Genomic DNA, 54,909 nt, shown 5'->3' on the forward strand with positions numbered 1-54,909 from the left:
CGATGGTACTGCAGGGGGGACCCTGTGGGAGAGTAGGACGCCGCCGAACAATCATTCACAGAGAACCCCCATCCGGGAAACCGGATGGGGGTTCTCTGCATTTCCGGGGCATTGGGTCCCCCCAGCCTGCCGCATCCGCTGCCGGGGCGGTCCGGCAGGATGGCCGCCATGCCCACGACGCCGGAGTACACCCAGCTGTCGCTCGCCCAGCGGCTGACCGAACACGCCCGCACGGCCTGGCCGCAACTGACGGACCTGCACATCCGCCATCGCGGGCAGTTCGCCTACGTGGAAGGCGAACTGCCCGACGGCGAACGGGTCAAGCTGATGCGCCTGCGCTACAGCGGTACCGCCAGCCGATGGGGCTTCGCCCTCTACTACGCCGGCAGCGACCGCTACGAAGACTCCCTGCTACCCACCGGCGGCTTCGCCGGCACCCCCGAGGACGCCCTCGACTGCGCCTGCCAGCTCCACCTCGCCGCCCCCGCTACGAGTGTGGCGAGCCGAAGCGAACCGATCGACTGGCAGGCACTGGCCCACAGTATCGGCGCTGGTCCGGAATCCAGCGGTGACCGCATCGCTCGGCGGGCCATCGCCTTTCTGCTGGGTGATGAGGCGATTCGTGGGGCGGTGGATTGGTACGTCGAAGGTCTCCCGGCCTCCGAGCACGCGCGTTCGGTCTTGTGGCTGCTGCAGCCCGACGCTGCTCGATCTCGCTGCCTGGAGATCTATCGCACCGACCCGGATCCGGAACGTCGGCACCTCGCGGTCGAGTTGCTGCGCGTCGTCGCCACGGCTGATGACCTCCCGTTGGTCGGTGAGTTCCTCGTTGACGCTGATCCGGCCATCCAGATCTGGGGTATCGGCGTCCTCGACCAGCTTCTGTTCCGCGGCCAGGTCGACGCCGACGACGCGGAGCCCTTTCTGCAGGCCGCGGAGCATCACCCGAACCCCCAGGTCCGCGAAAAGCACACCTACCTTCGCGATTTCCTGGCATCCCAGGGGTGTCGCGACTGAATACTGGCGCAGTCCTGGCAGGTTCTCCTGATGATCGGCGGTGTGCCGGTCGAGCCTCACCAGCAGATCGTCCGCATCCGGCACGCATCTCACCGGCCGCAGGGTCAACCCCCGAAGGACTTGGAGCGTCGACGCTGGAGCTGGCCGGAATGCCCGGACCGCCGCGCTCGCCGATCTGAAGAGAGCACTGGAGCAGCCACCCATGGACAACAACGCCTTCGTCTACACGACGTACATCAACACCACACCTGAGCGGCTCTGGCAGGCGCTCACCGACCCCGCCTTCACCGAGCGCTACTGGGGCGTGCGCTTTGAGACCGACTGGGTCGAGGGCTCACCTGTCGTCTGGGCCGAGCGCGGCGCACGGACCGTCGACCCGGAGCAGGTCGTACTCGTCCACGAGCCGTACCGGCGGCTCTCCTACACCTGGCACACCTTCACTCCGCAGTGGGCCCAGACGGCCGGTGCCGGCGAGGAACTGCGCGCCGAACTGGCCGCGGAACGCCGGTCGAAGGTCACTTTCGAGCTGGTGCCGCACGGCAACCAGGTGAAGCTGACCGTCACCCACGACGACTTCGGCCCCGGAGGGACCCTGCGCTCGATGTGCAGCCAGGGCTGGCCTGCCATCCTCTCCAGCCTCAAGACACTGCTGGAGACGGGCGAAGCCCTGCCCAGCGCCGGGCAGCCGGTCCACGAAGGCTGACCGCCGACGGACTCGGCCGCACCACCGCGCACGCAGCGCAGCCGTTCGGATGGGCGTCGCGGTTCGGACGGGCGTCACGGCGACGCCCATCCGAACCGGCCGCTGCACTGGTCAGCGTCGGCGGCCGAGCAGTTCGGCGGTCTCGGCGCGCCGGTTCCAGGCGATGACGGCCAGCGGCACCATGAAGATGAACGGGGTCCCGGCGTTCTCGCCGTGCATCGCGGTGAGCTGGGTGACGAACGCGAACACCAGGAAGACGATCAGCGCCGTGGCTGCCGGCCCGGCCAGCCGGCGGACCAGCAGCCCGACCGCTCCGGCCAGTTCCACCAGCCCGGTCAGGTACATGAACCAGTGGCCCACACCCATGGCGTCGAAGACGGTCGTGGCGGCGGGGACTGCGAGCAGCTTGGGCAGCGCGCTGGCCACGGCGAAGAAGAGCGCCAGCAGGATCCGCAGCGTCCAGACCACCCGGACCACGGCCTTGCCGGACTTCGTGGCGACGGCGGTAGCGGCGGTGGGGTTGGTAGCGGCGGTAGCAGTGGCGGTGGCGGTGCTGGACATCTCAGGTCTCCCCGGTCGGCTGTCGTTGCTTTCCCAGGTATGACCGCCGCCACCGCCCGAACTCATCGGTCCCGGGAGAAAAAGTTTTCCGACAACCTGGCCCCAGCCCCAGCCCCAGCCCCAGCCCCAGCGCCGACAGCTCGCCGACGGCCTGCCGTCCGCGGACCAGCCCTTCGGCTGCTGCGGTGCGCGGGTGCTGGTGCCCGGTGGTGGTCACCGGTGAGGACGAGCAGCGGCCGACCGATCGTCGGTCGGGGTGCGGGCGGACACAGGACGGTACTCGTGGTCGATCTCGACTGGACGGACAGGACGCCGCTGGACGCCCGGGGTGCGCGGCTGGGAGCGGCCGGGGAGCACCCCGGTCTCGCGGACGGCGCCTACGTGCGGCGGAGAGCCGAACCGTCACATCTTCCCGTCTCATGGCGATTGCGATAGACCGGAGCCGTCCCACGTCTGCAAGGAAGGCGACACCGATGACCCTGATCGAGAGCCCCGTCGTGACCATCGAGTCGGGCAGCGTCCGAGGCACCGTCGAGGACGGCGTCGCCGCGTTCCGCGGCATCCCCTACGCTGCTTCGCCCGTGGGCGAGCGGCGCTTCGCCGCCCCCGTGCCGCACCCCGCCTGGTCGGGCGTCCGGGACGCCGACCGCCCGGGCCCGTCCGTCCCGCAGAACCCCTCCCGGCTCGAAGCCGTCATGGGGCCACGCACCCCCGACTGGGACGAGGACGGTTGCCTCACGCTGAACGTGTGGACCCCTCGTCCGCCTGCGGACGGGTCCGCCCCGGGTGCCCTGCCCGTCCTGGTGTGGTTCCACGGCGGCGGGTTCACCAGCGGGTCCGGCGGCTGGGACTGGTACGACGGCCGGCACCTGGCCGCCGCCGGCCGGGCCGTCGTCGTCACCGCCAACTACCGCCTCGGCCCGCTCGGCTACCTCTACCTGCCGGACCTCGGCATCGAGAACCTCGGCGTGCAGGACCAGGCCGCCGTCCTCGCCTGGGTGCGGCGCAACATCGCGGCCTTCGGCGGCGACCCCGGCAGCCTCACCGTCGGCGGCCAGTCCGCCGGGGCGTTCTCCGCCCTCTACCTCGCCGTCTCCCCGACCACCGGCCCGCTCGTCAACCGGGTCATCGCCCAGAGCGGTCCCTTCGGGCTCGCCCCGCAGGACCCCGAGGAGGCGAGCGACCACGCCCGGCGCTTCCTCGACATCCTCGGCATCCTCGGCCCGGGCGGCACCCGGGACCGGGGTGCCGCGCTGCGCGCCGTCCCGGCCGACCGGCTCCTGGCCGCCTACCAGCGGCTCTCCCGGGAGGCCGCCCGCCCGGGCAACGTCGCCCCGCCCATGTACCCCGTCCTCGGCGCCTCCGGGATCCCCGCGACGTGGCAGCAGGCGCTGGTCGACGGACGCCTCGACGGCAAAGGCCTGCTGACCGGCACCACCAGGAACGAGATGGCATCCTTCTTCGCCCTCGCCCCCCGCATCCGGGAGATCACCGCCGACCGGGCCCGCTCGATCGCGGCCGGCCAGGCCGACGGCGGCGACGAGCGGTATGACCGCATCGCGGCCCGGCGGCCGAACGCGACCCCGGCCGACATCCTCACCGAGTTCGAGACCGGGCTCGTCTTCCGTGACGACACCCTCGCCATCGCCGACCGCCACGCTGCGGCCGGAAACCCGACCTACGTCTACCGGTTCGACCACGTCCCGGTGCCCGACCCCGCAGGCCTGGGCGCCGCGCACTGCGTCGAACTCCCCTTCTTCTTCGACACCTTCGACGCCTACCCCGACAGCCCCATGCTCGGCGAGGCCACCGCCGCCGTCCGCTCGCTCGGTGGCACCTTCTCCCGCGCGATCGCCGCCTTCGTCGCCACCGGCCGTCCCGCCGCGGACCAGTGGCACCCCTACGAACCCGCCGATCCGGAGACCGTCCGGCACTTCGGCTGACACCGGCCGCGCCCGCGCCGAGGGTGGGAAACAGCCGCAGGCCGCAGGCCCTACCGCCCGGGCCCCGGCGCCGGCTGCGTTCTGTTGGACAAGGTGACGTGTCGAGTGCGGAGTGGCGAGGCGTTTGAACCGCGCATGCTCGGTCCAGGACCTTCCTGTCCCAGCCGGACCGACGCGGGCACCGTGCAGGCCCCCATCGGCGTGGTCACCGCGGCCACGCAGTAGCGGACTCCGAGCCCCAGGCGGCTGACCACCCCGGCCAGTACGTGATCGCCCGAGTCGTCGTTCCAGCCGACCCCGGCCGGACGAGCCGGTCAGGCCAGGAAGTGGTCGTGCCGGCGGTAGAGTTCCGCCCATTCCGCCTCGCTCATCGGGCGCTTTTCGGCCGCGATCTCCGAGATTTCCTCGAAGAACGATTCGCGTGGCACGCCCGGCACGAAGAGCATCAGCATCGAGGCCGGCTCGTTGGACTCGTTGCGGAAGCCGTGCACAGCGCCCTCCGGCACGTGCAGGAAGTCACCCGCCTCGGCGTCGATCCATCGTTCACCGTCGTACAGGCGCATGATCCCGGACAGGACGAAGAAGGACTCGGACATGGTCCGGTGGAAATGTGGAGCAGGGCCTGTCGGCCGGGGCCCCATGTCCAATCGGTACAGGCCGAACGTCTTGTTCGCGGAGGGCGTGTCGACCAGGTAGTGGACTCTTGTGCCCCCCGCGCCGATCAACACGTCCGGCGTGGTGGCGCCGGAACGGAGCGTCGCCGTATTCTCGCCCGATTCACCCCAGTAGTGAGCCATTGGGTAGGACATGGCGGATTTCCCCTTCGAGGTGTTCGCGTGACTGGTCGGTGGTGGTCCGTCCCCTCGGTGACGAAAACGACGTGGGCCCGGCCGACTGCCGACGTTGACGGGCAGGGCGGCGGCGCTCGGCCCGGGGCGCCGAGCACGTCCGAAGCGCCCTGCGGGGCGGGCCCTGGCGGCTCCACCGGCTCTTCGCACCCCAAGATCGCCCAGGCGTCCGCAGCCCCGGCGGCCCGATGAGGGCCATGGATCCACGGTGCGCCGAGGCGGCCGTCGGCGCACCCGCAGCGGCCTGGCCCCGGCGCGACGCTGCCTGCGGAGGGTCGGCGACGAGCTACGAGTTCCGGGGGCGAACGGTGGCCGAGGCGGCTGGTCGGGGTGGTCGTCGACCTGGCTGCCCTGCCGGCGGACAGTCCCGGCGGCGGGCTCTTCGCCGCGGACGGGCCGTCGTCGCGGCGGTCACCCACGGCTCCGGGCTCTTCACCGCAGATGGGCCGTCGCCGTGGTGGTCACCCACGGCTCCGGGCTCTTCACCGCAGATGGGCCGTCGCCGTGGTGGTCACCCACGGCTCCGGGTCGGCGCCGTCGACCCGTTCGATCGAGGCGATCTGCCGGGACACCGCCGACTGGGTGTACCCCGGCGACTCCGCTGCCGCCGTGAAGGTCCCCTGCTCGGCCGCCGTGCGGAACACCCGCAGCGCCGTCAGTGACACATCGGTGACCAGGGCCTCGGCCGGGTCCTCACCGAGGGGCCGGCAGCCCGCATGGGAGCGGATGACCTGGTCCTGCTCCCCGGCCGCAACCGGCAACGCGTCACCGCCGCGCCGCCGCGCCGCCGCGCCGCCGCGTCGTCGTCCTCGCGGGTCGGCTCAGGAGCGCAGCGTCTTCATGGCGGCCGACCAGGCCTCCAGCTGTTCGAACAGCCTGGTGGCCGAGGCGTCATGGTGCTCGCCGGGTTTGAAGAGGGAGAGCTGTTCGAAGTCGGAGAACAGCGAGAAGGAAAGCTGTTGGTTGACATGGGCGAGTTGGAGCGCGCTCGCGATGCTGCGCAGGTGCTCGACGGCGCGGACGCCGCCGGCGGTGCCGTAGGAGACGAAAGCGGCGGCCTTGTTGTTCCACTCCGCGTAGGCGAAGTCGAGGGCGTTCTTCAGCACGCCGGGGATCGAGTGGTTGTACTCCGGGGTGACGAAGACGTAGCCGTCGAACTCGGCGACCTTGGCGGCCCACGCCCTGGTGTGCTCGCCTTGGTACTGGCCCATGGACGGCGGCAGCGGCTCGTCCATGAAGGGCAGGGGCCAGTCGGCGAGGTCGACGGGCTCGTACTCGACGCCGGCGCGGGCTCCCGCGCGGTCGATGACCCAGTCGGCGACCGCTTTGCCGTTGCGGCCGGGGCGCGTGCTGCCGAGGATCACGGCGATCTTGAGGGTGCTCACGGTGGGCGCTCCTTCCGTGTCAGTCCTGCTGGGCAGGCTGGCGGTGGTGCGGCGGGCTCCGTCGGGCGCGGCCAGGTGCAGGTACAGGTGCAGGTACAGGTGCCGACGTTCCCGCTTGAGCCTCCATGTCGGATTCTAGACCCGACGACTTGAAGGCTCAAGCGGTGGTGGAACTCAGGCCAGGCCGAGCTGGGTGGCGATGACGGAACCTTCCGCGTAGCAGTCGAAGCGCTTGATCTTTCCGCCGACCAGCTCGAACACGTCGCAGCACGGGGCGTCCATGCGCCTGCCGGTAGGCGGGACGGTGCCGGACGGCAGCTCCAGCGGGCCGAGGTGGGTGCCTTGCAAGCGTAGTTGCACGATCACCACGTCGCCGGTGACGTAGAACCGTTCGAGTTCCCGGTGCATGTCGGGGAACGCCCGCGCGTAGGTCTCGACCGTCTTGCCCAGCTGGTCCGCGCCGCGGTAGGTGAACGGGACCGACATGTCGGTGAAGGTTCCGTCCTCGGTGAACGCCGCGATCCAGCCGGCGACGTCCTGCTCCTCGGCGACCCGGTAGGCGTTGCGAATGATCTTCTCGTTCTCCAGCGACATCTCAGCTCCCTGATCCGTGCCGCGCGGAGGTGGCGCGGCGGCGCCGGGATCGACGCCCTCGTGTATTTACTTTAACCTTCAAGTCAATCTGCCGAAAGGTCGCGGCGCTTCGCTGTTGTGGTGGGTCGAGAGGCCCTGTGGCCGCAGCTGTGACTTGAGTGATCAAGCCCTGGACTCAGCGCGCAGGCGAGTCGATGCGCTGGAGGATGCGTTCCGCGTCCTGCCCGAGCCTGCGCAGGCGCTCGCCGGACAGGTTGTCCACGACGAGGCGGCGGACCTGGGCGACATGTCCGGGGGCGGCCGCCTCCAGTTTGCCCATGCCGGCAGGCAGGAGGATGGCGTTGGTGAACCGTCCGTCGGCCGGATCCGGCTCCCGCCGGACGTAGCCGCGGCTCTCCAGCCGCTTCACCATGTGCGACAGGCGCGACAGCGACGTACTGGTGTGCTCGGCCAGGACACTCATGCGCAAGGTCCGCTCGGGCGCCTCGGACAGCATGGCGAGGGTCATGTACTCGACCATGCTCAGCTCGGCGTCGCGCTGGAGCTGGGCGTCGACCGCCCAGGGGAGCCGGGTGATCAGGCGGACCACCGACATCCAGGAGGCCAGCTCGGTCGGCGTGAGCCACAGGTCCGCATGCTCGTCCGGCGCCTCGGGCGTTCCCTCCTGGTTCGTCATCTTGTGAGCGTATCACTTGAACAGTCATGCCAATCGGGCCGTGCCGGACGGCACCTTCCCGCGCGTCGTCGGTCGGCGACCACGCCTTGCCGGGCCGGCCGGCGGAGCACGACCTGGGCCAAGCCCCTTCAGCTGATGAGCCCCGGCCTCCGGGCCGGTTCTCGTCGAGGAGGCTGGTCGGTTCCGCCGACGGCTCACTGCTACTGTGGCTCCAGATTCAACGGAATGCGCGAAAAATCGCTCCTGAATGGTGTTTCTGAGCGGCGCCCTCGCGGTGTTTGTTCCCTTCGCGGAACCCCAGTGCTTCCTTCGTGACCACAACGAAGGCAGAAGACTGTGCACCAGCACCGTGTCATCATCGCCGGCGCCGGACTCGGCGGCCTCACCCTCGCCCACGGGCTGCGCGCCCGCGGCTTCGACGTCGCCGTGTACGAGCGGGACCTCCACCCGGACGCGAGGCCGCAGGGCTACCGCGTCCAGCTCGACGAACCCGGGCTCGCGGGCCTGGAACGCTGCCTGCCGGAGCACCTCTTCCGGCTGGGCCTGGCGACCGCGGCCTCGCCGCCCGCCCGGGTCTCCGTCCGTGACCGCCACCTGGGCACGCTCGCGGACCGGCCCACCGCGCCCGACCCCGATCCCGCCGACGGCACCGCTCGCCCGTACCGCTCGTACGCGTTCAACCGGCCGACGCTGCGTCAGATCCTGCTCTCCGGCCTGGCGGACACCGTGCGCTACGGCGCGGAACTGCTGAGCTGGGAGAGGGAGCAGGACGGAACGGTCACCGTGCGGTTCGCCGACGGCCGCAGCGCGAGCGCCGACCTCCTGGTCGGCGCGGACGGGGTCGGATCGGCGGTACGCCGACAGCTGCTGCCGCACGCCCGGGTCGAGGACGCCGGACTGCGGCTGATCTACGGCAGGATCCCGCTGGACGCGCCGGAAACCGGGGTTGGAGAGGCGGGAGAGGCCGGAGAGTCGGAGACGGGCGCAGCGGCCGCCGGGGCCGCGGCCGCACTGCCGCCGTGGGTGTTCGACAGCATCTTCACCGTGGTGACCGGCGGGCTGGGAAGTCCGCACGTCGGCTTCGGGCCCGTGCGGTTCGCCCGCCCTCCCGGTGTCGCGGGCCCGGCACACACGCCGCCCGTCCCCCTCACCCCCGTCGGCGACTACGTCGCCTGCCTGGTGGGAGCGCCGGCGGACCACCCCGCCATGCCCTCGTTCGAAGCGCTGCGCGGTCTCGACGGCCCCGCCCTGCGCGAGCTGGCCGGACGCCTGGTGGGCGACGACTGGCACCCCGATGTGCACCGCCTCCTGGACCGCTGGGAGACCGACTCGCTGTTCCCGCTGCGCATCTCCACGGCGAGCCCCGTACCGCCGTGGGAGCCGGGCCCCGTCACCCTGCTCGGGGACGCGATCCACGCCATGAGCCCGGTGCTGGCGATGGGCGCGAACACCGCGATCCGCGACGCCGCCGAGCTGACGCGGACCCTGGCCGGGGCCGCGGCCTCCGGCGTGCCGCTCGTGGACGGCGTACGTGCCTACGAGCTCCGGATGCGGGAGTACGCCTTCTCCGTCGTGGCCGCCTCCCGGCGAACCGGCCGGCAGCGGGTCGGCCAGAGGTAGACGTTCGGGGCGGGGGTGGGGCCTGGTACTGGACTGCGGTCCACCCGTGGTGACGGATCGTCAGGAGCATCGGCTGCCGAGCCGGTCACCCGGGTGGTCGCCGGGGCAGGTCGAGGCGGACGAGGTGCCGGTCGGTGCCGCCGTCGGGCCGGTGCACGGTGCGGTAGGCGTATGGGACGGGGCTGGCGGGGAAGGTGACGATGCCTTCCTCCACGACGGGCCGCTGGTCGGCGATGGCCCGCAGCCGGGCATCGGTGTCGGCCGGCAGCTTCGGCTCGGGCGGGCGGCGGTGGCGGCCGGCCATCCTCAGCCGGTCGGTTCCGACGGGGCCGGGCGGCCCGACCGGCTGGTTTCGCTGCGCCAGGGCTGGTTCACGAGGTCCTCCTCGCGGGCCGGTCGGCGCTTTCGGCCAGCAGGGGCAGGTAGTGCTGGAGGTAGGGCGGGACCTTGAGGTCGAGCACCTCGGCCAGGGGGACCATGCGGACGGCCAGGCCCTCGTCGCCGAGCCGGAGGTCCGTCTCCGGGCCGTCCCAGGCGGCGTGCAGGACGCGGGTGAGCGGGGAGACCAGTTCGTGGTGCGGGCCGGGCAGGATCCGGAGCCCCGTGATCTCGATGCCGGCTTCCTCGCGGACCTCGCGTGCCGCGTTCTCCTGCGGGGTCTCGTCGCCCTCGCGCCAGCCGCCGATGGGGGTCCAGTAGCCCGGCCAGGCGATGCCCGGCTTGTCGTCGCGGTGGTGCATCAGCAGGCGGCCGTGCCGGTCGGTGACGAGGACCATGATTCCTTCGAACTCGTCCTCCGGGGAAGGGCGTTCCAGGTACAGCGGGGTGCCGCAGCGGTGGGCGCGCAGTACCTGGAGGAGTCGCTGGTAGCGGTCCGGTGGCATCAGGGCGTCCCAGTCGTGGGCGGTCTCGAAGCGCCACTCGGTGTGCTCGGCCGGGTCGAGCCGGATGCGGGCCTGCTGCTCCCGGGTCAGGACGCCGCCGTCGAAGACGTATCCGCACACCGGCACCGGGTACTCCGTGCCGACCTGCTCGTGGACGACCGCGACCAGGCGCCGCCGGGCGATCACCTCGGGGTTCTCCGCGGCGAGGTCGAGGCCGAGTTCCTCCTGGGCCTCGCGCAGTGCCGTGTCGAACGGGGTCTCGCCGTGTTCGACGTTGCCGCCGGGGAGGTTCCACACGGTCGGGTTGATGGTCGAGCGCATCCCGAGGACGCGGCCGTCCGGGTCGGTGACCAGGAAGCACCCGTAGACCGTGGGCCGCGCGATGGTGGTGAGGTAGCCGCCGACCGGTCGCCAGCCCGGGATCGCCAGGCGACGGGTGAGCCACCTGATCACCTCGCGCTCTCCGTCGCCGGTCTGCGGCAGCTGGTCGGGACGGGCCCATTGCTGGTCGTCGTGCTCGGCCGACAGCGTGACCGGGGTGCCGTCGGGCACGACGGTGGTGAACACGAACTGCCGTACCCGCCGGCCGTTCCGGTCGGTGAGGTCCAGGCTCCGCGCGTACTCCAGCGGCAGCCCGGCGAGCCCGGTCTGCTCGGCCAGTTCCCGGGCCGCGCCCGCCTCGATCCCCTCGCCGTCCTCCCGGCCGCCGCCCGGGTACTCCCACGGGCCGGGAAGGGGGTCGTGCGCGGCCCGGCGGATCAGCAGGATCCGGCCGGAGGCGTCGCGGAGCACCACGCCGACGCCGATCCGCTCGATGCCCTCGTGGGCGGCCAGTGCGGTCAGCACCTCGAAATCGATCACTGCGCGGACTCCTCGTTCACTCGGGCCGACGGGGCTGTTGAGCGGGGGCGACGGGACGCTCCTCCTGCCGACGCGCCGGGGCAGTTCAAACCGGCCTCAGGGAAGCTGAGTTGGGGTGGCCTTGTGGTCGGCAGGGGACAGATGATGGTGCTGTTCGAACGCGGGGTTCAAGCAGGTCATCTCCGGGCGCGCCCGGGTCGAACGGGGAGTTTTCGAGCACCGCGCCGCCGCGGCGGGTACGCCCTCCGGCCGGTCGCGAACGGCGGTCGGCAGGGCGGCGGAGCCCAGCGCACGGGCGGCCAGAGCCTGTTCGAGTGCGGTCGTCAGGCAGGCTGCGAGCCTGCTGCTGACGCCGGCGTGGGCGGCGGGGCCGCGCGGGGAGCGGCCGCCTCCGGCTTCACTCGTTCGGCTGGCCGGGCGGTCCAGGAGGTTTCCGCCGGCGGCCCGCCGGCGGGTTCCTGGGCATTCATAGCACGACCTTGTCATGTTCACATGTTGGCGCTGATCTCACCGCCGGTGCTGAGCACCATGTACACGCCGTTGGCGACGGCTCCGGCGTCCTGCTGGTTCGCCTCCAGCGTGCCGTTCACCGCGCCGTCGTTGCCGAGGATCTGCGCGCGGTAGTGGAGTTCGCCGATCTTCGTGACCTTGGCCGTCCAGCCGCCCGCGAGCTTGAACGTGCCCGGCCCCTGGTGTCCGCCGCCCATCCAGGAGTGGGCCGTGCCGTCCATCGAGAGCACGATGAACATGTCGTTGAAGTCGACCCCGGCGTCGGAGTCGTGCGTCTCCAGCGTGCCGTATTCCGTACCGTTGTTGACGATCTTGGCGACGTAGTTCTGGTTGCCGGTCGCGCGGATCTCGGCCGTGCTGCCGTCCACCAGCTTCTGGGTGCGGACCGGGGACGTCCCCTTGGGCGGGGCGGCCGGCGGCGTGGTGGTGTGGCGCGCGGTGGGCGTGGCAGCCGGTGGGGCGGTGCCGGGCGCGGGGGGCGCGGCCGGCGTGCTGGCCGGCGCGGTGGCGTCGGGAGTGGTGGGAGCGCTGGGCGCAGCGGCCGGTGGGGTGGTGCCCTGCGCGCTGGGCGTGGTGGGCGTGGCGGCCGGCGCGGCGGTCTGGTTCGCGGGGGACGGGCTGGAGCAAGCTGTCGCGGTGGACACCAGCAGGGCGGCCGCCAGGGCGGAACCGGCCAGCGTGCGGACGGCGGACGAGCGGCGGTTCGTTAAGGTCGACATGCGGTGCTCCTGAGCGAAGTACGGGTGAGGAACAGCGAGTTGCCTGTGGCCCCTCCTGCGGGGGCCAGGAGCAACGTGGCTGCGTACAGGAACGAAGTTAGTGCGAGCAGTCGACGAAACAGACCCTGCTATGTCACCAGACTGCTACGCCCTCCCCGCACCCTCATCTGCACCGCAGGCCCTCACCTGCACTGCAGGTCGGCGCGCCACCGAACCGAAGCGGAAGGGTCCGGTTTCGGCCAGTTGTGCTGTTCATGTATACACGCATTCACATCTTCGGAATGCTGGCCGCACATGCTGTCGGATCTACGGCAAGGAGAAGGTCATGCGTCGAATCGCAGCCATCGGCACCGGGGCGGCACTGCTCATGGGAGCGGGGCTGATCGCCGCGCCGTCAGCCTCGGCGATCTCCTACTGCGTCACCAACCAGGGCCAGAACTGGGGCTCCGTCAACTGCCAGACCAGCGCCCCGAAGAACCACTGGCAACTCGTCCTGATCTGTGAAAGCGACAGCGTCAAGGGCATCCGGCAGACGGTCAACGGCCGCTGGCACACCGGCGACGGCTCTGACATCCTGTACTGTCCCACGGGCTACAGTGCCGCCCTCGCCAACGTCAACAGCGACAACTGACTGGTGGGGGTGTGTACATGAGTGGCTTCCCGGGCGATCAGCGATCGCGGGCCGGGGCGTCACGCAATCCCTCCTCGAAGGCCGAGTGCGGGTACTGGTCGGTGCCGAATCCGGGCATTTCGAGCTTCTTGAGCTGCCCGCCGACGACGTGGGACACCAGCGGCACGGGCAGGGCGTCCGGCCAGAGGCCGGTCCGCTTGCCCTCGGAGAGGACGCGGCGGAACGCGCCGGTGGATCCCCGCAGGCTGCGGCCGTTCGCCTTGAGCTCCTCTGCGGCACACTCGCCTTCGCCTTCGACGACCTGAAGCAGGATCTGCTGCGCCCGGGGCGGCAGGCGGTCGTAGTACGAGCGGGCCCGCTCCGGTGTCCAGCGGTCATCGGGCAGCGCCGTCACGACGGCGTCCGGCATGGTGGCGAAGGCGAGCAGCTTCTCCAGCGCCTCGGGGGTCGGATTCTCCACGGTGATCGTGATCCTCATGGTTCGACACCCTTGCAGCCCCGGATCCTGAACACAAATAACCGCCGTAGATGTGTTGCAGACAAGAAGGCCCCTCCGAAGGCCCCTCCGAAGGCCCCTCCGAAGGCCCCTTCGAGTTGTCGAAGGGGCCTTCAGCGCGGTTGTGGGGCTGCTCCGCGACGTTTCACGCGCGTCGAGCAGGGCCGGTGACCTCCCAGGCCGCCTCGATCATCCGGAAGATCTCGTCCACCGCGGCCTCCGGATCGGCCGCCTCGCGGGCCAGCGTGTAGGCGTCGATCGCGAACCTCGCGATCGCCCGGCAGGCCGTCGTGGTCTGCGGCAGGCCGAGGTCGGTGGCGATGGCCGTGGCCAGCGAGTCCGCGTGGCGCAGCCTCATCGACTCCTCGTACTCCCGCAGGGCGGGTGATTCCTCGATCATGCGCCAGATCGGGGCGGCGGCGTCCGCCGTGCAATGGCGCACCAGGGCGTGGATCTCGTGGCGCAGCGCGGGGACGAGCGGCTCGTGCGGCGCCCGGGTGGTGGCCGCCCGGGTGAGGCGTTGCTCGAAGTCGTCGTCCCGCTCGAACACCAGGGCCTCTTTCGAGGCGAAGTGGGAGAAGAGCGTGGTGACGGCCACGTCGGCTTCGGCGGCCACGTCCCGGATTCCCACCGCGTCGTACCCGCGTTCCAGGAAGAGCCGCAGGGCGGTGTCGGCGATCTTCTGGCGGGTCGCGGCCTTCTTGCGTTCGCGGCGTCCGGGCGGCACGGTCATGCCCTCACGCTAGCAGATACGAAGGTGGAACAGTTACTAAACGCTAACCGTTAGTGCTACGGTCGGCCGCATGAAGAACATGAAGAAGGTGAGCTTCGCCGAGTTCGGCGGGCCGGACGTTCTGCAGCTCGTCGACGCCGAGCGGCCCCACCCGGGCCCCGGTCAGATCCGCATCGCCGTACGGGCGGCGGGCGTCAACCCCGTCGACTGGAGGATCCGCGAAGGCCAGTTCCTCCAGGCCCATCCGATCGAGTTGCCCTCCGGCGTCGGGCAGGACGCCTCGGGGGTGGTGGACGAGGTCGGCGAGGGCGTCGAGGGGATCGAGGCCGGCGACCACGTGTTCGGCGAGGGCTTGAGCACCTACGCCGAGTTCGCCGTGCTGTCGGCCTGGGCCCGGATGCCCGAAGGGCTGACGTTCGAAGAGGCGGCCGGCTATCCCTCCGTGGTGGAGACCGCGCTGCGCATCATCCGTCAGGTCGGCGTGCGGCCCGGGCAGACGCTGCTGGCCAGTGGCGCGTCCGGCGGAGTCGGCTCGGCGGTGCTGCAGATCGCCCGCGACCGCGGCATCACGGTGATCGGCACGGCCGGGGCCGCGAACCAGGACTACCTGCGCAGCCTGGGTGCCGCCGCCACGACGTACGGCGAGGGCTGGGTCGAGCGGGTGCGGCAACTCGGCCAGGTCGACGCGGCGCTCGACCTGGCCGGTTCGGGCGTGATCCGCGAACTCGTCGAGCTGACGGGGGATCCGCAGAAGGTGATCTCCATCGCCGATCTCTCGGCGCCGCAGTTCGGCGTCCGGTTCTCCGGCGTGGCCGGGAGCATGCCGGAGGCGCTCGCCGAGGCCGTCGACCTCATCGCGCGGGGCAGGCTCCACATCCCGGTCGAGAAGTCGTACACGCTCGCCGAGGCCGCGGCGGCGCACATCGACAGCCACGCCGGCCACACGCGGGGGCGCCGGGTCGTGCTCGTCTGAGCCGATTTCCGCGCAGTCGTACGACCCGGTTCCCCCAGAGGCGTTCGTCAGCGGCCCGGGGCGTTCCCCGCCCACACGGAGGGCGTGCGGCGTGACCACGGGCTCGCTTGTTCGAGTTGTCCGGCGAGGCGGAAGAGGCGGCCTTCGCGGCCGTACCCGGCGGCGATCTGCATGCCGATCGGCAGTCCCGTCTCGGTGTCGGCCGTCAGCGGTACGGACATGGCGGGCGTGCCCGCCACGTTGAACGCCGCGGTGAACGGCGAGCGGTCGAGGAGGCGGTCGATCCAGCCGACCATGGCGGTGAGATTCGCCGCCATCAGACGGGCGTTGGCCAGGACGAACTCCTCCCAGCCGCCCCCGAGGTCGACCTCGGCCTCCTCCACCTGGTGTCCGAGGGATTCGAGCAGGCGCACGGTTCGGGAGAGGGCGTCGGCCACCGGTGCGGTGGTCCGGCGTCCTCCCCACGCCTGGGTGAGGACGCCGATCCGCAGCGAGCATCAAGTCCATCGCCGAACTGCCCGACCGCTCCGACCCGGCACGGCAGGTGATCGAGGAGCACAAGGCCCGCCAGCTGCGCAGGCTGGTCGCCATGTGCGCCGAGGCCCGGCTGCCCGACCCGGCGCAGACCGCGGCCGAGATCACCTTCGTGCTCGAAGGGGCGCAGGTCTGCGCGCAGAACGGAAGTGTCGACCAGGCGGGGGAGCGCCTGATGAGGATCGTCGAGGGGATCGTGTCTAGAGGCTGAGCAGGCCGATGACGCGGCCGTCGTGGTCCACCACCGGCCACGCGTCCAGGCCGCGGGAGCGCATGGCGGCGGCCGCCGCGGTGGCGGGCATGTCGGTGGTGGCGAAGGGGGCGCGGTCGAGGACGATGTCGCGCACCGGGGTGCGCTCGGTGTACCAGGACCGGGCCTGGAACGGCGCGAGGTGCAGGCGGGTCAGCAGCCCGGCGCAGCGGCCGTCGTCGTCGCGGACGAGCAGGTGGTCGGTGCCGGAGCTCTGCAGGATGTCCATCGCGGTGTCGACCATGACATCGTCGCTGATCTGCAGTTCCGGGCCTTTCATGAGGTCGCCGACCGTGGTGGTGCTTGCGGGGTGGTCGAGGGCGATGGTCATGGGCGGACTCCTTCGTGTCGCTTCCGCCGGGGTCGGCGGTGATCGGGGCACTGGCGGAGGGGCGAGTGGGGGCTGGCGGCGTGCGTCGGAGCGGACCGCAGGGCCGGTTCCGGCTTCCGGGGTCGGCGGTCGCGGGAACCGGCGTGCCTCGGAGGGCCTGGGAGGGCCTGGGAGGGCCGCGCGGGCCCGGTGCGCACCGGGCGTCGGGCCCGCGTCGGGGTGCTACGCGGCGAGGGCGACGCGCCTGGGCGCCCGGCGGCGGCCGGAGGAGCCCTGGTTGTCGCGGCCGGAGGCCGCGCGGGTGTCGCCGCCGGTGGAGGCGGGGCGTCCGCGGCGGCCGCGGTTCGCGGCCGCGCTGCGGCGCGGACGCTCGACGACGGGGTCGGCGATGACGACGGGTACACCGGTGGGGACGCGGGCGCCGGTGATGAGGGTCAGGTCCTCGTCGCCGGCGAGGACCCTGGTGGTGACGGGGGTGATGCCGGCGGTGGTCATCATGCGGGCCATCTGGCGGCGCTGGCTGGGCAGGACGAGGGTGACGACGGTGCCGGACTCGCCGGCCCGGGCGGTGCGGCCGCCCCGGTGGAGGTAGTCCTTGTGGTCGCTCGGCGGGTCCAGGTTGACGACCAGGTCGAGGCCGTCGACGTGGATGCCCCGGGCGGCGACGTTGGTGGCGATCAGCGCGGTGACCTGGCCGGTGCGGAACTGCTCCAGGGTGCGGTTGCGCTGGGGCTGGGACTTGCCGCCGTGCAGGGCCGCGGCCTTGACCCCGTTGGCGAGCAGGTCCTCGACCAGCGCGTCGGCACGGTCCCGGGTGTCGGTGAACATGATCACCCCGCCGTCGCGGGAGGCGATGTGGGCGATCGTGGTGTTCTTGTCGTGGTTCTGCACGTGCAGCACGTGGTGCTCCATGGTGCTGACCGCCGCCGCGGACGGGTCCACCGAGTGGGTGACCGGGTCGTTCAGGAACTGCCGCACGAGGCGGTCGACGTTGCGGTCCAGGGTGGCGGAGAACAGCATGGTCTGGCCGCCTTCGGCGACCTGTTCGAGGAGCTCGGTGACCTGGGGCAGGAAGCCCATGTCGGCCATCTGGTCGGCCTCGTCGAGGACGGTGACGCCGACCCCGTCCAGCTGGCAGTCGCCGCGCTGGATCAGGTCCTTGAGCCGGCCGGGGGTGGCCACCACGACCTCCGCCCCGCGGTTCAGCACCTGCGCCTGGCGGCCGATCGACATCCCGCCCACCACGGTCGCCATCCGCAGCCGCACCGAGTGCGCGTAGGGGGTGAGCGCTTCGGTGACCTGCTGCGCGAGCTCGCGGGTCGGGACCAGCACCAGGGCCAGCGGGCGGCGGGGTTCGGCCCGCTGCCCGGCGGTGCGGGCCAGGACGGCGAGACCGAAGGCGATGGTCTTGCCGGAGCCGGTGCGGCCCCGGCCGAGGACGTCGCGGCCGGCCAGCGAGTTCGGCAGCGTCGCGGCCTGGATGGGGAACGGCGAGGTGACGCCCTGGCGGGTCAGCGTCTTCAACAGGGCCGCGGGCATGTCCAGTTCGTCGAAGGACTCGACGGCCGGCAGCGCCGGGGTGGTGCTCACCGGCATCGCGAACTCGCCCTGCGGGGAGGAGTCCTGGCGGCGGCCCCGATCGGAGGGGCGCCGGCCGCCGGCCGGACGGGAGCCGTAGAAGGAGCTGCCGCCGGAGCGGGAGCCGGAACCGGAGCCGGAACCGGAGCGGGAGCCGGAGGCGGAGCGGGAGTTGGCGTTCTGGTACGAGGAGCGACTGGAGCGGTTCACGTGGAAACCTTCCTCAGGGCGGCGCGTCACGAGGAAGGCCCCGTGGCGCGGGGCGCCGACGGAGACCGCAAGGGAACGGGCCGGAAGTGTGACGGGCGGGGCGTGGACGGTAGAACCGTGCGGCACGTCACCTACGGTCGGCGCTCACCGCGGAAGGCGGGAGCGAACGACCTCGAACCGTGAGCTGTCACGGCAGGGCGCCGATCCGGACGCGGCGCTGTGCGTCTCGCGTGGGGATGGCTGCCGGTGGCGGAGCCAGGGGGCCTGAATGGCCGGAATGCGTCGTGACGCAAATGCCGAGGGGGCCCGCACCGGGCAACATGTACGCGGTGCGGGCCCCTCGCTGCTAGGCGGGTGCCGTGGCAGAAAAACTACAGCGGACGAATGTTCTCGGCCTGCGGGCCCTTCTGACCCTGCGTGACGTCGAACTCGACCTTCTGGCCCTCGAGCAGCTCACGGAAGCCGTTGGCGTTGATGTTCGAGTAGTGGGCGAAGACGTCCGGGCCGCCACCCTCCTGCTCGATGAAGCCGAAGCCCTTTTCCGCGTTGAACCACTTCACAGTGCCATTAGCCATAAAAAAATCTCCTTCAAGGGGCTGTCCGAAGCCCGCACCATGCAGGCTCCGAGTCGCCGCGATGAGCACCCACCCGGGGAAGAGCCGGGAAACAAAAATGCGCCTGCGAAACATCAGCAGGCGCACACAAAGTTCATGGGAACCACTACTGCAACTAAAACGACTCTAGCAGGCTCCGGCCCGCCATGGGCGAATATTTCACCCCGGGTTTCGCGGGAGCCTCCCCCCGGGGGCCGCCGGCTTCGGAAAGACCGCCCTTGCGCTCTCGGGCGCATACGGCAGGAAGTGTCAATTCTGCCGTCTGAATGACGGGCTACGGGGAGTTCGCTCAAGCCGCACGGGGTGTTCCGAGACTTCGCACCTCCGGGTCCAGGTGATCAAGGCGCGGCCGGGTCTGCCGGCGGCGCCGGGAGCACGGGGGCGGTGGCGCGGCAGGTTGTCACGCGGCTGTGACACGGCGGGGCCCACGTCCCAAGGAGTTCCTCATGACGCGCCCGTAGGGTCGCGCACGACATGGCGGAGAAGCGGGAGGCGATGGAGATGCGGAAACTGGGGCACGGAACGCGGCTGATCGGGGTGAGCGTGATCGCCGGGATCGTGGCGGCGGGCATAGCCCTGCCCGCGGTGGCGGCCGTTGGGCTCGGCGCCCAGTCGGCGGCCGACGACTTCCAGAGCCTGCCCGACGACTTCAAGACCCCGGCGCTCTCACAGGCCTCGACGATCCTCGACGCGCAGGGCGGCACGATCGCCACCGTGTACGACCGCGACCGCACCGTCGTCCCGGCGGACCAGATGTCCCCGCTGGTGAAGACCGCACTCGTCGACATCGAGGACAACCGCTTCTACGAGCACGGCGCGATCGACCTCAAGGGCGTGCTGCGCGCCCTGGACAAGAACGCCACCTCCGGCGGCACCGCGCAGGGCGCGTCCACCCTGACCCAGCAGTACGTGAAGAACGTCTTCGTCGACGAGGCGGGCGACGACCCGCAGAAGGTGGCCGAGGCACAGCGCCAGACGATCGGCCGCAAGATCCAGGAACTGAAGTACGCGATCAAGGTCGAGGAGACCCTGAGCAAGGACCAGATCCTCACCAACTACCTGAACATCACCTTCTTCGGGGAGAAGGCCTACGGCATCGAGTCGGCAGCGCGGCGCTACTTCGGCGTGCACGCCAAGGACCTCACCCTGCCGCAGGCCGCGCTGCTCGCCGGCCTGGTGCAGTCGCCCACCGGCTACGACCCGACGGTCAACCCGACCGCGGCGAAGGACCGGCGCGACACCGTGCTGCGCAAGATGGCCGAGTACGGGCACATCACCAAGGAGCAGGCCCAGCAGGCCATCGCGACCCCGCTCGGGCTCAACGTCCAGGCGCCGCAGCAGGGCTGCATCCTGGCCAAGCAGGGCGAGGGCTTCTTCTGCGACTACGTGCGCCAGACGGTGCTCACCGATCCGGCCTTCGGCAAGTCGGCGGCCGAACGGCAGGCGGTGTGGAAGCGCGGCGGCCTCCAGATCCACACCACGCTCGACCCCAAGGCCCAGGCCTCGCTCTACGCCTCCGTCACCGCCCACGTGAACGCCGGCGACCAGGCCGCGACCGCGATGAGCATCGTCGAGCCGGGCACCGGCAAGATCCTCGCGATGGGCCAGAGCCGCCCGTACGGCGTCGACGGCAAGCAGCACCAGACCCAGATCAACTACAACGTCGGCAAGGCCATGGGCGGCGGGCTCGGCTTCCCGACCGGCTCGACGTTCAAACCGATCGTCGCCGCGGCGGCCCTGGAGAACGGCATCTCGCCGAGCCAGAGCTACACCACCGACTACAGCATCCCGTGGCCGGCGATGACGGACTGCTCCGGCGGCCGGTTCCCCTCGGCCGGGCAGGTGCACAACGACAGCCAGAGCCTCACCGGCCAGTTCGACATGAAGACGGCCATGGCACAGTCGGTCAACACCTACTTCGCCAAGCTGGAGGGCGACGCCGGGCTCTGCAACGTCGCCCGGATGACCAACGAGCTCGGCATCACCCAGCAGGCGGGCGGTGAGAAGCTCCAGGTCGTCCCGTCGATGACGCTCGGCAGCAACGACCTGACCCCGCTGGAGATGGCCGGCGTCTACGCGGCCTTCGCCGCCCACGGCACCTACTGCGCGCCGACCGCCATCGCCTCGGTGACCGGCCCCGACGGCAAGCAGCTCGCGGTGCCGCAGGCGAACTGCTCCGCCGTGATGTCGAACACGACCGCCGACACCGTCACCGCCATGCTCAAGGGCGTCGTCGAGGACGGCACCGGCCAGACCGCCGGCCTCAGCAGCCGCGACAGCGCCGGCAAGACCGGGACCACCGACGCGAGCCGCCAGGTCTGGTTCGTCGGCTACACCCCCGAGATGGCCGGGGCCACCGTCGTCAGCGACACCGACAACCCCAAGCCCCTGGACGGCCAGCGCATCGGCGGCACCGTCGTGGGCCAGGCCTTCGGCGGCACCCTGGCCGGCCCGATCTGGCGCGACGCCATGAACGGCGCCCTCGCCGACACCCCGGCCGGCACCTTCACCCCGGTGCAGCTGCCGTAGCGTGCTCGTTCTGAGCGGGGCCGCGCCGCCGGAATCCGGCGCGGCCCCGGCACCCGGCGGCGACCCCCACGGCCGCCTCCCGGCGGGTGGCCGCGCGCCCGCGTGGCGGCGTCGCCCGCCCGCAGGGGCCGAACGGGTCGTAGCGGCACCGGTCCAGCTTCCGGATGCCGTTCTGTCGCCCGTGCCCCGTCGATGGCGCCGGAATCCGTGAGCTCAGGCCCGGGGCTCGCCGGAATCCGTGAGCTCAGGCCCGGGGCTCGCCGGAATCCGTGAGCTCAGGCCCGGAGCGGCAGCCTCTGGGCGATCCGGGCCAGGTGGTCGAGGTGCTCGCCGCCGTGGTACCCGGCGTGCATGGGGTCGACGACCAGGTGTGTGGCGCCCGCCTCCGCCCACCTCCGGGCCCGCTCCTCGATCCCTTCGAGGCCGTACCGGAGTTCGACCGCGCCCTCCACTCCGATGTCGTCGGCCCGGCGACCGGCTCGCTCGGCGGCGGTGGCGATCGCCTCGATCTTCTGGGGGACGTCCGGCTTGAACTCGCCTCCGTGGTACCAGCCGTCGGCCATCCGTCCGATGCGGTCCAACACGATGTCGCTCCACCCGCCCATCCAGATCGGGATCGGTTGCTGGAGCGGCCGCGGTTCGAGGCCCACACCGACGACGCGGTCGAAGTCGCCTTCGAAGTCGACGATCTGACGGGTCCACAGGGCCCGGAGAAGCGACACCTGTTCCTCGATCCGCCGTCCGCGCGTCCGGAAGTCGGCGCCCATCGCCTCGTACTCGACCGGGTTCCAGCCCACGCCGATCCCGAGCCGCAGCCGGCCGCCGCTGAGGATGTCGGCCTGTGCGGCCTGCTTGGCGACGAGCGCCGTCTGCCGCTGTGGGCAGACCAGGACGCCGGTGGAGAAGCCGAGGTCCGGGCAGAGGGCCGAGAGATGGGCGATGGTGGTGAGCGGCTCGTGGAACGCGGTGTTGATCGAGTAGGCCGCCGCCGTCCGTTGCGCGCCGCCCGGGAACCGGGCGCCGTAGTCGGGCCGCGAGTCCGGGTCCACCCCCACCACGTGGTCGTTCACCACGAGGTAGGAGAAGCCGGTCCCGGCCGCTTGCAGGGCCCAATCGCGGATGACCGCACGATCCGAACCGATCTCCTGCGAGGGGAACCTGATGCCAGTCAGCATGGTCACTCCTGAGCGCTTCGTCTCGAAGACGTGCACGCTGCCGCGGAAGCGCGAACAGCGCCGTGACACGGTGAACAGGGCCGGTGGCCGTCGGGGGAGGGCCTCCGACACCCGCAGGCAGCCTGCGTAATCCAGGATACGACGATGTCAACGGCGCCTCTCCTCGGCGGCGCCGACTCAGAGGCCGCGCCCCTCCAGCGGCTCGCCGGACAGGCGCTGCGCCAGGTAGACCGGCACGACCGCCAGGACGATCAGCACCGAGGCCACGACGTCCACCACCGGGCCCTGGTTGGGCCGGGCCAGATTCTCGAAGATCCACAGCGGCAGCGTCCGGGTGCCGGGGCCCGCGGTGAAGGTGGTCACCACGATCTCGTCGAAGGAGAGCGCGAAGGCCAGCAGCGCCCCGGCGAGCAGCGCGCTGCGCACGGCCGGCAGCGTGACGTACCAGAAGGTCTGGAAGGTGTCCGCCCCGAGGTCCGCCGACGCCTCCTCGACCGACGGCGCGATGCGCCGCAGCCGCGCCGACACGTTGTTGAACACCACCACGATGCAGAAGGTGGCGTGCCCGACGACCACGGTGAACAGGCCGAAGCCCACCCCGAGCGGGGTCAGCACGGTGCGGAACGCGGCGTTGAGCGCGATGCCGGTGACGATGCCGGGCAGGGCGATCGGCAGGATCAGCAGGAAGGAGACCGACTGCCGGCCGAAGAACCGGTACCGGGTCGCGGCGAAGGCCGCCATGGTGCCCAGCACCAGCGCCACACCGGTCGCGCCGAGCCCGGCCTTCAGCGACGTGGCCAGCGCCTCGCGCAGCCCGGTCTCCTGCCAGGCGGCCGTCCACCAGCGGGTGCTGAAGCCGGACGGCGGCCAGGCGAAGGAGCGCGAGGCGTTGAAGGAGTTCACCAGGACCAGCAGCAGCGGGGCGTAGATGACGGCGAACCCCAGGGCCGTCGCCGTCCGGAGCAGGATCCGGGCACCGCGGGAGAGTTGCATCAGGGCCTCGGCCTCACAGACTGTCCAGCGCGCCGGTGCGGCGCACGGCGAGCAGGTAGCCCACGATCAGCAGCACCGGGACGCAGGACACCGCGGCCGCCAGGGGCAGGTTCAGCGTCACGTTGGACGCGATGACGTTGCCGAGCATGGACGTGGTGCCGCCGACGATCTGCACCGTCAGGTAGTCGCCCAGGCTCAGCGAGAAGGTGAAGACCGACCCGGCGATGAGCGCCGGCCTGGCCAGCGGCAGTACCACCGTGCGCAGGGTCCGCCAGGGGCCGGCGCCGAGGTCCGCCGCCGCGGCGAGCAGGCTGTCGGGCAGCTGCCCGAACGCGGTGCACAGCGGCAGCACCATGTAGGGCAGCCACAGGTACGCGAGCACCATGACCACCGCCGGAACGCCGAAACCGGGGGAGTGCCCGCCGAAGGGGGCGGCGACCCAGTCCAGGGCACCGCCGTGGCTGAGCATCACCCACCAGGCGTAGGCCTTGACCAGGTAGCCGGCCCACAGCGGCGTCAGCACCGCCACCAGCAGCAGGCGCCGGCTCCCTGGCCGGGCCACCCGGGCGATGAAGAAGGCCATCGGGAGGGCGGCCACCGCGTCGATCACCGTCACCGACACCGCGATGCCCAGCGTGCGCACGGCGACCGTCCGGTACTGCGGATCGGTCAGCAGCGACCGGAAGTTGTCGACGGTCCAGCGCTGTTCGACGGCGGAGGTGAACGCGTTGGTGCTCCAGAACGCGGACAGCAGGAGGACCGCCAGCGAGCCGAGGTACGCCAGCACCAGCCAGGTCATCGGCGCCGCCAGCAGCGCCGCGAGCCGCAGACCGGGGCGCCGGTCCAGCAGCCCGGCCAACCGGCGCATCGGGGTGCGGGTCGGAGTGCGCGCGTCGGTGTGCGCCGGGGTGCGTGCCGCGGCGGGGGCGCTCACGAGCTCTTGATCCCGTTCCAGGCGGTGACCCACTGGGCGTACGCGGTGCAGTCGTCGCGGCCGCTGCCGTCGGCGCACTGCGCGGTGGGCGTCGTCCAGTAGTAGACGTCCTTCCACCAGTTCTCGTCGGTGGCGTGGTAGTCGGCGCAGAAGCCCGGGTTGTCGGTGATCTGCGCGCAGGCCTTCGAGTTGGCCGGGGCCTCGCCGAAGTACTCGGCGACCTGCGCGTTGGCCGACGGCGAGACGATGTAGTCCATCCACGCGTAGGCGCAGTTGGGGTGCTGGGCGTGCGACGAGACCATCCAGGTGTCGGACCAGCCGGTGGAACCCTCGACGGGCAGGATCGCCTGCGTCCTCACCCTGCCCTCGGCGGCGACCGCCCGCTGGATCACCTCCCAGGTGGTGCCGATCAGGGCGTCGCCGGAGTCGAACGCCGCCTGCTCCTTGGTGTAGTCGCTCCAGTAGGAACCGACCTGCTTCTTCTGGACCTTGAGCAGCGCCACCGCGGCGTCCAGTTGGGAGGAGGTGAGGGCGTAGGGGTTCCTGATGCCGAGCTCGGGCTTGGTCCTCATCAGGTACAGCGCGGCATCGGCGATGTAGATCGGGCTGTCGTACGCGGTGAGGTGCCCGGCGTAGGGCGAGTCCGGGGTGAAGACCGCACCCCAGGAGGTCGGCGCGGGGGTGACCTTGTCGGTGTTGTACATCAGCAGGTTGGCGCCGCGCCCGTGCGGGATTCCGTACGGCACGTCCTTGACCGAGTTCCACGGGCGGTTCTTCAACCCGGGATAGACATCGGCGTAGTTGGGGACGAGCGCGGTATTGACCGGCGCGACGTCGCCACCCGCGATCAGGCGCAGCGTCGCGTCGCCGGAAGCCGAGACGGTGTCGTACTGGCCGGTCTTCATCAGCGCGACCATCTCGTCCGAGGTGCCCGCCACCTTCAGGTTCACCTTGCAGCCGGTCTGCCGGGTGAACGGGGTGACCCAGTCGACGGCCTTGTTGTCCTGCCCGTACTCGACGTAGCCGGCCCAGGCGACGATGTTGACGGTGCCCTCGCCGGGGCCGAGGGACTTCTGCGCGGGGATGTCCGGTGCGGTGAACCCGCTGCCCGTGCCGCCGCCGCCACCGGAGTTCGACGCGCACGCTGCGGTCAGCAGCAGGGCGGCCGCGGCCGCCAGGGCGCTCAGGGGGCGGCGGCGGACGGGGCGGCGGCGGACGGGGCGGCGAAGCAGGGTCCGGCGGCGTAGGGGGCGTGTGGTGCTCATGAACTCGATCGCTTTCGTCAAGGGTTGTTCGTCAAGGGTTGATACGGACGGTGTGCTGTCGCCGCCAGGCCAGGAGGACGCTCGCCCCCCGGCGGCGGGAGACATCGGCACCGGAGGCGTCGGTACCGGAGGCGTCGAGACCGGAGCCGTCGAGGTTCTGCCGGACGGCCACCAGCCGCCCGCCCGCCGCCAGGTCGACCAGGAAGCGGGTCTGCGCGCCGGCGTAGACGACCTCGCCGATCGTCCCGGTGACGCCGTACTCGTCGGGCCCCGTCAGGTCGTCCGGACGGGCGATGCGGATCTTCTCGGGGCGCACCGAGTACGTCCCGGGCCGGCCGAAGACCTGCTCGGCGCAGGCGCCCCGGAGCAGGTTCGAGGTGCCGACGAAGCCCGCCACGAACGCGGTGGCCGGTCGCTCGTACACCTCGGCGGGAGTGCCGACCTGCTCGATCCGGCCGGCGTTGAGGACCGCGATCCGGTCGCTCATCGTGAGCGCCTCGTCCTGGTCGTGGGTGACGAGGACGAAGGTGATCCCGGCCTCGCGTTGGATCTGCTGGAGTTCGAGCTGCATCTCCAGCCGGAGCTTCAGGTCGAGGGCGCCGAGCGGCTCGTCGAGCAGCAGTACGGACGGGCGGTTGACCAGCGCCCGGGCCAGCGCGACCCGCTGGCGCTGCCCGCCGGACAGTTCGGCGGGGCGCCGGTCACCGAAGGAGGGCAACTGCACGCTCGCCAGCGCCTCGGCCACCCGTGCGGCCCGCTCCGCCCGCGGCACCCGCTTGACCTTCAGCCCGTACTCGACGTTCTGCCACACCGACAGATGCGGAAAGAGGGCGTAATCCTGGAACACCGTGTTGACGTCGCGGTCGAACGCGGGCAATCCGGTGACGTCGACCCCGCCCAGCAGCACCCGGCCGGCGCTCGGCGCCTCGAAGCCCGCGATCATGCGCAGTACCGTGGTCTTGCCCGACCCGGACGGCCCGAGCATCGAGAAGAACTCGCCCGGCCTGACCTCCAGATCGATCCCGTCCACGGCGCTGACCACGCCGAACACCTTGCTGACCCCGGACAACGCGACCGCACCGGGCGCGACCGGACGGCCGGCCGAGCGGCCCGACGAACGGCCCGACGTACGCTCCGGCGGGCTCGGGAAGGAACCGGCGGACGGACTGGGAACTGGGCTGGACGTCATCCGCACCTCGGTCTCGCGGTCTCTGCTGTCGGATCCGCGACTGCTGAATCCTCTGAACCTTCGACTGAAGCAGAAAAGCCACCGGTCCGGGTGGCGGCGGCCCACCGGCCTCGGGGGCCGTCAGCGCGATGACGGTGGCGTGCCGGTGATTGTCAGCCCGATGACGGCGAGGTCCGACACCTTCGAGAGGTCCGGCCTTGCCCCTCCTCACCCGAATTCACGTTCACATCAGCCGAATTCACGTCCACGTCCACGTCCAAGGAGCGCACATGACGATCACCATCCGACCGGGAAGCACCGTGATGTTCACCGGCGACTCGATCACCGACTGCCAACGGCAGCAGAGCGAAGACGGCCTCGGCTACGGCTACCCGCTGCGCGTCGCGGGAGAGTGGGGACTCCGGCACCCGGACCGGCCCGTGACCTGGCTGAACACCGGGAACGCGGGCGACAAGGTGATGAACCTCGAAGCCCGCTGGCAGACCGACGTGCTCGACGCCCGACCGGACGTGGTGTCGATCCTCGTCGGAGTCAACGACATGGGCTGGCACACGCTGGACCCGGAGGGGCGCGTGATCCCCGCGGAGGAGTTCGAAGCGGGCTACGACCGCCTGCTCGCGCCCCTCGCCGAGACGGGCACGCAGCTGATCCTCATCGAGCCGTTCCTCCTGCCGATCCACGGCGTCATCGAGGCCGGCGCCGCCCTCATCGGAGCGGATGAACGACGGCAATGGCGCACCGACCTGGACCCCAAGATCCAGGCCGTGCGCCAACTCGCCCGCACCTACGGCGCGCACCTGCTCGCCGCCGACGGCATGTTCGCCGAACTCGCCGCCGCGGCCGGCCCGGAGCACTGGTCCGAGGACGGCGTCCACCCGACGCCCGCCGGCCACGCCGCACTCGCGGCAGCCTGGCTGCGCCTGGTCGCCTGACCGCGCCCCGCGACCACCCGCGACAGCGGCGGTCGCGGGGAGATCCAAGGGCCCCAGGCCGGCCTCACCAGAGCCAGGGAGGAACGCCGTTGCTCGCCCAGACCTGAATGCCCGTGCGGGACAGCTTCGTCAGGGAAGCTCGCGGCGCACCAGCACACGGGCGGCAGGCTCCCCGGTGAGCCGGGCGTGTGCCATCCGTTCGCGCACCTCGCCGAGCGTGCGTGGCCGGTAGCCGGGGCCACCGCAGCAGCCCTTGTGGAATCGGACCCCCGCGTGCAGCAGCACGGAGAGCGTCCGCCAACCGGCGGCGTCCCGTCGACGCGGTGCCGCGAAGGCGGACCCGACGTGGATCAGAGCCTCGGTGCAACGCGGGCAGCGCCGTTCGTGCGTCCCGGGGTAGGGCTGCTTGTACGAGGCCCGGCAGGGCAGACAGACGTACGAGGTCCTTGCATGGGCCATGAGGCCAGACTATGCGTCGGCGGCCGTCGAGCCGACCGGATTTCCTCCCGTCCGGCCTCAGGGAAGCCATGTCTCGGGCGGTTCCTGGCGGCTCCCGGCGGTTCCCGGCGGTCCCCGCGGTCCCCGGCTGTCGCTGGCGGCGCTCAGCCGCCGAAGGCCTCCGCCACGGGTCGCCGCAGGTCGTAGGCGGCCCAACCCGGGTCCCCGGTGCCGGCGAACGCGACCCAGGCACCGTGGACCCGGGCTGCGAGCCCCGCCGGGGCGGGTTCGGGGCCGAGCAGCCCGGTGTCCCCGTGCAGCCACGGTTCGTCGGCGACGTCGAACACGAAGGGCAGTTCGACCGTGTGGGCGGCGCCGAGCCGCCCGCCCAGAGCCGTCGAGCGGTACCCGAACGAGTAGCGGTGCGTACGGCCGCCCGAGATCCGGGCGTGGGCCTGTGCCAGACGCGCCGTACCGGCCTCGAACAGGGCCCGCCCGAGCACGGCGGAGCGCAGCTCGCCCGGTGTCGCGCCCGGCCGGGCCGCGCGGTGCGCGGCGAGGGCGGCCTCCGGGTCCGCGTGCACCCGGGCGGCGACGGCTAGCACGTCGGCGTCCGTGGTGGACTCCAGACCGCCCTGCGGGACGACGTAGAGGTGCCCCTCCTCGGTGTTGGTGCCGATGAGCAGATCGACGTCGGCGGCCGGGCCGTCGGCGAGGGCGTCGGCGGGCTGCGCCGGCAGGACCAGGCTGAACGGGCTGAGCCCGGCCAGCGGGTCCGAAGCGGCGTCGGTCCGCAGATCCAGGCCGGCCAGCGCGGGCAGGACCGCCACGAAACGCTCGTCCGGGACCAGGGCGAACGCCTCCACGGTCGGCTCGACGCCCAGCGCGGCCGCCACCGCGGCGGTGACCCGCTGTGCCTGCTCCGGGGTGAACGCGCCGCAGCCGTTGCCGCTCTGGACGATCGCCCGCCGGAACAGACCGGCGGCCGCCGGAGTCGCGAGCAGCGCGCCGACGAGCGTGGCGCCCGCGGACTGGCCGAAGACCGTGACGTTCCCCGGGTCGCCACCGAAGGCCGCCACCGAGCCCCGCACCCACCTGAGCGCGGCGAGCACGTCGAGCAGCCCGCGGTTGGCCGGAGCGCCCGCCAGCTCCAGGAACCCCGGCACGCCGAGACGGTAGTTCACCGTCACCAGGACGACACCGTCGCGGGCGAACGCGCCGCCGCCGTAGATCGCCGCGCGGTTCGAGCCGGTGACGAACCCGCCGCCGTGCACGAAGACCATGACGGGGCGCCCGCCCCCGTCGGCGGCCGGCGTGTGGACGTCGACGGTCAGGTACTCCTCGCCGGGCACCCAGCCCGGCCCGAAGTAGGGGCTCATGTCGAGCCGGCCGAAGTCCCGGGCCGGCTGGGGGGCGGTCGGCGAGGGCCTGCCGCCGTCACGGACACCCGGCCAGCCCGGGTGCGGTACGGGCGCGGCGAACCGGCCGGCACCGACCGGCGCCGCCGCGTACGGGAGGGCGCGGAAGCGCTCACCGGACTCGTCACGGACGCCGCGCACGGCGCCCGCCGGGGTTTCGACGACCGGATCTGCCTGTCGGGGCACGGGATGACTTCCTCTCTGGAAGGGAGCGAAGGGGACATCGATCGGGGGAGCTTCGGACGGGACGTCGGGACGTCGGGACGTCGGGACGTCGGGAGGTCGGGAGATCGGGAGATCAGGAGATCCGGGAGAAACCCGCCCACTCCTTGACCGCGAACTTCGACCCGCTGCGCGCGACCTCCATCGCCCCCCGGCCGCCGAAGTGCGCCGGGAGGACGAGCGCGTTGTTCTCGGCGGCGCGGCCGAGCAGCTTGCGCCGGGTCGCGCGGGACTCCGCCGGGTCCTCGCAGAAACAGGAATTGGTCTCCGGCTCCGCGATCTGCAACGCGGTGTGCACCAGATCCCCGACGAACAAGGCCTGGTCGCCGCCGGACTCCAGGGTGAGCACGGACGAGCCGGGAGTGTGCCCGGGAGCGAGATCGAGCCGCAGGTTCCCGTCGATCCGGTACGTCCCCTCCCACAGGTGCGTCAGCCCCGCCGCGTGGACCGGCGCGACGCTGTCCTCGAACACGTTCTGGTTCCCCCGGCCGAACACGCTCCTGTGCCCGTTGGCCGGGTCCCAGAACTCGAAGTCCCGCCGGGGCATCAGATACGTGGCGTTCGGGAAGGTCGGCACCCAGTCCCGGCCGTCGAGACGGGTGTTCCAGCCCACGTGATCGACGTGCAGATGGGTGTTGACCACGACGTCGACGTCCTCGGGCCGCACCCCGGTGGCGGCGAGGTTGTCGAGGTAGCCGGTGTCCAGGCGGCTCCACACCGGCGCGTAAGGGCGGTCCTTGTGGTTGCCCACGCCGGTGTCCACGAGGATCGTGCGCCCCTCGCTGCGCAGCAGCCAGGACTGGATCGCCGTACGGCACTCGTCCGTCTCCGGGTCCCAGAAGTCGGGCGCCAGCCAGTCGCGGTGCTCGTCCCACGAGCCGTCGGGGCTGTCCGGGAAGAACTGGCCCGGCGTCAGCCCGGCCGAGCCGTAGAACTCCTTGACGCGGGTGACGGTGACGTCGCCCAAGGTGATCTGTTCGGGGTCCTGGCCCATGTGCTGATCCATGTCGTGATCGATGTTCTGGTTCATGTCCTGATCCATGAGGTCCGTCCTCGGGTCCGGGATACGCGGCCGAATCGGCGGCCGACTGAGATCGATCCTGGACACCCGGACGGGCACCAGCCACTCCCGGCTTGTCCTACCCCTCGCAGGGTGTGGCAGGGACCGGGCCGCCCGTCGAATACTGGGGCGATGAACGGACCAGGCCCACTCGGCGCCTTCCTCCAAGCCCGGCGGGCGCAGCTGCGGCCCGAGGACGTCGGCCTGCGCGACCTCGGGCCCCGCAGACGGGTGGCCGGGCTCCGGCGCGAAGAACTGGCCCAACTCGCGGGCGTCAGCGTCTCCTACTACACCCGGCTGGAACAGGGCCTGTCCCGCGGGGCCTCCGCCGAGGTGCTCGACGCCATCGCCGGCGCCCTCCTGCTCGACACCCACGAACGCGCCCACCTCGACCGGCTCGCCGACACCGCCCGCCACACGCCCCGGCCACGCCGCCCACGGCCCGAGAAGCTCGCCGACGAAACCCGTGACCTCCTCCGCGCCGTCGACGGCGTCCCCGCGATCGTGCTCGGCCGCCGCACCGACGTCCTGGCCTGGAACACCCTCGGACACGCCCTGCTGGCCGGCCACCTCGACCTCCTCAGCCCGGACGACCCGGCCCGACGGCCGAACATGAGCCGGATGCTCTTCCTCGACCTGCACTGCCGGGAGCTGTACGCGGACTGGGAACGCAAGGCGCGCGCGGTGGTCGGCAACCTGCGCATCGCCGTCGGCAGACATCCGGAGGACGCGCTGCTCGCGGAGTTGATCGGCGAACTGACCATGAAAAGCCCGGAGTTCGTCGCCCTGTGGGCAGACCACCGCGTAGTGCCGTGCGACGCCTCGTCCTACGAGCTGCACCACCCCGTCGTCGGCACGGTCACGGTGACCCAGCAGACCCTGTCCATCGCCCGCTCGCCAGACCAGGCGCTCATCGTGTGCACCACCCCCGCCAACTCCCCCTCCGAGCAGGCCCTCACCCTCCTCCGCCACGCGGCCGTCAGTTGGGCACCGCACGCGTGCGGCGCGGGCGCTGCCGAGGAGCCGCGTCGGCAGACGTAGGCAGGGCAGCGCTACGGTAGCCGGGCCCGCTGTAACGGCGCCGCCTCGGCCCCTGCTACGCGGGACGCAGCAGGGCTCGCGGTCTTCCCCAACCGCCAGCACCGACACGGCCAGGCAGACACAGGCCCGCAAGAGCCCGCACAAGGCCAAGGGCACCAAGCGGACCTCGAAGGAGCGCAAGGACCCGAAGGCCTCCTACGACCCGTGGCAGGAACTCGCCAGCGACCGCCCTCATCGGCAGTAAGAGGCACCACTGGGAAGCCGATGACCCCACGCGGACGCCGACCGTGAACAGAGTTGAGCAATTCCCGCCAGCGCGGGGCCGATCCTTCGGTGGTGCAGTACCCGGTGATCGGGCTGGAGCAATCCCCGCGAGCGCGGGGCCGATGACCGGGTCGGGCGTAGGCTCGGTCCATGCCCATCCGCTCTGTGGTGTTCGACATCGGCGAGACCCTGACCAGCGATACCCGGTACTGGGGCGGCTGGGCCCGCTGGCTTCACGTTCCCACGCACACGATGTCGGCCCTGGTCGGGGCCGTACTGGCTCAAGGTCGGGACAATGCCGACGCGATCCGCATCGTACGCCCGGGTGTGGACGTGGCCGCCGAGTGGCGCGCCCGGCAGGCAGTTGGCCAGGGCGACTACCTTGACGAGGCCGACCTCTACCCGGACGTCCGTCCGGCGCTGGCCCGACTCCGGGAAGCGGGGCTGTGGGTCGGGATCGCCGGCAACCAGAACGCCGCGGTGACCGAGCTGCTGTACGACCTCGACCTGCCGGCCGATGCGATCGCCACGTCCGGCGAGTGGGGGGTGTCCAAGCCGAACCCCGGCTTCTTCGCTCGGGTGACGGCGTGGGCGCCTGGTGAACCTCACGAGATCGTGTACATCGGCGACCATCCGACGAACGACGTGACACCTGCCCAGGCTGCCGGCCTCCGAGCCGCGCACCTTCGCCGCGGTCCGATCGGGCTCACGTCGACCGCGCCCACTGCGGACTGGACCGTGAACTCGCTGACCGAACTGGCCGAGGTGCTGGTCGGCCAGTAGCAGGACCGCCCCGGCGGCGTGACCGCCGGGGCGAATCCGCCCGACGCCGTACAAGCGCCGGTACCGTTCCGATTGCGACCACGGAACGGAGCCACACTATGCCCGTAACCACCGCCACCGCACTCGGTCAGCGAATCGAAACCGCCCGCCTGGCCAGCGGGTTGACGCGTCGACAGCTGGAGACGTTGTCCGGCGTCTCGTACAGCACGATCCGCAAGGTCGAAGGCGGCGAGCGGTCCCCGGGTGACGGAATCCTGGAGGCACTGGCCCGTGCTCTCGACCGCACTCCGGAGGATCTGCTGGACGGCCCCGGTCGTACCGACAGCCGGGTGCACGACGCCATCCCCACCCTGCAGCGCGCGATCGCCGCGTACGACCTGCCGGAGGACGGCCCGGTCCGGTCGCTGCCGCTACTCGCGGCCGACGTCGAACGGGCAGTCGAGGACCGCGTGCAGTCGCGGTACGCACATCTCGCCGAACAGATGCCGCAGTTGCTCAGCGAGTTGTTCCGCGCAGTGGACCAGGCTCGGGGAACTGACCGCGAACGGGCCGCCCGCCTCCTCGCGCTGGCGATCAGGTCGGCGGACGCGGTGGCCTATAAGTACGGCTACGGCGACCTCTCGGGCCGACTGATCGAGCTGATGAGATGGGCGGCATCGATCGCCGCTGATCCCGCCCTCGAAGCCGCCGCGGCGTACGTACGTATGGAGACGTTCTTCTCTGTCGGCCAGCTCGGCCCTGGCTTGCGGTTGCTTCGGACCGCCGTCGACCGGATGCCAGCCCCGACGACGGAGCCGCTCGCTGCGGCTGCTGCCGCCCTGCACATGCGCGCGGCGGTCGCTGCCGGCCGTATGCGGCGCGCGGACGAAGCGCGTGAGCACCTGCGAGACGCCGAGGCGCTGGCCAGCCGGGTGCGGGAGCGGCTCTACAACGGTACGGCGGTCGGGCCTGACAGCCTGGAGGTCCACCGGCTTTCGGTGGCCGTGGAGCTGGGCAAGCCGCAGGATCTCCAGGACGCGGTGGTGGCGGCGGCCCGCTGGGCACCACCGCGCGAACTGCCAGCTGAGCGCCGGTCGCACTACTACATCGACCTCGGCCGGGCCCAGATGCTCCTCGGGCAACCGCAGCACGCGAAGGAATCACTGCTGGTCGCGAGGCAAATCGCCCCGCAACACGTTCGCGAACACGGTCAGGTGCGGACGGAGTTGGCCACGATGGTTCGGCTGTCGCGCGGCCGGGACGAGCAACTGCTCGCTTTCGCTCGGTGGGCCAGGGCTCTGTAAAAGGGGGTGCCACAGGTTGTGGCACTTCCGGGGGTGCCCGACAGGGACGCTTAGAGGCGTGACAGGGACACCGACGCCACAGGTTGTCGAACCGGGGTCAATAAGCCCCGCTCGACTCCACGGAGAAGCGTGTATCGACTGTGGCTCGCCCGAACCGCCTCTGGTAGCGGCTGGTCACGTCTACACGTCGACTGGCCCGACCACGGCGCCGCTCGGCTGGCCGGTCGCGGCTCACCCGAAGTGCAAGGAGACGGCATGTTGACCGACGAACTCACGGTCTCGGTGGACGGCCACTTGGAGCCGGTCACCGCGCCGGCACTGCAGGCACTGGACATCCTGTGGCTGACGGTACGCGAGCTGCCGATGGACAGCCTCCAGATGTGGGCGATGAAGCGGCTGTTTGGCAGCCGCAGCGCGAGCGAGCTGGAACACAGAATGAACGGCGACGAGATCATCGACGTCACGGTTAGCCTGAACGACGGCAGCCTCGTGATCGCGCGGGTGTCGTGCGGCGACGGGCTGACCTGCCGGCAGCGCGTTGCAGCCCGCTACCGCCCGGAGCGGGTGGAGCGACCGGCGGGCCGCCCTGATCAGTGGGTCGTCCTGGACCTGGTGACCGGCTACCCGGCCACCGATTGGTTGTCCTCCGAGTCCGCCGCCCACGAGTGGATCCGCCGAAAGGTGCAGAACGCGAACTACCAGACCGGTCCGGCCCGACGGACCGCCGAGTGAGCGCCGTCGGCGGTACACCGGTCGCGGCCGAGGACCGGATCGAACGGGGTCTGTGTACCGTCTGCGGGCGCGAGGTGGCCGGCCGCGTCCTGCGGGCCCTCACCCCGTACATGGCCGAGGTCGAGCACTGCCCGCCCCTGGACGCCCCGAAGGTTGCGCTGTGCAGGACCAAGACCCGGCGCTGACCGCCATCGACGACCAGCTCACTGCGGCGAGCGCCGATATCGACCAACTGCTCACTGTGGCAGGCGTACGTAGGGGCCCGGCCGTCGACATCGGGGCGGCCCCAGCCTGGGTGCAGACCTCCATCGCGGCCATGGGCCGTGCCATCGACGACGGCACGCTGCAGGTCTGCCGGCACCTCACCGGCCCACAGCCGTGCGCCCTTCAGGCCGAGGTCCCAACCCGCATGATCTGCCTGACCTGCTTCGCGCAGGCGCGGGCCTACCGCACCTGCGCGTCCTGCGGCGCCCCGGCCGGGGCGCCGCCCCCGTACGGCGGGGTGGAGGACCTCATGCGGGTCTGGGTCGTACTGCACTCCCGGGTCCTCTGCATGTCGTGCGCCCGTCCCACCGGGATTGGCGGGACGTTCGGCAGCTAGGCCACTGGCCACGTCACGATGGTGACCCCCAGCAGGAGGAGGACGCGATGGGCGGCACAGTACCCCCAAACGCACAGGGCCGGTGGCAAGAGAAGGGCCGCGGCTCCCGAGGCCCGACCCGGGTACACAAACGCCCCACCATGCCGCCGGACGATATCCCGGCGGTACCGGAGGTTGAGGAGTACGAGATGAACCCGCAGAAGGACCCCAGCGGTGGCTCGGGCGGGATCGGTGGGCCGAAGTCACCGCCGGCCGCCCCGAAGACCCCGCCCCCGCCGAACGACCCGCCGCCGAACCCCGAGAAGTGACTCCCTGGCCGGCCGTACGGCGGTGCGACCGGCCAGGGCTTACCCGTGGAACAGGCGCCAGAGTGGCACACCAAGAGCAATCCCCGCGAGCGCGGGGCCGATGCCCGTCCCGAACGCGGTTTCCATGACTGCGCGGAGCAATCCCCGCGAGCGCGGGGCCGATCGGGCCCGGGAGGCGAGCATGCCCGCGGTCTCGGAGCAATCCCCGCGAGCGTGGGGCCGATAGCCGGCCCGTAACCGGAGCCCGGCGGGTGGCGGAGCAATCCCCGCGAGCGCGGGGCCGATGAGCTGGAGACCCTCAGCCCGGAGGAGCTGGAGGAGCAATCCCCGCGAGCGCGGGGTCGATCGATCCGGGCCTCGGCCGCGACCGCGACCGGTGGAGCAATCCCCGCGAGCGCGGGGCCGATATGCGGCTGAGGTCAGCCTCGCTGTACGGCAAGGAGCAATCCCCGCGAGCGCGGGGCCGATGCCGTGACGGTGGCGCCGTCGTACCCGGCGCCGGAGCAATCCCCGCGAGCGCGGGGCCGATGTCCGTTCCTCCGGCTTCTTCTTCGCCCTCGGGGAGCAATCCCCGCGAGCGCGGGGCCGATCGCGCGGCGAACCGTGAAGTCCGAGATTCCTCGGAGCAATCCCCGCGAGCGCGGGGCCGATGCCACCCTCCGCGAGGTCATCCGAGAGAAGTGGGAGCAATCCCCGCGAGCGCGGGGCCGATCGCGGGTCCGGCCCGGCGCGGGGACGGCGATAGGAGCAATCCCCGCGAGCGCGGGGCCGATACTTCCTGACCTGCGGTGATTAGCGGGCGAGGGGCCTGATTGATTCAGTTCGATTGGTAGAGGGCTCGTCGAACAGCCGATGCGTTGTTGCCATCTCTCCTTGTCCCAGGGCTGGTTGTCGGTGTCGTGGCCTACGCTCTCGAAGCGTACTCGTACGTGGAGGTTGAGACGATGCTTGAGGACCGTTGGCAGTGGTATCCGCCCGAGGTCAGGGGCTGGCTGGGCGCGTTGTGGGGTAGGTCTGCCGGGCAGAGTGGGGGCGGCGGTTGATGCCGGGTACCGTCACGGTATGACGACCGGTGACTTCGTTGTGGTGACGACGACCCATGACGACGAGACGAAGGCCCGTGAGCTCGCCTCGGCGGTGATCCGTGACCGCCTGGCCGCGTGTGCGCAGGTCTACCGCGTCCAGTCCGTCTACTGGTGGGACGGCAGGGTGCAGGACTCCGCCGAGTGGCGGATCGACTTCAAGTCCCGGGCGAACCTGGCTGATCGGCTGTCCGCGCGCATCGTTGAGCTGCACTCCTACGACACGCCGGAGGTCGTCGGGGTGCCGGTGATCACTGGATCCGCCGCCTACCTGGACTGGGTGGCCGCAGAGACGCGAAGCTGATCGGCAGTTGCTCCAAGGAGGCCCGGATCTCGTCTCGAAAGGCCTGGGCCGCCGGCGATGCCGGGAGTTGGTCGGCCAGTGCGGACAGCCGTACTCGACCCATGGTCGTCTGGGCTTCGAGCGTGGCGGCGAGGGCGCGGCGGCCGATCTCGACGGCCTGGTCGACGGCGCCCGCCGTGAGGTAGCCGGCCGCGACGTCTCCGAGCACTGCGACCCTGATCTTCCGGTCGTCTTCGCCCGGGTCGGCCAGGGTCTGGTCTGCGGCCGCGCCGAGGTCTCGGTGTCGCAGCTTGGCGTAGGTCGCCACCGTCATTGAGCTGAGGCGTGCTTCGCCGAAGAAGGAAAACCAGGCCGGAGCGGTGTCGGGCTCCGCGTAGTCGAAGGCAGTCCGGGCGCGGTCCAGTGCACGCAGTGCCGACTCCCTGTCGCCGTCCGCTGCGGCCTCCTCGGCTTCCCGTGCGGCGAGCCAGGCCCGGGCCGCTTCCAGGCCTCGGCCCCGGACATTCTCCTGTGCAGCGGCGAGCATCTGCCGAGCCGTTGCTGCATCCACCCCGTACGAGGCGTAGCCCAGGGCGAGGGCATGCAGCGGGCCGTGTCCGGCGCGGTCGGCCGCGAGTCGAGCCGTCCGGTAGTAGTGACCGGCGCGCGAGTAGTCGCCGAGGTCCCAATAGGTCCATCCGGCCAGAGCCGCGGTCTCTCCAGCGGCGATGGTGAGCGCGCCCCGGTGGGTGACTGCGTTCGGCAGGACCGCAGTGATGTGGTCGATATGCGTGGACAGGTGCGCGGCGAGCAGTCGAGCCGGGATGTGTTCCTCGTCCCCGAACTGTCGAACGCTGGGAGAAGGTCGGTAGCCCGGGACAGGCCGCGTTCGGCCTCATGGTGAGCGGCGAGGACCAGCGGGTCTGGATCGGGGATCCGAGCGGCCCGAGCTGGCTCCTCCCCGGCTGACTGCCGGTACTCTGGGCTGCCCCGTCGCGGAGGAGGACCAGATGGACGAGGACGAACCCCTGGGGCAGTGGGCAGCGCGGCGGGACGCGCGGCGTCGGCCGGTCGGCGAACTCAAGGCCGCGACCATCGGCCACGAGACCGCACCGGCCCACCTGTACCAGGGCGCACCTCGACTCATCTCCTGCTGGGACGGCTACCAGTGGGTACCGGAGACGATCGCGCCGAACTACGCTGCCGCACAGCGCCTCCTGCACGGCATCGACGGCGACGAGGTGATTCCGATGTCTTCGGCTCAACCTCCGAAGAAGCCGGCGGGGAAGCATCGCAAGCCCTGACCGGCCGTACCACGGTGCGGCCGGTCAGCGTCATCCATCACGGAGCAGTCGCCGGAGCGGCACCCCGATTGCACGGGCGATCGCGCTGAACTTGTCGAGCGTGGGCGGCACGGGCCCGTTCTCGAACCGGCCGACGGTCCGCCTGTCCAGTCCGGCCTGCTGCGTCTCTATGGGCACACACGGGGGAGCCCCCGCGAGTGCGGGGCCGACAGCATGATCGCCACCCTGGTCCTCGGCGCGGTCGGGCAACCCCCGCGAGCGCGGGGCCGACGGCGAACCGACCCACTACCCGCACGGCCTGGAGGGGCAACCCCCGCGAGCGCGGGGCCGACCTCCTCGGCGGCAGGGCTTGCCCCTGGCGCGGGGGGCAACCCCCGCGAGCGCGGGGCCGACTGCTGAACCTCGTACCCGCACTCCAGGCGAAGGGGGCAACCCCCGCGAGCGCGGGGCCGACTCGACGGGGCGGCCGAGGACCCTCGACGCCAGGGGGCAACCCCCGCGAGCGCGGGGCCGACTCCGACTCCCGCGCGGTCGAGCGGCGCTACGCCGGGCAACCCCCGCGAGCGCGGGGCCGACACCTCCAGGAGGACCGGGTGCGGGCCCGCCTCGGGGCAACCCCCGCGAGCGCGGGGCCGACCGGCTCCGGCTCCGGCTCCGGCCAGTAGTCCTCGGGCAACCCCCGCGAGCGCGGGGCCGACAATCGTAGGGGCGACGGCCGACACCGGGCGGCGGGGCAACCCCCGCGAGCGCGGGGCCGACAGTCCGACCGGCCCCAGGGATCAGACCTCATCAGGGCAACCCCCGCGAGCGCGGGGCCGACCAGGTGCCGGCGGACGATGCCCGGGATGAGGTGGGGCAACCCCCGCGAGCGCGGGGCCGACTCGTCCCGGGCGATCCGCAGGACGTGACGCAGGGGGCAACCCCCGCGAGCGCGGGGCCGACCAGCTGATCGTTGCGCCGAGGTTGAACGCCCAGGGGCAACCCCCGCGAGCGCGGGGCCGACCGCCGCAGGACTGCCGACCGTGGACCGACGGGGGGCAACCCCCGCGAGCGCGGGGCCGACACACCGGAGATCCGCTCGGCGGCGATGATCGTGGGGCAACCCCCGCGAGCGCGGGGCCGACGCGGACACCGGCCGGGCCAGCGGCGTCTACCCGGGGCAACCCCCGCGAGCGCGGGGCCGACGGCGTCTACCTCACCCAGTACCACCGCAGCCGGGGGCAACCCCCGCGAGCGCGGGGCCGACACTTTCTGACCTGCGGTGATTAGCGGCCGAGGGGCCTGATTGATTCAGTTCGATCGGATGGCGGCCCGGAGGGGAGCTGATGTATGACCGTCATATTTCTTTGCTCCGAGGTGAGTTGTCAGTGGGGTGTCCTAGGCTCTCGAAGCGTACCTGCGTGTGGAGGTTGAGGCGATGGTTGAGGACCGTTGGCAGTGGTACCCGCCCGAGGTCAGGGGCTGGCTGGGTGCGCTGTGGGGTAAGTCGGCCGGGCGGGCCGGGGGAACGGCCAATCTCCTGCTGTCGCACATGCTGGACACTGCGGCGGTGGCAGAGATCCTCTGGGACCGCTACCTGCCGCCGGTGACGCGGTGGCGTCTGGACGCTCTCGCGGGGGGCACGGGTAAGGGGCGGCGTCTGTTCGCCTGGTTGTGCGGGATTCATGACTGTGGCAAGGCCACCCCGGTGTTTCAGCATCTCGACGCCGCCGGTGAGGCAGCGGTCCGTCAAGCGGGGCTCACCTGGGACAAGTACGCAGTGAAGGGGGCGTCTTGGCGGCATGACAAAGCCGGTGCCCGGGTGCTGAGGGCGCTGCTTACTGACGCGAAGTGGCATGAGGAACAGGTCGGTTGGGTCTGGCCGTTGGTCGCCGGCCACCACGGTTTGATCCCGACGCTGGGGCAGCTGAGGCCACCGAAGAAGAACGAAAAGCTGCAAGGCAGCAGCCAGCCCTGGAAGCTCGCGCAGTCGGCGCTGGTGGAGGTGTTCTCGCGGGAGCTCGGCTATGAGGGGAAGTCGCCGCTGGCTGCGGTGGAGCCGGCGCTGGTGCCGAGCCGCGCGGCGCAGCTTCAGCTGTCCGGCTTCGTGGTGATGGCGGACTGGATCGCCAGCGACGAGCGGCACTTCACGGGTGTGTCCGACCTGGCGAAGGTGGCGATGCCTCAAGCGCGGCAGCGGGCCGCGGCGGCGTGGTCGAGGCTCGAACTGCGCGGTGGATGGGGAGCGTTGGCGGCGCCCGGCCCGGAGACGTTTCGGGACCGGTTCGGCCACGGGACCAGGCCCTCGCAGGAGTTGGTCCTCGACGTGGTGCGTCGGATGGGCGGGCCCGGTCTGGCGATCGTCGAGGCGCCGATGGGGGAGGGGAAGACGAAGGCGGCTCTGGCGGCGGCCGAGCTGATGGCAGCGCGTCACGGTGCGGACGGGGTGTTCCTGGGCATGCCGACCCAGGCGACGGCGGACCCGATGTTCACCCAGGTCCGGTCGTGGCTGCGCGAGGTCGGCGATGGGCTGGAGGGCCAGGTCGCGCTGCTGCACGGCAAGCGGATGTTCAACAAGGAGTGGCGCGGCCTGCTGGAGGGCGCGGGGGAGTGGGGGCAGGACGCCGACGACCCCTTCTCGTCGGTGGGAGAAGACGAGTTCGGCATGCAGACCGACTGCTTCGACGGCTGCGCGGACGGGGAGCGCAGGGCCCCCGCCGAGTGGTTCCTCGGGCGTCGCCGTGGTCTGCTGAGCCCGTTCGCGGTCGGCACCATCGACCAGCTCCTGTACGCCGCGACCCGGACCAAGCACGTGATGCTGCGGATGGCTGGCCTGGTGGGCAAGGTCGTGATCCTCGACGAGGTCCATGCCGCCGACGTCTACATGTCGCAGTTCCTGCTGGAGGGCCTGTGGTGGCTCGGGCAGGCCAGCGTGCCGGTGGTGCTGCTGTCGGCGACGCTGCCGCCGGAGCAGCGGTGCCGCCTGGTCGCCGCCTACCTGGCCGGCACGCGGTCGGCGGAGGCCTCGGCAGCCCTGGAGCTTCCCGAGCCGGAGGGCTATCCGAGCGTCACGGCGGCCTGGGCGGGGCCGGCCGGGCAGCCGGAAGTGCTGGTGGAGGGCACCGCGTCCTGGCGTGAGGACCTTCAGGTGCGGGTCGAGGTGCTCGACGAGCAGCCGACGCGGACCGACGCCCAAGTCGCGCAGGATGCCGCCGTGGTCGACTATCTGAGGGAGCGGCTGGTTGACGGCGGGTGCGTCCTGGTCATTCGGAACACCGTGGCCCGCGCCCAGTCCGCGTTCGAGGCCCTCCACAAGGAGTTCGGCGCTGATGTCCGGCTCCTGCACGGGCGCCTGCACGCCGGCCACCGGGCGGACCGCACGCAGGAGGTGCTGAAACTCCTCGGACCGCCGGCCGAGGGATCCGGGCGTCCCGGCAGGATGATCGTCGTCGCGACCCAGCTCGCGGAGCAGTCCTTCGACGTCGACGCCGATCTGTTGATCACCGACCTCGCTCCGATGGACCTGCTCCTCCAGCGCATCGGACGCCTCCACCGCCACGACGGCGCGCAGCGCCCCCGCCGGCTGTCCCGGCCCACCGTCGCCGTCACCGGCGTGCACTTCGACGACGACGGCGCGCCGCAGATCCTGCGCGACTCCGAGGGGATCTACGGCCGCTACCTTCTGCTGCGCACGGCCGTCGAGGTCGAGCGGACGGCGAAGGCCGACGGAGGCGCGTGGAGCATCCCCGGCCAGGTGCCGGAGCTGGTCGCCCGGGTCTACGGTACCGACCCCGTCGTCCCGGCGGAGTGGGGCGAGGCCGAGGCGCAGGCCCGGCAGGACTGGGAGGAACGGCAGGCCAAACGCCGCGAGGAAGCCGCCCAGTACGTCCTGACCCGCGCCGGGGAGCACGGTTCGCAGACTCTGGCCGGTCTGCACTACGGAGCCCACGGCACGCTGACAGAGGGACAGTTTGAGGCACTCGTCCGGGACGGGGACCGGAGCGTGGAGGTCGTGCTGGTGCGCCGCACCGGGGAAGACTTCCACGCGATGACGGGCCGTAAGGTCGGCCCCAACGGGACGGTCGCGGCCGAGATGGTGGACGACGTGCTCTCCGGGACGGTGCGCCTGCCCGCCAAACTGACAAAGACTGCCGAGCAGGCGCTCGGTCCGCTGTCGGGCTGGCGCGACCATCCATGGCTGCGATACAGCCTGGCCCTCGAACTCGACGAGCACGGCGAAGCAGCCCTCGGTGACTTCCAGCTGCGCTACGACGACCTGCTCGGCCTCGTGGTGATCGGAGGGCCCCAGCGCGCCCCAGTACCGATAAAGGCGAGGGGGTGAGTCGAACAGGCGTCGACCCACCCCCTCAACCCCGCGCCCCCTCAACCCCGCGACCGCGGGGCCGACTTGCGGCCGACCTGGGCCGGAAAACACGGCCACGGGCCATCCCCGCGCACCGAAGCCGCGGGGCCGGGGGCAATTCAAGCATTCACCCCACAACAGGCATCCGCCGGTGCCACGATGCATCAGCAACAAGCTAAACATGGCTAGTTGGGAGATCAGCGCATGCCTGGGTACAACCTTGTCGAGGAACCGTGGCTGACGGTACGACCCGTCGGTGGCGGGCCCCCCGTGCAGGTGGGGATCGCTGAGGCCCTGGCCCGGGCCCACGAGTTCGAGGGCCTCGTCGTGGAGTTCTCCACCCAGCTGCCGGCCGTCCTGCGTCAGGTCCTGCTGCCCGTCGTCGCCGACGCCACCGGCGCGCCCCAGAGCCCTGGGGAGAAGGGTGAGCGGCTCACCCGGGGCGGATTCACGAAGGGCGAGCTGGGCAGCCTGGAGACCTACCTCTCCGATCACCACGCGAAGTTCGACCTCTTCGACCCCGCCGCCCCGTTCGGGCAGGTCGCCGGGCTGCGCACCGCCAAGGACGAGACGAAGGGCTCCGCCGCCCTGGTGGCGACCGCGGCGAGCGGCAACAACGTCCCGCTGTTCGGCACCCGTACCGACGCGGATCCGCTCGACCTGACTCCGGCGCAGGCCGCCCACTGGCTCGTGCACGCCCACTGCTGGGACACCGCGGCGATCAAGACCGGCGTCGTCGGCGATGACCAGGTCAAGGCGGGCAAGACGACCGGGAACCCCACCGGCCCGCTCGGCCAGCTCGGCGTCATCATCCCCACCGGGCGCACTCTGTACGAGACCCTCCTGCTGAACCTTCCGCTCACCCCGCCCGACAACCTCGGCCTCCCGCAGTGGAAACGCGCCCCGCACGGCCCCGCCTGGCAGCCCCGCGCGGCCGAAGGCCTCCTCGACCTGTGGACCTGGCAGGCCCGGCGGATCCGCCTCATCCCGCACCAGGACGAGGCCGGGCAGCTGAAGGTGGCCCGGGTCGTCATCAGCGCGGGGGACCGGCTGACGCCCATGCCCGAGCAGGAGCCCCACACCGCCTGGACCTTCACCGCCCCCGCCAAGAAGTCCGCCTCCGCCCTGCCCGAGCGCAGGCCGCGCCGCCACACCCAGGGCAAGGCCGCCTGGCGCGGCCTGGAGGCCCTTCTCACGCCCACTCGCCAGGGCCTCGACGGCGGCTTCGAGACCAGCATCCTGCTCGACCAGATCAGCGCCCTGCAAGAGGACGACCAACTCCCCGCCGACTACCCGCTGCAGGTCGAGACCTTCGGCATGGTCTACGGCACCCAGTCCGCGATCGTCGAGGACGTCATCCACGACGCCATCCCCCTGCCGCTGCTCGCCCTCAAGCAGGACAGCGAGGCCCAACTGCTCCTCCTGGACGTCGCCGAGCAGGCGGAACGACTCGCCCAGGCCGTCAGCAACCTCTCCGCCGACCTGCGCCGGGCCGCCGGAACGGACCCCATCCCCTGGGACAAGGGCCAGCGACCGGGCGAACTCCTCCTGCACACCCTCGACCCCCTGGTGCGCCGCCTGCTCGCCGGCGTCTGCACCGCCGGCGCAGACGACGAGGCTCTGGAGCGGGGCCGGCTCGCATGGGAACAACTCGCCCACCGCCAGGCGTGGGACGCGGCGAACACGCTCCTGCTGGCCGCACCCGCCACCACCTTCGGCGGCCGCACGATCAGCCAGGGCGGCAAGGCGGGCAAGACGCAGACCTACAGGCTCGGCACCGCGGGCGCCAACTTCCGGCGCCGGCTCGACGAGATCCTTCCCCGGTACGCCGATGCCCTACGGGAAGCGGCCGCCGCGCGGGCGACCGAGACCGGCCCCGCCCTCGACCACGACCCCGGAGCGGACTTTGACGACTGAGCACACCGCCGCGGCTGCCGCTGAGCACACCGCCGCCGCTGAGCACACCGCTGCGACTGGGAACGCCGCCGCCGCCCGACGGCGCCGGTACTGGGACGAGTTCACCGGCCCCGACCACAACTGGCGGTACGACCCCCGCACCAAGCAACCACGCCGGCCGCCCGGCGAGGACCTGGCGGCCCTGCGCTCCGGCCTCGGGCGTCCCGTCATGGACAGCCCCAAGATGTGGCCGCTCTACAGCTGCGAGGTCAACGACGTCCTCGCGCTGCGCGACGAGGTCTCCGACGAGCAGAAGGCCGAGCACGCCGCGCTGGCCCTCTACGGCCTGCACCAGCAGAGCCAGTCCAAGCCGATGCACCGCCGTGGCGTCAAGCTCGGGGAGGCGCTGCGAGTGCTGCGCCGGAGCGGCAAGGTCAGCGAGGAGGCGCTCGACACCCGGGTCGCGCAACTCGCGGGCGCCACCAGCGTGTCCGCGCTGCTGGTCCACCTACGTGGCCTGATCACCCAACTGCGTTCCATCACACAGCCGTTGGACTACAGCCACCTGATGGCCGACATCCAGGCCTGGCACAGCACCGACCGGCGCCCGCAGGTCCGCCTCAAGTGGGCGATCGGCTACCAGGCGTGGAAGGACAAGACGCCCGCCGACAGCTGATCACCCCCCGCCGCACCCGTCGCCGGCACCACCACCCCCGAGGAGAAGCGCATGACCGCCCGCCTCTACATCGACGTCCACATCCTGCAGACCGTCCCGCCGGCCAACCTCAACCGGGACGACAACGGCAACCCCAAGGAGGCGTACTTCGGCGGCAAGCGCCGCTCGCGCGTCTCCTCCCAGGCCTGGAAGCGTGCCACCCGCATCCACTTCGCCGAGAGCCGCGACCGGCAGGACCTCGCCACCCGCACCAAGCGGATCGCCGCCCAGCTCGCCAAGGGCATCACCGAGCGCACCGGCATCGAGGCCGAGGACGCGCAGCGGATCGCCGACGCCCTGATCAAGTCGACCGGGATCTCCGCCGGCAAGAAGGAGGGCGACACCGCCTACCTGCTCTTCTACGGGCGCCGCCAGCTGGACGGCATCGTCGACCTGGTCGCCGACACCGCCGCCGACCTCGCCGCCCTCGACGCCAAGGCCCTCGACGAGGCCGTCAAGGCACTGCCGGTCAAAGAGCAGCTGCAGAGCGGCCACCCGGCCGACGTCGCGCTCTTCGGCCGGATGGTCGCCGACATCCCCGGCCTGAACGTCGACGCCGCCACCCAGGTGGCGCACGCGATCTCCACCCATGCCACCGAACTCGAATTCGACTACTACACGGCCGTCGACGACGAGAACACCGCCGACGAGACCGGCGCCGGCATGATCGGCACCATCGGCTTCAACTCCGCCACCCTCTACCGCTACGCGACCGTGGGCCTGCACCAGCTGCGCGGCAACCTCGGTGACGACAAGGCCGCCGTCGACGCCGTCGACCTGTTCGTCGACTCCTTCGCCCGGTCCATGCCCACCGGCTACGGAAACTCCTTCGCGCACCGCACCCGCCCCAGCCTGGTGGCCGTCGTCGTGCGCGCCGACCAGCCCGTGAACCTCGTGTCCGCCTACGAGAACCCCGTCCCGGCGAGCCGGGGCATCGTCGCCGAGTCCGCGCGCCGCCTCGCCGTGGAGTTCGCCACCGCCACCGAGCAGTGGGGAGACAGCCCGCTGTACGTCGGCATCTGCCACACCCTCGGCGCGGACACCGGCGTCGACGAGCCCACGCAGCAGCTGGCGGAGGCCTTCGGCGCGAACCGCACCTTCACCGAGCTGCGCGACGGCCTGCGCACCGCCCTCACCGAGCGGGTGAACGACAACTGATGCCCGCCGACCCGACCCCCACCACCACCCCCGCACCGGCCCCGGAGCAGGCGGAGGACCAGGCGGTCCTCGTCCTGCGCCTGGCCGGGCCGCTCCAGTCCTGGGGTGACCGCAGCGCCTTCAACCGCCGCGACACCCCGCCCCAGCCGACCAAGTCCGGCGTCGTCGGCCTGCTCGCCGCCGCCGCCGGACTCCCCCGCGAAGCGGACATCACCGGCCTGGTCGGCCTGCGCCTGGGCGTGCGCATCGACCAGCCCGGCACGCTGCTGCGCGACTACCACACCGTCAGCGACTACCGGGGCCGCCCGCTGCCGCAGAGCGGCGTCAACGCCAAGGGCATCCAGAAGCCGACCTCCCCGGCCAAGGACACCCACGTCACCCACCGCTACTACCTCCAGGACGCGGTGTTCGTCGCCGCCGTCCAGGGCCCGGCCGGCCTCGTCGCGACGCTCGCCGAGGCGATCCGCCGCCCCGCCTTCCCGCTCGCCCTCGGCCGCCGCTCCTGCGTCCCCACCCAGCCGATCGCCCTCGGCACCGTGCGCACCGGAGCCCTGGAGGAAGTGCTGGCGGACGAGCCCTGGCAGGCGGGCACCGCCGTCAAGGCCGCCTACCGCCGCCGGGCCGAACGCGGTCCGGATCCGTTCTCGCCGCACCGGATCGACCTGGCCGCGACCTTCGACGACCCGGCCGGCGACGACACCTCGCAGGACGTCCCGCGCTCCTTCGCGCCCCGCGAACGCGGCTTCACCACCCGGCGGATCCGCCACGCCTGGCTCAACGTCCCCACCGGCCTCGCCCCGTCCGCCCTGTCTGCCGCGTCCACCCCGCCCACCACGACCGCCCAACCGGCCACTGCGGCCGGCGGCCACGACCCGTTCGCCCTGCTGGGCTGGTGACCAGATGACCTACCTCTCCCGCGTCCGCATCAACCCCCTGCGCGCCGCCAGCCGCACCCTGCTCGCCAACCCCCGCGCCCTGCACGGCGCCGTCACAGCCGGTGTCCCCGACATCGCCCCCGGCGACCGGATCCTGTGGCGCCTCGACACCGACCACCCGCGCCGCCCCACGCTGCTGGTCCTCACCCCCTCCAAACCCGACTGGACCCACATCGTCGAACAGGCGGGCTGGCCCGACGCCGAAGGCGAGCACTACGCGGTCCGCGACTACAGCCCGCTGCTCGCCCAGCTCGCCGTCGGCCGCGAGTTCGCCTTCCGCCTCAAGGCCAGCCCCGTCCAGAACACCTCCAAGCCCGCCAAGACGAGCCCCCACCGCACCAAGACCGCCGCCGAACTCCACCACCGCTCCTACCGCATGGCCCACCGCACCGCCGCCCAGCAGCTCACCTGGTTCCTCGAACGCACCCAGCGCTGGGGCTTCACCATCCCCGAAGCCCGCACCGACAGCGCGGCACCGGGCCTCGAACCGTCGGCCCCGGACACCCCCGCAGAGGCGCAGCAGCCCGCGCGGGAGGCCCGGATCACCGACCGCAGCCGCAGCACCTTCACCAAGCCCGGCACCCGCACCCCGGTCACCCTCACCACCGCCACCTTCGAAGGCCGGCTGCGCATCACCGACCCAGGCCTCCTCCAGACCGCCCTCCTCGGCGGCATCGGCCCCTCCAAGGCCTACGGCTGCGGTCTGCTCACCCTCGCCCCGCTGTCGACCGGACACCACTGACCGATGGCCGACATCTGGTGGAAAGCCCACCCCCACGACCTGCACCGCCTCGCCGACCGCGTCTCCAGCGTCTACGTCGAGCGCAGCCACATCGACCGCGACGAGAACGCCGTCGTCGTCATCAACAAGCGCGAGACCGTCCGGGTCCCGGCCGCCATGGTCGCCGTGATGCTCCTCGGCCCGGGCACCCGCATCACCCACGGCGCCGTCAACCTGCTCGCCGACTCCGGCACCACCGTGTGCTGGGTCGGCGAGCAGGGCGTGCGGATGTACGCCGCAGGACTCGGCCCCAGCCGTGGTGCGGCCCTCCTCAACCGGCAGGCCTGGCTGGTCAGTCGCACCAAGGAACGCCTCGCCGTCGCCCGGACCATGTACCGCATGCGCTTTCCCGGCGAGGACGTCAGCGCCGCCACCATGCAGCAACTGCGCGGCCGCGAGGGCGCCCGTATCCGCAAGCTCTACCAGGCCGAGTCCCGGCGCACCGGCGTCCCCTGGAACGGCCGGGTCTACAAGGCGGGCGACGCCTACGCCGCCGGCGACGACCTCAACCGCCTCCTGTCGGCCGGCAACGCGGCCCTCTACGGGATCTGCCACGCGGTCATCACCGGCCTGGGCGCCAGCCCCGGCCTCGGCTTCGTCCACACCGGCCTGGCGACCTCGTTCGTCCTCGACATCGCGGACCTCTACAAGGCCGAATACACCATCCCCCTCGCCTTCGACCTCGCCAAGCAGGGCCACGCCGAGGAACGCGACGCCCGGCTCGGCCTGCGCGACCGCATCGCCCAGGACAAGCTGCTCGGCCGCATCGTCCACGACGTCAAGGCCCTCCTCAGCCCGGACGGCACCGACATGCCGGACCTCGAGGTCAACGAACTCTGGGACGAACGCGTCGGCACGGTCCAGGGCGGCGTCAACTGGTCCGGGACGGAAGGCACACCGACGCCCCCAGTCTCCGACCCGGGCATGGGAGACGAACACCTGGCCATCATCGGCCCGGAGTTCACCCAGAACACGGACAGCCCATGACCGTCATCATCCTCATCGCCGCCCCCGAAGGCCTGCGCGGCCACCTCACCCGCTGGATGGTCGAAGTCAACGCCGGCGTCTTCGTCGGCACCCCCAGCCGCCGCATCCGCGACCGCCTCTGGGACCTCCTCGCCACCCGCATCGGCGACGGCCAAGCCGTCCTCGTCGAACCCGCCACCAACGAACAGGGCTGGACCGTCCGCACCGCCGGCAAGGACCGCTGGAAGCCCGTCGACTTCGACGGACTGATCCTCTCAGCCCGCTCCCGCCGATAAACCCGCAGGTCACGAAGCATCGGCCCCGCACGCGCGGGGATTGCTCCGCCCCCAGCACCTCGTCCAGGGTCAGCAGGCGATCGGCCCCGCACGCGCGGGGATTGCTCCCCCGAGGGGTACGTGCAGGAGCAGGCCGGAGAATCGGCCCCGTACGCGCGGGGATTGTTCGGTCCGCAAGGCCGCCGACCCGGAGACCGGCGAATCGGCCCCGCACGCGCGGGGATTGCTCGTTCGATACCGACACCGGCTGACCAGCGACCTTATCGGCCCCGCACGCGTGGGGACGGGCTGCTTCAGGGGCGAAGTGCCCGGTGGAGGGCCTGTTTTCAGATGTGCGGTGCTCTGGGAGCATGGTGCGATGGATCATCGGCAGATAGTCAGTTCCGGCTCGCCTCTCGAACCTCAGATCGGCTTTTCCCGGGCAGTCCGCAAGGGGTCACACGTTGCAGTCGCGGGGACTGCTCCCATCGGGGACGGTGGGACGACGGTGGGGAAGGGCGATGTGTACGCCCAGACTGTCAGGTGTCTGGACATTGCGGAGGCCGCGCTGAAGGAGGCGGGGGCGTCGTTGGGGGACGTTGTGCGGACCCGTGTCATGCTCACTGATGTGACGCGCTGGAAGGAGGCCGCGCGAGCGCACGGGGAGCGGTTCGCGTCGGTCCGTCCGGTCTGCACCGTCGTTGAGGTTTCACGTTTCATCGATCCCGAATGGCTCGTTGAAGTGGAGATCGACGCCATCCTCGACTGATTCCGAAGAGCGCTGGTCGCGGCCACACGTGGGTGGCTGCGACCAGCGCTGTGGTGTTTCGTAGCGGGGGGGGTGTGTCGCGCGGCGCTAGGAGGCGGGGTGGTGGCGGCGGGTGTCGGCCAGGCCCTGCCAGCGTTCCGCGATGTCGGCGGTGCCTGCGGGGAGGTCGAACTGGTCGAGGATGCGCATGACGATGTGGTCGACGAGGTCGCCGATGCCGTTCGGGATGTCGTAGAAGGCCGGCATCGGGGGGACGATGCGTACGCCCATCCGGGAGAGCGCGAGCATGTTCTCCAGGTGGATCTCGTTGAGGGGTGTCTCCCGGGGCACAAGGACCAGTGGGCGCCGTTCTTTGAGCGTGACGTCGGCTGCGCGGGCGATGAGGTTGTCGGCCATGCCGTGCCGGACGGCCGCGAGCGTCTTCATGCTGCACGGGACGATGGCCATGCCCGCGACCGGGTAGGAGCCGGAGGAGATGGTGGCGCCGAGGTCGCCGAACTTGTGTGTCACGTCGGCGAGTTCGGCGAAGCGCCGGGCGCTGTAGGGCGTCTCCACCTCGATGGTGGAGCGGGCCCAGGTGCTCAGGACGAGGTGGGTCTCCACCTGCGGTACCTCGCGCAGGACCTGTAGCAGGCGGACGGCGATCGGGGCGCCGGTGGCGCCGGTGACTCCGATGACGAGGCGGGTGGCGGGGGGTGTGGCGGACACAATGTGCTCCTGGCGTAGGGGGAAGGGCCGGAGGGGAGGGTGAGGGAGGGGGCGCGCCGCTGCTCCCTCACCGCCCCCGGCGGGCTACAGCGCCAGGACGCCCGCCCAGCGTTCGCGCAGTCGCTCGCGGGTGGCCTGGTCGACGCGGTTGGCCGCCGGGTACCGGTCCTTCCACGCGAACGGCTTGCACGCGTCGATGAGCACGATGCCCATCGACAGGTCGCCGGTGGCGAGTCTGTCGGGTGCGAGCCGGGGATCGATGGCGGTGGTGGGCGCACGCAGGACCTGGATGGACTCGGTCGGGTGGACGCGGGTGAACATCGCCCACAGGACGTGGTTGATGTCGGTGATGTCGATGTCCTCGTCGACCACGACGAAGTACCGTTCCATGCCGCCGGTGCGCTTGCGCCCGGCCGCCGCCAGCAGCGCGTGCATGGCGTCCCCCGCGCCGGTCTGCTCGATGGAGACGACCATCAGCAGCTGCCGGGCGTAGGCCCACACGCCCTTGACGTTCTGCACGCCGGACGCTTCCAGGTGGTCCCAGGTCAGCGACGCCGAGTAGAGCGGAACGGCCTGGTCGCCGGCCGGGATGGTCGGCAGCATGGGCGGGGCGCCCAGGATGATCGGGTCGTCGCGGTGCAGGATCCGGGTGACCCGGACGACGGTCTCCTGGCCCGAGTGCGTGTAGTAGCCGGTCCACTCCCCGAAGGGGCCCTCCAGGACGGACTCCTCCTCGACCGGCGGCAGTTCGCCCTCGATCACGATCTCGGCGTGCGCCGGGATCGGAAGCTCGCTGCCCGGCGCGTACAGGACCTCGACGCCCTCCCCGCGCAGCCCGCCCGCCAGGTCGTACTCCGACATTCCGGACGGTGCGGCGATCGCGGCGGCGGTCGACAGGATCGGGTCCTGGCCCACCACCACGGCGATCGGGCAGGTCTGGCCGCGCGCCCAGTACTTCTCGGCGATCGCCTTGGCGTGCCGGTTGCCGAGCATCCACAGCGACAGCCGGTCGCGGCCCTGGACGCAGGCCCGGTAGGTGCCGACGTTGACCCAGCCGCTGTCGGGGTCACGGGTGATCACCATGCAGGCGGTGCCGATGTAGCGGCCGCCGTCCCTGTCGTGCCAGCGCGGGGTGGGGAAGATCCCGAGGTCCACGTCCTCGCCGACCAGGACGTTCTCCAGGACCGGGCCGGTGGCGACCTCCACCGGGGGAACGGGCTCGATCCGCTTGCTGAGGTCCTTCCAGGCCCGCACGATGTCGAGCTTGGGGGTGTCGTGCGGCAGCCCGAGCGCCACCGCGGTGCGGGCGGGCGTCCCCATGAAGTTGGTGAACACCCGGTACCCCGTGGGGAATCCCGGAATGTTGTCGAACATCAGGGCGGGGCCTTCCCGCTCCGCCAGCAGTTCGGTGATGCCTCCGATGTCCAGGTCCCGGTCGGCGCCGTCGATCTGGAGGACTTCGTCCTTCCCGAGGGCCTCGGTCAGGTGGTCGATGTAATGCCGAAGATCACGAAATGTGCTCATCTGCCGTCGGGGAGTCGGGTGGTGTGCCCGGATCTCCCCTCCTCCTCTTCCTCGCGGGTGGCGGCCGAGCCTCGGCGCGGCCGTCACGGGGATCGCAGTTCCGCGCGGACAGGCGCCGCGTCGGCCTGCGCACCGATGATCCGGATCGGCCGCGAGCGGACGCAACGAGTCCGGACGTAGGTGCCGGATACCGCCCCGGGTAGGGTCTGGATCCGTGGAATCCCTCAATCTCCGGCTGATCCACGCCCTGCAGATCGACGGGCGCGCCCCCCTGCGCCGGATCGCCTCGGTGCTGGGCGTCTCCGAGCAGGTCGTCGCCCGCCGCTACGCCGCGCTGTGCGAGAGCGCCGGGCTACGCGTCATCGGCCGGCTCAACCCCCGGCCCGTCGGGCAGACCGTGTGGGCGCTGCGACTGCAGTCCGCCCCCGGCGCGTCGCTCGGCCTGGCCCGGGCCCTGGCCGCGCGGGAGGACACGCGGTGGGTCCAGCTCGCCTCCGGCGCCACCGAGATCATCTGCCATCTCGTGGCGCACCGCGACCGCGCCCAGGACGCGCCGGTGCAACTGCTCGACCGGCTCCCGGGGGTCACCTCGATCACCGCGCAGCGCGTGCTGCGGCTGTTCAAGGGCGGCCCGACCACCTGGGGCGCCCTGACCTGCGCGCTGGACCAGGACCAGCGGGACGCGCTCGCCCCCGCGTTCCCGCCGCCTGCCTTCCCACCCCCGAGGCTCCCGCCTTCCGACGCCCGGCCGTCGTCGCCGTCCTGGGCGCCGTCGCTGGAGCCCACCGGGCTCACCGAGCTCAACGACCTCGACCACACGCTGCTCGCCGCGCTGGCCCGCGACGGCCGTACGACGTACGCGGCGCTGGCCGCCGAGGCCCGCTGCCACGAGTCGACGGTGCGCCGCCGGATCGCCCACCTGCGCGCGGCCGGAGCGCTCTTCTTCGTCGTGGACGTCGACGAGCGGCTACTGGGCAGCCCGACCACCACCGCCATCTGGATGTCGGTGCGGCCCTCGCACCTCGCCGCCGTCGGCGCAGCCCTGGCGGAACACCCCGAAGTCGCCTACGCCGCCGCCACCACGGGGCGGACCAACCTCCTCGCCGCCGTCCTCTGCCCCGACGACGAGTACCTGTACGACTACCTGACCGCCCGTCTCGGCGCCCTCCCGGGCATCGACACGGTCGAGACCGCCCCGATCGTCCGGACCCTCAAACGCGTCGGCACCGTCGGCCGCCACCGCAACCGGCCAGGCGGCACCCGGCGCGGCTGAGGACCGTCGAGACGTCGGGCGGCTGACCGCCCGGCGAGCCGGCCAGCCGTTCAGAACGGCTTGGGCGGCCCCGATCGAACGGAGGCCGCCCAGGGCGTGATCCCTCGCATCTCCCGCATCTCCCGTTCGGACCGGGGCCCGGGGGAGGAAGGGGAGGAACTGCTACTACCCCACCACCTGGACCTCGTCGGCCTGGAGCCCCTTCTGGCCCTGGACCGCCACGAAGGTCACCTTCTGGCCCTCAACCAGGGACTTGAAGCCGCTTCCCTGGATCGCCCGGAAGTGAACGAACAGGTCCGCTCCGGACTCCGGGGTGATGAAGCCGTAGCCCTTCTCGTCGTTGAACCACTTCACCGTGCCGTTCTGCCGCTCTGCCACAGCCACTCCTGTTTTCCGAGGATCGAGGATCTACGAGACGCAACATGCCGATCATGACAGGGCTCGGGGTCTCGGCGGGGCTGTAACGCGAAGTTGGTCGGCCGCTGCGGCGAGTAGCCACCCGGACCGGTGACGGCACCACGGGTGCTGCACGCGCCGGAGTCCCGGCAACCGTCCACCGTCCATCTGCGCAGACGTGATCGGGTAGCCCGGCGGGCCGGCCTGAGTACCCGTACTCAGGCCGGCCCGGTCGTGCCGCCGGAGCATGGGGGCATGCACACAGCAGCAACACCGAGGATCGGCATCACCGCCGTCGGCTCCCACCTGCCGGCCCGCCGGCTCACCTCCCAGCAGCTCCAGGACGAGGTCACCGCCGGCGGCCGACTCGCCCTGCCGGAGCGGATGTTCGAGAAGGCGACCGGCATCCGCACCCGGCACTTCGCCGCCGACGGCGAGTACGCCTCCACCCTGGCGGTCGGCGCCGCCCGACGCGCCCTCGCCGCCCGTGCACTGCGCCCGCAGGACGTGGACCTGCTGCTGTTCGCCTCCGCCACCCGGGACGTGTGCGAGCCCGCCACCGCCCACATCGTGCAGGCCGAACTCGGCACCCGTGCACACGCGTTGGACGTCAGCAACGCCTGCAACAGCTTCCTCAACGGGATCGACCTGGCCCGCGCGATGA

General features: G+C 71.6%; 53 protein-coding genes, 3 pseudogenes and 3 CRISPR repeat arrays (1 of these 59 only partly in view). Of the genes and pseudogenes, 28 read left to right on the top strand and 28 right to left on the bottom strand.

The annotated features are described in order from the left end of the window. Positions 1-168: 168 nt before the first annotated feature. Positions 169-1,017, top strand: a complete 849-nt coding sequence (locus tag AB0P03_RS19635; protein WP_363629906.1) for a HEAT repeat domain-containing protein — start codon at positions 169-171, stop codon at positions 1,015-1,017. A gap of 202 nt (positions 1,018-1,219) precedes the next feature. Then, positions 1,220-1,720 (top strand): SRPBCC family protein, encoded by a 501-nt coding sequence (locus tag AB0P03_RS19640; RefSeq protein WP_363589736.1) that lies wholly within the window; start codon positions 1,220-1,222, stop codon positions 1,718-1,720. A gap of 111 nt (positions 1,721-1,831) precedes the next feature. On the opposite strand, the gene AB0P03_RS19645 is transcribed toward AB0P03_RS19640, so the two are convergent. Further along, the gene (locus tag AB0P03_RS19645) at positions 1,832-2,281 is read right to left on the bottom strand and encodes a DoxX family protein (protein ID WP_363629908.1); all 450 of its coding nucleotides are present in this window, start codon (positions 2,279-2,281) and stop codon (positions 1,832-1,834) included. A gap of 473 nt (positions 2,282-2,754) precedes the next feature. Between AB0P03_RS19645 and AB0P03_RS19650 the strand changes: the two genes are divergently transcribed. Further along, entirely contained in the window at positions 2,755-4,224 is a 1,470-nt protein-coding gene (locus tag AB0P03_RS19650; protein WP_363629910.1) for a carboxylesterase family protein, read from the top strand. 314 nt (positions 4,225-4,538) lie between these two features. Here the strand turns inward: AB0P03_RS19650 and AB0P03_RS19655 are convergent, their stop codons facing one another. The 5 genes and pseudogenes from AB0P03_RS19655 to AB0P03_RS19675 all read right to left on the bottom strand — a co-directional run bounded on the left by AB0P03_RS19655 (position 4,539) and on the right by AB0P03_RS19675 (position 7,727). Next, positions 4,539-5,033 (bottom strand): cupin domain-containing protein, encoded by a 495-nt coding sequence (locus AB0P03_RS19655; RefSeq protein WP_363629912.1) that lies wholly within the window; start codon positions 5,031-5,033, stop codon positions 4,539-4,541. 566 nt (positions 5,034-5,599) lie between these two features. Continuing rightward, positions 5,600-5,749: pseudogene (locus tag AB0P03_RS19660) on the bottom strand (LysR family transcriptional regulator); the annotation flags it as partial. A gap of 144 nt (positions 5,750-5,893) precedes the next feature. After that, positions 5,894-6,457: an NADPH-dependent FMN reductase gene (locus tag AB0P03_RS19665; protein ID WP_363629914.1), complete on the bottom strand. Its 564-nt coding sequence runs from the start codon at positions 6,455-6,457 to the stop codon at positions 5,894-5,896. Positions 6,458-6,631: 174 nt separating this feature from the next. Continuing rightward, complete coding sequence (locus tag AB0P03_RS19670) at positions 6,632-7,051, bottom strand: nuclear transport factor 2 family protein (protein ID WP_363583291.1); 420 nt, start codon at positions 7,049-7,051, stop codon at positions 6,632-6,634. A gap of 175 nt (positions 7,052-7,226) precedes the next feature. After that, on the bottom strand, positions 7,227-7,727 hold the full coding sequence (locus tag AB0P03_RS19675) for a MarR family transcriptional regulator (protein WP_363583293.1): 501 nt from the start codon (positions 7,725-7,727) through the stop codon (positions 7,227-7,229). A 336-nt stretch (positions 7,728-8,063) separates the two neighbouring features. On the opposite strand from AB0P03_RS19675, the gene AB0P03_RS19680 reads away from it, so the two are divergent. Further along, entirely contained in the window at positions 8,064-9,347 is a 1,284-nt protein-coding gene (locus AB0P03_RS19680) for an NAD(P)/FAD-dependent oxidoreductase (protein ID WP_363629916.1), read from the top strand. A gap of 85 nt (positions 9,348-9,432) precedes the next feature. On the opposite strand, the gene AB0P03_RS19685 is transcribed toward AB0P03_RS19680, so the two are convergent. The 3 genes from AB0P03_RS19685 to AB0P03_RS19695 form a co-directional block, all read right to left on the bottom strand. Continuing rightward, positions 9,433-9,651: a hypothetical protein gene (locus tag AB0P03_RS19685; protein WP_363629918.1), complete on the bottom strand. Its 219-nt coding sequence runs from the start codon at positions 9,649-9,651 to the stop codon at positions 9,433-9,435. Positions 9,652-9,718: 67 nt separating this feature from the next. Beyond that, complete coding sequence (locus AB0P03_RS19690) at positions 9,719-11,092, bottom strand: NUDIX domain-containing protein (protein ID WP_363629920.1); 1,374 nt, start codon at positions 11,090-11,092, stop codon at positions 9,719-9,721. A gap of 488 nt (positions 11,093-11,580) precedes the next feature. Then, on the bottom strand, positions 11,581-12,321 hold the full coding sequence (locus AB0P03_RS19695) for a hypothetical protein (protein ID WP_363629922.1): 741 nt from the start codon (positions 12,319-12,321) through the stop codon (positions 11,581-11,583). Between the two features lie 325 nt (positions 12,322-12,646). Here AB0P03_RS19695 and AB0P03_RS19700 point away from each other — a divergent pair, with 325 nt between their 5' ends. After that, positions 12,647-12,952: a hypothetical protein gene (locus tag AB0P03_RS19700; protein WP_363583303.1), complete on the top strand. Its 306-nt coding sequence runs from the start codon at positions 12,647-12,649 to the stop codon at positions 12,950-12,952. A 37-nt stretch (positions 12,953-12,989) separates the two neighbouring features. Here the strand turns inward: AB0P03_RS19700 and AB0P03_RS19705 are convergent, their stop codons facing one another. Further along, entirely contained in the window at positions 12,990-13,430 is a 441-nt protein-coding gene (locus AB0P03_RS19705) for a hypothetical protein (RefSeq protein WP_363629924.1), read from the bottom strand. Positions 13,431-13,593: 163 nt separating this feature from the next. Beyond that, entirely contained in the window at positions 13,594-14,181 is a 588-nt protein-coding gene (locus AB0P03_RS19710; protein ID WP_363629926.1) for a helix-turn-helix domain-containing protein, read from the bottom strand. 79 nt (positions 14,182-14,260) lie between these two features. On the opposite strand from AB0P03_RS19710, the gene AB0P03_RS19715 reads away from it, so the two are divergent. Then, positions 14,261-15,154 (top strand): NADP-dependent oxidoreductase, encoded by an 894-nt coding sequence (locus AB0P03_RS19715; protein ID WP_363583522.1) that lies wholly within the window; start codon positions 14,261-14,263, stop codon positions 15,152-15,154. 47 nt (positions 15,155-15,201) lie between these two features. On the opposite strand, the pseudogene AB0P03_RS19720 reads toward AB0P03_RS19715, so the two are convergent. Next, positions 15,202-15,645 (bottom strand): annotated as a pseudogene (locus AB0P03_RS19720) (amidase family protein); the annotation flags it as partial. 5 nt (positions 15,646-15,650) lie between these two features. Between AB0P03_RS19720 and AB0P03_RS19725 the strand changes: the two are divergent. Beyond that, positions 15,651-15,899 (top strand): annotated as a pseudogene (locus AB0P03_RS19725) (TetR family transcriptional regulator); the annotation flags it as partial. On the opposite strand, the gene AB0P03_RS19730 reads toward AB0P03_RS19725, so the two are convergent. The 3 genes from AB0P03_RS19730 to AB0P03_RS19740 all read right to left on the bottom strand — a co-directional run bounded on the left by AB0P03_RS19730 (position 15,889) and on the right by AB0P03_RS19740 (position 18,632). After that, positions 15,889-16,269 (bottom strand): CBS domain-containing protein, encoded by a 381-nt coding sequence (locus AB0P03_RS19730; protein ID WP_363583313.1) that lies wholly within the window; start codon positions 16,267-16,269, stop codon positions 15,889-15,891. The pseudogene AB0P03_RS19725 and the gene AB0P03_RS19730 overlap by 11 nt on opposite strands. Positions 16,270-16,491: 222 nt before the next feature. Continuing rightward, positions 16,492-18,057: a DEAD/DEAH box helicase gene (locus AB0P03_RS19735; RefSeq protein ID WP_363629928.1), complete on the bottom strand. Its 1,566-nt coding sequence runs from the start codon at positions 18,055-18,057 to the stop codon at positions 16,492-16,494. Between the two features lie 371 nt (positions 18,058-18,428). Beyond that, positions 18,429-18,632 (bottom strand): cold-shock protein, encoded by a 204-nt coding sequence (locus AB0P03_RS19740; RefSeq protein WP_030918248.1) that lies wholly within the window; start codon positions 18,630-18,632, stop codon positions 18,429-18,431. Positions 18,633-19,145: 513 nt separating this feature from the next. Between AB0P03_RS19740 and AB0P03_RS19745 the strand changes: the two genes are divergently transcribed. After that, complete coding sequence (locus AB0P03_RS19745) at positions 19,146-21,200, top strand: transglycosylase domain-containing protein (RefSeq protein ID WP_363629930.1); 2,055 nt, start codon at positions 19,146-19,148, stop codon at positions 21,198-21,200. A 275-nt stretch (positions 21,201-21,475) separates the two neighbouring features. On the opposite strand, the gene AB0P03_RS19750 is transcribed toward AB0P03_RS19745, so the two are convergent. From AB0P03_RS19750 to AB0P03_RS19770, 5 genes are all read right to left on the bottom strand, one after another. Then, entirely contained in the window at positions 21,476-22,375 is a 900-nt protein-coding gene (locus AB0P03_RS19750; protein ID WP_363629932.1) for an LLM class F420-dependent oxidoreductase, read from the bottom strand. Between the two features lie 177 nt (positions 22,376-22,552). Next, on the bottom strand, positions 22,553-23,368 hold the full coding sequence (locus AB0P03_RS19755; protein ID WP_363629934.1) for an ABC transporter permease: 816 nt from the start codon (positions 23,366-23,368) through the stop codon (positions 22,553-22,555). Positions 23,369-23,381: 13 nt separating this feature from the next. Then, on the bottom strand, positions 23,382-24,236 hold the full coding sequence (locus tag AB0P03_RS19760) for an ABC transporter permease (protein ID WP_363630080.1): 855 nt from the start codon (positions 24,234-24,236) through the stop codon (positions 23,382-23,384). A 62-nt stretch (positions 24,237-24,298) separates the two neighbouring features. After that, the gene (locus AB0P03_RS19765; protein WP_363629936.1) at positions 24,299-25,567 is read right to left on the bottom strand and encodes an ABC transporter substrate-binding protein; all 1,269 of its coding nucleotides are present in this window, start codon (positions 25,565-25,567) and stop codon (positions 24,299-24,301) included. Between the two features lie 31 nt (positions 25,568-25,598). Beyond that, positions 25,599-26,636 carry an ABC transporter ATP-binding protein gene (locus AB0P03_RS19770; protein ID WP_363629938.1) on the bottom strand — a complete coding sequence of 346 codons (1,038 nt, stop codon included), beginning with the start codon at positions 26,634-26,636 and terminating at the stop codon, positions 25,599-25,601. Positions 26,637-27,025: 389 nt separating this feature from the next. Between AB0P03_RS19770 and AB0P03_RS19775 the strand changes: the two genes are divergently transcribed. Beyond that, positions 27,026-27,688, top strand: a complete 663-nt coding sequence (locus AB0P03_RS19775) for an SGNH/GDSL hydrolase family protein (RefSeq protein WP_363629940.1) — start codon at positions 27,026-27,028, stop codon at positions 27,686-27,688. Between the two features lie 129 nt (positions 27,689-27,817). Here AB0P03_RS19775 and AB0P03_RS19780 read toward each other — a convergent pair whose 3' ends face one another. The 3 genes from AB0P03_RS19780 to AB0P03_RS19790 all read right to left on the bottom strand — a co-directional run bounded on the left by AB0P03_RS19780 (position 27,818) and on the right by AB0P03_RS19790 (position 30,760). After that, the gene (locus AB0P03_RS19780; protein ID WP_363629942.1) at positions 27,818-28,147 is read right to left on the bottom strand and encodes a deoxyxylulose-5-phosphate synthase; all 330 of its coding nucleotides are present in this window, start codon (positions 28,145-28,147) and stop codon (positions 27,818-27,820) included. A gap of 143 nt (positions 28,148-28,290) precedes the next feature. Beyond that, positions 28,291-29,730, bottom strand: coding sequence for a carboxylesterase family protein (locus AB0P03_RS19785; protein WP_363629944.1), 1,440 nt, complete (start codon positions 29,728-29,730; stop codon positions 28,291-28,293). Between the two features lie 112 nt (positions 29,731-29,842). Next, the gene (locus AB0P03_RS19790; RefSeq protein WP_363619891.1) at positions 29,843-30,760 is read right to left on the bottom strand and encodes an MBL fold metallo-hydrolase; all 918 of its coding nucleotides are present in this window, start codon (positions 30,758-30,760) and stop codon (positions 29,843-29,845) included. A 198-nt stretch (positions 30,761-30,958) separates the two neighbouring features. Between AB0P03_RS19790 and AB0P03_RS19795 the strand changes: the two genes are divergently transcribed. The 7 genes from AB0P03_RS19795 (at position 30,959) to cutA (ending at position 37,224) form a co-directional block, all read left to right on the top strand. Further along, a complete protein-coding gene (locus AB0P03_RS19795) occupies positions 30,959-31,867 on the top strand; it encodes a helix-turn-helix transcriptional regulator (RefSeq protein WP_363629946.1) in 909 nt (302 codons plus the stop codon). A 414-nt stretch (positions 31,868-32,281) separates the two neighbouring features. Next, positions 32,282-32,914 carry an HAD family hydrolase gene (locus tag AB0P03_RS19800; RefSeq protein ID WP_363583333.1) on the top strand — a complete coding sequence of 211 codons (633 nt, stop codon included), beginning with the start codon at positions 32,282-32,284 and terminating at the stop codon, positions 32,912-32,914. A 98-nt stretch (positions 32,915-33,012) separates the two neighbouring features. Continuing rightward, positions 33,013-34,197: a helix-turn-helix transcriptional regulator gene (locus AB0P03_RS19805; RefSeq protein WP_363583335.1), complete on the top strand. Its 1,185-nt coding sequence runs from the start codon at positions 33,013-33,015 to the stop codon at positions 34,195-34,197. 255 nt (positions 34,198-34,452) lie between these two features. Then, a complete protein-coding gene (locus AB0P03_RS19810) occupies positions 34,453-34,929 on the top strand; it encodes a hypothetical protein (protein WP_363583337.1) in 477 nt (158 codons plus the stop codon). Further along, entirely contained in the window at positions 34,926-35,114 is a 189-nt protein-coding gene (locus tag AB0P03_RS19815) for a hypothetical protein (protein ID WP_363583339.1), read from the top strand. The genes AB0P03_RS19810 and AB0P03_RS19815 overlap by 4 nt, the downstream gene beginning before the upstream one ends. Next, on the top strand, positions 35,090-35,530 hold the full coding sequence (locus AB0P03_RS19820) for a hypothetical protein (RefSeq protein ID WP_363583341.1): 441 nt from the start codon (positions 35,090-35,092) through the stop codon (positions 35,528-35,530). Before AB0P03_RS19815 ends, AB0P03_RS19820 begins: the two co-directional genes overlap by 25 nt. 381 nt (positions 35,531-35,911) lie before the next feature. Beyond that, a CRISPR array of direct repeats spans positions 35,912-36,611; the repeat unit is 29 nt; unit sequence GGAGCAATCCCCGCGAGCGCGGGGCCGAT. Between the two features lie 289 nt (positions 36,612-36,900). Further along, the gene (gene cutA / locus AB0P03_RS19825; RefSeq protein WP_363629948.1) at positions 36,901-37,224 is read left to right on the top strand and encodes a divalent-cation tolerance protein CutA; all 324 of its coding nucleotides are present in this window, start codon (positions 36,901-36,903) and stop codon (positions 37,222-37,224) included. On the opposite strand, the gene AB0P03_RS19830 is transcribed toward cutA, so the two are convergent. Then, positions 37,172-37,750 (bottom strand): hypothetical protein, encoded by a 579-nt coding sequence (locus AB0P03_RS19830; protein WP_363629950.1) that lies wholly within the window; start codon positions 37,748-37,750, stop codon positions 37,172-37,174. The genes cutA and AB0P03_RS19830 overlap by 53 nt on opposite strands. A 463-nt stretch (positions 37,751-38,213) precedes the next feature. Here AB0P03_RS19830 and AB0P03_RS19835 point away from each other — a divergent pair, with 463 nt between their 5' ends. Continuing rightward, positions 38,214-38,507, top strand: coding sequence for a DUF6087 family protein (locus tag AB0P03_RS19835; protein ID WP_363629952.1), 294 nt, complete (start codon positions 38,214-38,216; stop codon positions 38,505-38,507). A gap of 30 nt (positions 38,508-38,537) precedes the next feature. Here the strand turns inward: AB0P03_RS19835 and AB0P03_RS19840 are convergent, their stop codons facing one another. Then, complete coding sequence (locus AB0P03_RS19840; protein ID WP_363629954.1) at positions 38,538-38,684, bottom strand: helix-turn-helix transcriptional regulator; 147 nt, start codon at positions 38,682-38,684, stop codon at positions 38,538-38,540. A 4-nt stretch (positions 38,685-38,688) separates the two neighbouring features. Continuing rightward, a CRISPR array of direct repeats spans positions 38,689-39,753; the repeat unit is 28 nt; unit sequence GGGCAACCCCCGCGAGCGCGGGGCCGAC. Between the two features lie 171 nt (positions 39,754-39,924). Between AB0P03_RS19840 and cas3 the strand changes: the two genes are divergently transcribed. From cas3 to AB0P03_RS19885, 9 genes are all read left to right on the top strand, one after another. Continuing rightward, positions 39,925-42,828 (top strand): CRISPR-associated helicase Cas3', encoded by a 2,904-nt coding sequence (gene cas3, locus AB0P03_RS19845; protein ID WP_363629956.1) that lies wholly within the window; start codon positions 39,925-39,927, stop codon positions 42,826-42,828. A 297-nt stretch (positions 42,829-43,125) separates the two neighbouring features. Next, on the top strand, positions 43,126-44,766 hold the full coding sequence (gene casA, locus AB0P03_RS19850) for a type I-E CRISPR-associated protein Cse1/CasA (RefSeq protein ID WP_363629958.1): 1,641 nt from the start codon (positions 43,126-43,128) through the stop codon (positions 44,764-44,766). Then, entirely contained in the window at positions 44,756-45,421 is a 666-nt protein-coding gene (casB, locus tag AB0P03_RS19855; protein WP_363629960.1) for a type I-E CRISPR-associated protein Cse2/CasB, read from the top strand. The genes casA and casB overlap by 11 nt, the downstream gene beginning before the upstream one ends. Positions 45,422-45,472: 51 nt before the next feature. Continuing rightward, complete coding sequence (gene cas7e / locus AB0P03_RS19860; protein ID WP_363629962.1) at positions 45,473-46,618, top strand: type I-E CRISPR-associated protein Cas7/Cse4/CasC; 1,146 nt, start codon at positions 45,473-45,475, stop codon at positions 46,616-46,618. Further along, the gene (cas5e, locus tag AB0P03_RS19865; RefSeq protein WP_363629964.1) at positions 46,618-47,514 is read left to right on the top strand and encodes a type I-E CRISPR-associated protein Cas5/CasD; all 897 of its coding nucleotides are present in this window, start codon (positions 46,618-46,620) and stop codon (positions 47,512-47,514) included. Before cas7e ends, cas5e begins: the two co-directional genes overlap by 1 nt. Positions 47,515-47,518: 4 nt before the next feature. Continuing rightward, on the top strand, positions 47,519-48,295 hold the full coding sequence (gene cas6e / locus AB0P03_RS19870; RefSeq protein WP_363629966.1) for a type I-E CRISPR-associated protein Cas6/Cse3/CasE: 777 nt from the start codon (positions 47,519-47,521) through the stop codon (positions 48,293-48,295). A gap of 3 nt (positions 48,296-48,298) precedes the next feature. Then, the gene (gene cas1e / locus AB0P03_RS19875; protein WP_363629968.1) at positions 48,299-49,321 is read left to right on the top strand and encodes a type I-E CRISPR-associated endonuclease Cas1e; all 1,023 of its coding nucleotides are present in this window, start codon (positions 48,299-48,301) and stop codon (positions 49,319-49,321) included. After that, on the top strand, positions 49,318-49,596 hold the full coding sequence (gene cas2e, locus AB0P03_RS19880; protein ID WP_331744407.1) for a type I-E CRISPR-associated endoribonuclease Cas2e: 279 nt from the start codon (positions 49,318-49,320) through the stop codon (positions 49,594-49,596). Before cas1e ends, cas2e begins: the two co-directional genes overlap by 4 nt. A gap of 18 nt (positions 49,597-49,614) precedes the next feature. Then, a CRISPR array of direct repeats spans positions 49,615-49,886; the repeat unit is 28 nt; unit sequence ATCGGCCCCGCACGCGCGGGGATTGCTC. A 68-nt stretch (positions 49,887-49,954) separates the two neighbouring features. Then, complete coding sequence (locus tag AB0P03_RS19885; RefSeq protein ID WP_363629970.1) at positions 49,955-50,344, top strand: RidA family protein; 390 nt, start codon at positions 49,955-49,957, stop codon at positions 50,342-50,344. Positions 50,345-50,431: 87 nt separating this feature from the next. On the opposite strand, the gene AB0P03_RS19890 is transcribed toward AB0P03_RS19885, so the two are convergent. Both AB0P03_RS19890 and AB0P03_RS19895 read right to left on the bottom strand, forming a co-directional pair. Next, positions 50,432-51,052, bottom strand: coding sequence for a UbiX family flavin prenyltransferase (locus tag AB0P03_RS19890; protein WP_363629972.1), 621 nt, complete (start codon positions 51,050-51,052; stop codon positions 50,432-50,434). Positions 51,053-51,136: 84 nt separating this feature from the next. Beyond that, on the bottom strand, positions 51,137-52,576 hold the full coding sequence (locus tag AB0P03_RS19895) for a UbiD family decarboxylase (RefSeq protein WP_363583365.1): 1,440 nt from the start codon (positions 52,574-52,576) through the stop codon (positions 51,137-51,139). Between the two features lie 214 nt (positions 52,577-52,790). Between AB0P03_RS19895 and AB0P03_RS19900 the strand changes: the two genes are divergently transcribed. Beyond that, complete coding sequence (locus AB0P03_RS19900) at positions 52,791-53,849, top strand: Lrp/AsnC family transcriptional regulator (protein WP_363629974.1); 1,059 nt, start codon at positions 52,791-52,793, stop codon at positions 53,847-53,849. Between the two features lie 165 nt (positions 53,850-54,014). Here AB0P03_RS19900 and AB0P03_RS19905 read toward each other — a convergent pair whose 3' ends face one another. Then, positions 54,015-54,227: a cold-shock protein gene (locus tag AB0P03_RS19905; protein ID WP_363583369.1), complete on the bottom strand. Its 213-nt coding sequence runs from the start codon at positions 54,225-54,227 to the stop codon at positions 54,015-54,017. Between the two features lie 273 nt (positions 54,228-54,500). Between AB0P03_RS19905 and AB0P03_RS19910 the strand changes: the two genes are divergently transcribed. Continuing rightward, on the top strand, positions 54,501-54,909 hold the 5' end (the start) of the coding sequence (locus AB0P03_RS19910; RefSeq protein WP_363629976.1) for a 3-oxoacyl-[acyl-carrier-protein] synthase III C-terminal domain-containing protein. 605 nt of this gene lie beyond the right edge of the window; 409 of the gene's 1,014 nt are visible here — the first part of the coding sequence; the start codon lies at positions 54,501-54,503; the stop codon falls past the right edge of the window.

It is taken from the genome of Kitasatospora sp. NPDC088779 (genome assembly GCF_040685395.1).
Classification (GTDB): domain Bacteria; phylum Actinomycetota; class Actinomycetes; order Streptomycetales; family Streptomycetaceae; genus Kitasatospora.

Coding starts and splice junctions, on each gene's coding strand:
- AB0P03_RS19635 (WP_363629906.1), top strand. CDS start 169: ATGCCCACGACGCCGGAGTACACCCAGCTGTCGCTCGCCCAGCGGCTG.
- AB0P03_RS19640 (WP_363589736.1), top strand. CDS start 1,220: ATGGACAACAACGCCTTCGTCTACACGACGTACATCAACACCACACCT.
- AB0P03_RS19645 (WP_363629908.1), bottom strand. CDS start 2,281: ATGTCCAGCACCGCCACCGCCACTGCTACCGCCGCTACCAACCCCACC.
- AB0P03_RS19650 (WP_363629910.1), top strand. CDS start 2,755: ATGACCCTGATCGAGAGCCCCGTCGTGACCATCGAGTCGGGCAGCGTC.
- AB0P03_RS19655 (WP_363629912.1), bottom strand. CDS start 5,033: ATGTCCTACCCAATGGCTCACTACTGGGGTGAATCGGGCGAGAATACG.
- AB0P03_RS19670 (WP_363583291.1), bottom strand. CDS start 7,051: ATGTCGCTGGAGAACGAGAAGATCATTCGCAACGCCTACCGGGTCGCC.
- AB0P03_RS19675 (WP_363583293.1), bottom strand. CDS start 7,727: ATGACGAACCAGGAGGGAACGCCCGAGGCGCCGGACGAGCATGCGGAC.
- AB0P03_RS19685 (WP_363629918.1), bottom strand. CDS start 9,651: ATGGCCGGCCGCCACCGCCGCCCGCCCGAGCCGAAGCTGCCGGCCGAC.
- AB0P03_RS19695 (WP_363629922.1), bottom strand. CDS start 12,321: ATGTCGACCTTAACGAACCGCCGCTCGTCCGCCGTCCGCACGCTGGCC.
- AB0P03_RS19700 (WP_363583303.1), top strand. CDS start 12,647: ATGCGTCGAATCGCAGCCATCGGCACCGGGGCGGCACTGCTCATGGGA.
- AB0P03_RS19705 (WP_363629924.1), bottom strand. CDS start 13,430: ATGAGGATCACGATCACCGTGGAGAATCCGACCCCCGAGGCGCTGGAG.
- AB0P03_RS19710 (WP_363629926.1), bottom strand. CDS start 14,181: ATGACCGTGCCGCCCGGACGCCGCGAACGCAAGAAGGCCGCGACCCGC.
- AB0P03_RS19715 (WP_363583522.1), top strand. CDS start 14,261: ATGAAGAAGGTGAGCTTCGCCGAGTTCGGCGGGCCGGACGTTCTGCAG.
- AB0P03_RS19730 (WP_363583313.1), bottom strand. CDS start 16,269: ATGACCATCGCCCTCGACCACCCCGCAAGCACCACCACGGTCGGCGAC.
- AB0P03_RS19740 (WP_030918248.1), bottom strand. CDS start 18,632: ATGGCTAATGGCACTGTGAAGTGGTTCAACGCGGAAAAGGGCTTCGGC.
- AB0P03_RS19745 (WP_363629930.1), top strand. CDS start 19,146: ATGGCGGAGAAGCGGGAGGCGATGGAGATGCGGAAACTGGGGCACGGA.
- AB0P03_RS19750 (WP_363629932.1), bottom strand. CDS start 22,375: ATGCTGACTGGCATCAGGTTCCCCTCGCAGGAGATCGGTTCGGATCGT.
- AB0P03_RS19755 (WP_363629934.1), bottom strand. CDS start 23,368: ATGCAACTCTCCCGCGGTGCCCGGATCCTGCTCCGGACGGCGACGGCC.
- AB0P03_RS19760 (WP_363630080.1), bottom strand. CDS start 24,236: ATGCGCCGGTTGGCCGGGCTGCTGGACCGGCGCCCCGGTCTGCGGCTC.
- AB0P03_RS19765 (WP_363629936.1), bottom strand. CDS start 25,567: ATGAGCACCACACGCCCCCTACGCCGCCGGACCCTGCTTCGCCGCCCC.
- AB0P03_RS19775 (WP_363629940.1), top strand. CDS start 27,026: ATGACGATCACCATCCGACCGGGAAGCACCGTGATGTTCACCGGCGAC.
- AB0P03_RS19780 (WP_363629942.1), bottom strand. CDS start 28,147: ATGGCCCATGCAAGGACCTCGTACGTCTGTCTGCCCTGCCGGGCCTCG.
- AB0P03_RS19790 (WP_363619891.1), bottom strand. CDS start 30,760: ATGGGCCAGGACCCCGAACAGATCACCTTGGGCGACGTCACCGTCACC.
- AB0P03_RS19795 (WP_363629946.1), top strand. CDS start 30,959: ATGAACGGACCAGGCCCACTCGGCGCCTTCCTCCAAGCCCGGCGGGCG.
- AB0P03_RS19800 (WP_363583333.1), top strand. CDS start 32,282: ATGCCCATCCGCTCTGTGGTGTTCGACATCGGCGAGACCCTGACCAGC.
- AB0P03_RS19805 (WP_363583335.1), top strand. CDS start 33,013: ATGCCCGTAACCACCGCCACCGCACTCGGTCAGCGAATCGAAACCGCC.
- AB0P03_RS19810 (WP_363583337.1), top strand. CDS start 34,453: ATGTTGACCGACGAACTCACGGTCTCGGTGGACGGCCACTTGGAGCCG.
- cutA (WP_363629948.1), top strand. CDS start 36,901: ATGACGACCGGTGACTTCGTTGTGGTGACGACGACCCATGACGACGAG.
- AB0P03_RS19830 (WP_363629950.1), bottom strand. CDS start 37,750: ATGCTCGCCGCTGCACAGGAGAATGTCCGGGGCCGAGGCCTGGAAGCG.
- AB0P03_RS19835 (WP_363629952.1), top strand. CDS start 38,214: ATGGACGAGGACGAACCCCTGGGGCAGTGGGCAGCGCGGCGGGACGCG.
- cas3 (WP_363629956.1), top strand. CDS start 39,925: ATGGTTGAGGACCGTTGGCAGTGGTACCCGCCCGAGGTCAGGGGCTGG.
- cas7e (WP_363629962.1), top strand. CDS start 45,473: ATGACCGCCCGCCTCTACATCGACGTCCACATCCTGCAGACCGTCCCG.
- cas5e (WP_363629964.1), top strand. CDS start 46,618: ATGCCCGCCGACCCGACCCCCACCACCACCCCCGCACCGGCCCCGGAG.
- cas6e (WP_363629966.1), top strand. CDS start 47,519: ATGACCTACCTCTCCCGCGTCCGCATCAACCCCCTGCGCGCCGCCAGC.
- cas1e (WP_363629968.1), top strand. CDS start 48,299: ATGGCCGACATCTGGTGGAAAGCCCACCCCCACGACCTGCACCGCCTC.
- cas2e (WP_331744407.1), top strand. CDS start 49,318: ATGACCGTCATCATCCTCATCGCCGCCCCCGAAGGCCTGCGCGGCCAC.
- AB0P03_RS19885 (WP_363629970.1), top strand. CDS start 49,955: ATGGATCATCGGCAGATAGTCAGTTCCGGCTCGCCTCTCGAACCTCAG.
- AB0P03_RS19895 (WP_363583365.1), bottom strand. CDS start 52,576: ATGAGCACATTTCGTGATCTTCGGCATTACATCGACCACCTGACCGAG.